Origin of the sequence: Microbacterium sp. Se5.02b (assembly GCF_019464375.1) — a bacterium.
GTDB lineage: Bacteria > Actinomycetota > Actinomycetes > Actinomycetales > Microbacteriaceae > Microbacterium.
Genome location: NZ_CP080491.1, coordinates 3,968,861 through 4,023,324, shown reverse-complemented (window position 1 = coordinate 4,023,324; position 54,464 = coordinate 3,968,861). Strand labels below are relative to the sequence as shown.

Sequence of the window (54,464 nt, the reverse complement as noted above, 5' to 3'; positions counted from 1 at the left end):
GAGACCGTTCAGGTGCCGAACCCCGAAGAGGCGCTGAAGCGGTATCCGCACCAGTTCTCGGGCGGCCAGCGTCAGCGCATCGCGATCGCCTGCGCCCTCGCGTGCGACCCCGAGGTGCTGTTGGCCGACGAGCCCACCACCGCGCTCGACGTCACGGTGCAGGCCGGCATCCTGAAGCTGCTGCGCGACCTCGCGACCGAACGGAACCTTGCCGTCCTGCTCGTGACGCACGACCTCGGCGTGATGAGCGCGATCGCCGACAGGGTCGCCGTCATGAAGGACGGCCGGATCGTGGAGCTCGCCGACCGCGAGACGCTGTTCCGCGATCCGCAGCACGACTACACGCGCATGCTGCTCGCGGCCCTGCCGGGTTCGCGGATCGACGAGGCGCCGGAAGGGCAGGCTGCAGATGAGTGAGGTCGCCGTCCTCGACGCGCAGGATGTCGTCGTGCGCTACCCGGGAAGCCCGCCGGTCGTCGCCGTGAACGGTGTGTCGATCAGCGTCTCCGCCGGCGAGACCGTGGCCCTCGTCGGAGAGTCGGGAAGCGGGAAGTCCAGCCTCGCGCGCGCCGTCGTCGGCATCGAGAAGATCGCGGGGGGGACGGTGCGTTTCCGTGACGCCCCAGTGACCCCGCTCGGGATCCGACGCCGATCGACGGCGCTGACGGGCATCCAGATGGTGTTCCAGGACCCGGCGACGTCGTTGAATCCGCGACGCCGGGTCGGTGACCAGGTCGCGGACGGCATCGCGACGGCGCGGGCTCGCGGCGCGGCAGGTTCGACCGTCGAGGAGTGGCTCGAGCGGGTCGGCCTGCCCGCGGAGGTGCGCACACGCTTCCCGCACCAGTTCTCCGGCGGGCAGAAGCAGCGCATCGCGATCGCCAGGGCTCTGGCCGCCAGGCCGTCGCTCCTCGTCGCCGACGAGCCGATCTCGGCGCTCGACGCGTCGACGCAGACGAGTGTCGCCGGTCTCATGCGCGACCTGGTGGCGGAGTCCGGTGCGGGAATGCTGTTCATCTCGCACGACCTCGCGGTCGTCCGCCGCATCGCGGACCGGACCTTCGTGATGTTCGGCGGGCGCGTGCTCGAGTCGGGACCGACCGACCGGCTCTGGGCCGCGCCGCAGCATCCGTACACGCAGGCGCTGCTCGCCGCGATCCCCGAGCCCGACGGCGCCGGCCGCATCCCCGCTGCTCCCTCGGTCGATGACCGCGCTGTCTGGGCCGAGATCCCGCCCGTCGCATACTGACGGTGCGACGGGCGGCGGCCCGTCAGCGTGGGGGCAGTCGTCGGCCGGTCTGACGCCAGATGAAGAAGCAGATGGTCCAACTCACGGCGTCGATGAGGCCGACGCCGATCAGGGATGACGAGGGCGACCACGCTCGGGTGATGAAGAGCACGAGATGGAGGCCGACGATCGGAGCGATCACGATGGTCGCGAACGTCGCGGGTTTCAGTCGGGATTTCATCGGCGTTCCCGGCGTTCCCGGCGAAGGAGCGATGAAGCGACCAACCCGACGGTCGTCGCGAGGGCGATGAGGACGCACATAACCACCGAGGTGACGAAGTCGGTGATCGCGCCCTGCTGGCGGGCGATCAGGAATGCGAGCGCCGTCAGGATGATCGCGCAGAGAATGATCCAGCGAATACGGTTGATCATTTCGAACCCGTCTCTATCTGTCACTGCGAAGAGCGTCCGATGTCAGCGGGTGACCGCGCATCGATCTCAGTAACATTTTACCTCTTGGTTCGCGGCCGAGCTCGCGATCTGGGCGGGTGGCTGCGTCGCGGCTGCGCGGGATGGATAAGCTTAGGCAACCCTTACCCAACGGAACGGTGCCTCATGCCTCTCATCCGCTCGAAGGCGCTCACCGCGCTGCTCGCCGTCGTCGTCTCGGCGGCCGTTCTCACCTCCTGTGCCCCCGCCGCCGATGACGCGGGCGGTGACGCGCCCGCCGGCGACGCCGACGCGTTCCCCGTCACGGTCGAGCACGCCTACGGCGACACCACGATCTCGGAGCAGCCCACGCGCATCGTCTCGGTGGGCTACACCGAGCAGGACACGCTCTGGGCGCTGGGTCTCGAGCCCGTCGGCGTGACCGATTGGTACGGCGACTACGACTTCGCCTCCTGGCCGTGGGCCGACGAGGCGCGCGACGGCTCCGAGCCCGAGGTGCTCGGCACGAGCGACGGCCTGGACTTCGAGGCGATCGCCCTGCTCGACCCCGACCTCATCATCGGAACCAACGCCGGCATGACGGAGGAGGACTTCGACCGTCTGTCGGACATCGCCCCGACCGTGGCGCACTCCGGCGACTACTCGATGTACTTCGAGCCGTGGGACGTGCAGACCCTGCAGATCGGCGAGGCGGTCGGCATGAAGGACGAGGCGCAGAAGCTCGTCGACGACATCGACGCGAAGTTCGCCGAGGCCGCCGCCGCGCATCCCGAGTTCGCGGACACGTCTGTCGTGTTCCTGCAGAACGCGATCTACGACGGCTCGGCGATCGCCTACCAGGACGGCCTGAGCACCGACTTCCTCACCGATCTCGGATTCACGATCCCGTCGGAGATCGACGCCTACGCTCCGGACGACTCGTCGGGCGGCCAGGCGTATATCCCGGTCGAGAACCTCGACGTGCTCAACGCCGCCGACGTGCTGATCTGGGGAACCGAGTCTGACGACGACATCACGGCGCTCGAGGGCGAGGCGTTCGTGACCGCGATCGACGCCATGAAGAACACGTCGGTCGTCTACACCGACGGGGTCACGGCCGGTGCGATCTACTTCACTTCGCCGCTCAGCCTGCCGTACGTCCTCGATGCGCTGGTGCCCGCCCTCGCGGAGGCCGTCGCGGGGAACGGCCCCGCCCGCACGGCGGAGTGACCGCGAGCACGCGCTCGGGTCGCGGTCCGCGCCGGTCATCCACCGGACGGACCGCGCTCGTCGTCGTGCTCGCGCTGCTCGCGCTCGCCATCGCCGCGGGCGTCGGACTGACCGTCGGCACGAAGATCGTCGGCCTCGACACCGTGCTCCGGGCGATCACCGACTTCGACGGGAGCGACGCGCAGCTCGTCGTCCGCGAATCGCGCATCCCGCGCACCGTGCTCGGCATCGTCGTCGGCCTCGCGCTCGGAGCCGCGGGGGCGATCATGCAGGGACTGACCCGCAACGCGCTGGCCGATCCCGGCCTCCTCGGCGTCAACGCCGGCGCATCGGTCGCCGTGGCGATCGCCGTGGCGGCGCTCGGCATCAACGCCTTCCCGCAGCTCATGGCCTTCGCCCTCTTCGGCGCGCTGGTCGCGACCATCGTCGTCGTGCTGCTCGGAGCCGTAGGCGGCGGAAGCCCCGTGACGCTCGTGCTCTCGGGGTCGCGCTCACCGCGGTGCTCGCGGGCATCACGACGGCCCTCGTCCTCCTCAACCCCACTGCCTTCCTGCACATGCGCAGCTGGGAGTCCGGCGCGCTCGCGGGGCGCGACCTCTCGATCCTCCTCGTCGCCGGACCCGCGATCGCGATCGGCCTCGTGCTCGCGCAGCTCATGACCCGGGGCCTCGACCTGCTCGCGCTCGGCGACGACACCGCGGCTGCCCTGGGGGTGAAGATCGGCATGCTGCGCACGGGCTCGGTCGCCGCCGTGACGCTCCTCGCCGGCACCGCGACCGCGGTGGCGGGACCGGTGGCCTTTCTCGGACTCGCCGCCCCGCACATCGCGCGTGGTGTCGTCGGGCCATCGCAGAAGGCCGTCGTACCGCTGTCCGCTGTGATCGGTGCGATCGTCGTGGTGCTCGGCGACGTGGTCGGGCGGGTGATCATCGCGCCGCAGGAGGTGCCGGTCGGCATCGTGATGGCGTTCGTCGCCGCGCCGTTCCTGATCTGGATCGGTCGGCGCAGGAACCCGGTGCAGATGTGAACGCCCCGACTCGCGCCGACATCCGCCGTGCACGCCGCACCCTCGACCGGCGCGGACGCTGGGCGATGGGCATCCTGGCGACGACCCTGCTCCTCACCTTCCTCGCGAGCCTGTCGATCGGCGACACCGTGCTCTCGCCGATCCGTGTGATCCAGGCACTGTTCGAGACGCAGGGCGGCATCCGCATGGTGGTCGTCGACTGGCGTGTGCCCCGGGCGCTCGCCGCGGTGTTCTTCGGGGCAGCACTCGCGCTCTCAGGCACGGTGTTCCAGACCATCACGCGCAACCCGCTCGGCAGCCCCGACGTGATCGGGCTCACGACCGGCGCCTATACCGGCGCCCTGATCGTCATGACCAGCGGCAGCGGGTCGGGCATCGCCGTCGCGATCGGCGCCATCCTCGGCGGCTTCGCCACGGCCGCACTGGTCGCACTGCTGATCGCCGGGCGCGGCGCCCTGGGGTACCGCATCGTGATCGTCGGCATCGGGGTGAGTGCGGTGCTCGCCGCCCTGAACTCCTGGATGCTGTTGCGGGCACGGCTCGAGGTCGCCGTCTCCGCCGCGATCTGGGACGCCGGTTCGTTGAACGGCGTCGGCTGGCAGCAGGCCACCGTGCCGATCGTTGTCGTGACGGTGCTGATGGTGCTGCTGGTCCTCGCTCGACGAGGCCTGTGGCTCATCGAGCTCGGCGACGATCTCGGCACCAGTCTGGGCGGACGAGTGGGCCTCACCAAGGGGGGACTGGTGACGATCGCGGTCGGACTGACCGGCGTCGTCACCGCGGTGATCGGTCCGATCGCCTTCGTATCGCTCGCGGCTCCGCACCTCGCGAAGCTCATCGTCAAGAACGGCCCGGCTCATCTGCTGGCGACAGCGCTGATGGGAGCCGTGCTGCTCGCGCTCGCCGACATCATCGGCCAGAACCTGGTGCCGAAGCATGCGCTCCCCGCCGGCGTCGTGACGCTGGTGCTCGGCGGCGTGTACCTGATCTACCTGGTGGTGCGGTCGGCGCGGCGGCGCTTCTGAGGTGCACGCGGAGGGGTCGAGCCCGGCGGGTGCTGTGGCTATCATGTCTCGGTGTCGGACCGGGAAGATCTGAGAACTGTTCCAACAGCGCCTCTGCAGGGGGTGCGCGTGCTCGATGTGTCCACGCTGTTCGCGGGGCCGCTGGCCGCGACTTTCCTGGGGGACTTCGGCGCCGACGTCATCAAGGTGGAGCATCCGACCCGCCCTGACGCGTCGCGGGGTCACGGGCCGCAGAAGGACGGCGTCAATCTCTGGTGGAAGACGCTCGGCCGCAACAAGCGCACCGTGACGATCGACCTCGGTGACGCCGCGGGGGCCGACGTGCTGCTGCGCCTGGTGGCGGACGCCGATGTCATGATCGAGAACTTCCGCCCCGGCACCCTCGAGCGCTGGGGGCTCTCTCCCGAGCGGTTGCTCGAGGCGAATCCCCGCCTCGTGCTGGCGAGGGTGACGGCGTTCGGGCAGTTCGGGCCCTATGCCGCGCGCCCAGGATTCGGCAGTCTCGCCGAGGCCATGAGCGGGTTCGCGGCGCTCACCGGGGCGCCGGACGGGCCGCCCACGCTGCCCCCGTTCGGTCTCGCCGACGGGATCGCCGCACTCGCCACCGCCTATGCCGTGATGGCCGCCCTGCGTGGGGCCGAGCGCGATGGACGGGGGCAGGTCGTCGACATGGCGATCATCGAACCCATCCTGATGCTCCTTGGCGGGCAGATCACGGCGTGGGATCAACTCGGCATCGTGCAACCCCGCACGGGGAACCGCTCGGTCAACAACGCCCCGCGCAACGTCTACCGCTCGCGCGACGGGATCTGGTTGGCGGTGTCGACGAGTTCCCAATCGATCGCCGAGCGCGTCATGACGGTCGTCGGCCGCGCCGAGCTGATCGATGAGCCGTGGTTCCGTTCCGGACACGATCGGGCGCAGCACGCGGATGAGCTCGACGCTGCCGTGCAGTCGTGGATCGGTGCGCACGACGCCGAAGAGGTGGTCGCCGCGTTCGAGGCCGCGTCCGCAGCGATCGCCCCTGTCTACGATGTGCGCGGCGTCGTGGGGGACCCGCAGTACCGGGCGCTGGGGACGGTCGTGCGCGTCGACGACGAAGACCTCGGCGACATCGCGATGCAGAACGTGCTGTTCCGGCTGTCGCGCACGCCGGGCTCCATCCGGTGGACGGGGCGCGCGCACGGCGCCGACACCGCCGAGGTGCTGCGCGACGCCGGGTTCTCGGAGGGGGAGATCGCCGACCTCCGCGGGAAGGGTGTGGTGTGATGATCGGCCAGTACCGCACCGGACTCTATGTGCCGGGCGACCGCCCCGATCGCTTCCTCTCGGCCGAGGAGAGCGGCGCCGACCTGGTGGTGTTCGACCTCGAGGACGCGGTGTCTCCCGAGCGCAAGTCGGCCGCGCGGGAAGCGGTCGTCGAGTGGCTGCGGGATGGACGGAGGGCAGCGGCCGCTGCGCAGGTGCGCGTGAACGCCGGCTCCGACGCGGATCTGCGTGCCGTGGCCGACCTCGCTCCGGACATCGGTGTGCGTCTGCCGAAGGTCGAGACCGTCGCCGACCTCGACCGCGCCGCAGCGCGGGTTCCCGGTCGGCCTGTCGTGGCGCTCCTCGAATCGGCTCGGGGAGTGGTGAACGCTGCCGCGATCGCCGCGCATCCGGCCGTCGTGGCGCTCGCGCTCGGCGAGAGTGACCTGCGCAGCGAGCTCGGCGGGGGCGAACCCGTGATCGCCCATGCTCGACTGTCGATGCTGTTCGCCGCACGCGCCGCGGGACTGCCTGCCCCGATGGCGGCGGTGTACCCCGCGATCCGCGATCTCGAGGGCCTCGCCGAAGACACCCGTCGCGCGTCAGAACTCGGGCTCATCGGACGGATGGCTGTGCATCCGCTCCAGCTCGCCGTGATCGCGGCGGCCTTCGCGCCGAGCGACGACGACATCGCCTGGGCGCGGGAGGTCGTCGCAGCGCTGCGCGGGGAGGAGTGGCGACGCTTGCTTCCGGCGAGATGGTGGACCCCGCGATGCGCGGGCGCGCGGAACGGATCCTCGGTGCCCGCGCACCGGGGTCTTGACACCCTGGGTGAGTCCGCCTAGATTCCCTGCAGCCCGAATATCGCCATTTTGGAAACGTTTCCACAATGGCGGGATGGAAACGTTTCCGCTCGATGAGGAGAACCATGGGGACGAAGCCGACTCTGCACGAGGTCGCCGCTGCGGCCGGCGTCTCGCTGGCGTCCGCATCGCGTGCCCTCACCGGTCGATCCGCGAGCCCGGAGATGGTGCGCAAGGTCCGCACGGCGGCCAAGCGCATCGGCTACCTCCCGGATGCCACCGCGCGCTCGCTGCGGCTGGGAGGACGCCCGCAGGTCGTGTTCGCCGTCGATGACATCGGCAACCCGAACTACGTGCAGATGCTCCGCGCGATCGAGGAGGAGCTGGGGAGACGACCCGCATCAGCGTCTCGGCGACCGGCCGCCGCCCCGACCAGACGGTCGAGCTCGTGCGCATGCTGAGCATGGGAGCGGGCGACGGCCTGATCATCTCGCCCCTGCGGGTCACGCCGGCGCTTCGGCAGGCGCTGGCCGACACCGTCGTGCCCGTCGTCGTCATCGGCACCCTGCACTCGGAGCTCAGCATCGACAGCGTCTTCGTCGACTCCGCCGTCGCGGTCGGCATGGTGGTCGACCACCTCGTCGAGATCGGGCGCACGCGCATCGGCGTGATCAACGGTCCAGGCAACACGAACCCCGGAGCGGCCAGACGAGCCGGCTTCGCCGCCGCCGTCGAACGGCACGGCCTCGTGCGCACGGACGCGCTGCAGATCACCGCGACCGACTTCACCGTCGGCGCGGGTGTGGATGCCGCTGAGCGCATGCTCGCAGCGGCGTCGGACGGAGGAGAGTCGATCGACGCGATCGTGTGCGCCAACGACCTGATCGCGATCGGCGCGATCAACGCCATCCGCCGTCGCGGCATGCGGGTGCCGGAGGACATCGCCGTGACCGGCATCGATGACACCGACCTGGCCGCGCTGTACAGCCCCCCGCTCACCTCCGTCTCGCTGCAGTCCGAGCGGCGAGGGCGGATCGCCGCGCGGATGCTCACCGAGCGCTTCGCCGACCCCTCCCGTCCGACCAGGCGCGAGACGGTGGAGGCCACGCTCGTAGTGCGGGCCTCGACGATCGGAGAGTCCTCGTGAGCGGCACCGCAGTCCGGACCGACCGTGCGAAGAGCGCGGCGCCCAAGCCCGGCGGACTCGCCAGGTCGCGGCGCAACGAGGCGATCGGCCTCGTCATCCCCACCCTGATCCCGATCCTCCTGCTCAGCGTGGTCCCGCTCTTCATCGGCGTCGCCACCGCGTTCACCGACTCGCGGCTCGCGCGCCACCACGACACGCAGTTCATCGGCTTCGAGAACTTCATCAAGCTCGGCTCCGACACCCAGTTCTGGCAGTCGTTCGGGATCGGCATGATCTGGGCGGTCACGGTGACCGCGCTCCAGCTGATCGGCGGACTCAGCCTCGCTCTTCTGCTCAACACCGACCTGCGCTTCCGCGGCATCACCCGCGTGCTCGCGCTCATCCCGTGGGCGATGCCGCCCGTGGTCGTCGCCGTGATGTGGCAGATGATCTACTCGCCCACCAACGGTCCGTTGAACTGGCTGATCGAATCGCTCGGCGGCCCCGAGAACATCAACTGGCTCGGCGACTTCGGACTCGCCCTGCCCGCCGTCATCCTCGTCGGTGTCTGGGTGGGCATGCCGCAGAACACCGTGGTGCTGCTGGCGGGTCTGCAGCAGGTTCCAGGCGAGCTGCTCGAAGCCGCGGCGGTCGACGGTGCAGGCACCTGGCGTCGATTCGTCAGCGTCACCCTGCCGGCGCTGCGCCCGGTGATCTTCTCGATCGCGAGCTTGAGCTTCATCTGGAACTTCAACTCGTTCGGCATCGTCTACGTCATGACCGAGGGCGGTCCTGGCGGACGGACGATGCTGCCCATGCTGTTCACGTACCTCGAGGCCTTCAAGTCGCGCAACACCGGCGGTGCCGCGGCGATGGGCGACGTGATCGTCGTGTTCCTCGTCGCGATCCTGGTGATCGCCCTCTGGCGCCAGCTGCGTCCGGAAAGGAGCGCACGATGACCCAGAGCACCCAGACCCGCACCCTGGTCACGCAGAACACCACGAAGAGGCAGCGCGCGAAGATGAACCGCCGCACCAGGAAGCTGCTCGTGCGTGTGCTGCAGTACGTGGCGCTCGCAGGGTTCCTGATCTTCCTCGGGTTCCCGCTGCTGTGGTTGATCTCGACCGCGTTCAAGTCGTCCGCCGAGATCAACTCGCTCGCGGTGAACCTGCTGCCCCTGCAGCCCACGATCGACAACTTCGTGGTCGCGCTCGAGAGGCAGGGTCTCGTGCGTGCGGCGGGGAACAGCCTTCTCGTGGCGGTGGCGACCACGATCATCGTCACGCTCCTGTCGATCCCCGGCGCGTACGTGATGGCCAGGTTCCAGGGCAAGCTCCGGTCGATCGGCGTCGGCTACATCCTGGTGAGTCAGATCTTCCCGGTGATCCTGATCGTCATCCCGCTGTTCTTCATCCTCCGGTCGGTCGGGCTGGTCGACTCGCTCCTCGGACTCGTCGCGGTCTACTCGGTGTACACGCTGCCGTTCTCGCTGTGGATGCTGCAGGGCTATGTCGCCGCGATCCCGTACGACATCGAGGAGGCGGCGTCCATCGACGGGGCGAACAAGGCCCGCACGCTGCAGCGGGTCGTGTTCCCGCTGCTCATGCCCGGACTCGTCGCGACGGCGATGTTCAGCTTCGTATCGGCGTACAACGAGTTCTTCTTCGCGCTCGTGCTGCTGCAGTCGCCCGAGAACTACACCCTCCCCATCGCCCTCAGCACGTTCGTCGGCGGCGAGGGGAAGGTCGCGGTCGGACCGCTGGCTGCCGGTGCGCTCCTGTCGAGCATCCCCAGCATCGTCTTCTTCACCCTGCTGCAGAAGCGCCTCGCCACGGGTCTGCTCTCGGGCGCCGTCAAGGGCTGAACGCACACGACTTTCCGCAAGTCCCATCACACAAAGAAAGAGGTATGAAGTGAAGAAGCTTCATCGCGCGTCCATCGCGCTCGCCGCGGGTGCGGCGACGGCGCTGATCCTCGCGTCCTGTTCCGCAGGCGGCGACACGACCGACGACGCCGGCGACGGCGAACCGGTATCGATCACCTTCCAGTCCTTCTCCGACCAGCCGGCCGCGATCCAGGCGACCAAGGAGATCGTCGACGCCTGGAACGAGGACAACCCCGACATCGAGGTCGACATCGTGCAGGCGCCGACCGACAGCCTGGACGACAAGCTGACGACGCAGTTCGCCGGCGAGGTCGCCCCCGACATCATCCACTACGAGGTGCTGGGCATCGTGCCCTTCGCCCGTGACGGCTACGTCGCCGACCTGGGCGAGCTGCTCAGCCAGAAGACGATCGACGACATCGACCCCGGCGTGCTCTCCTCGGTGACGGTCGACGACCAGATCATCGGCGCCCCGACCGAGCTGCAGACGTACGTCGAGTTCGCGAACAAGACGCTGCTCGAGGCGGCGGGCGTCGAGATCCCGACCGGCGACTCCATGACGTGGGACGAACTCGACGAGATCGCGAAGGCCACCACATCGGGCGACGTGCACGGCATCACGTGGGGTCTCAAGAGCCCGACGGCCGCCTTCATGAGCCTGGGCATGGGCTTCGGGTCTGAGTACTTCACCGGCGAGGGCGAAGACATGAAGGTCGACGTGAAGGACGCCGACCTCGAGGTGCCGAACCGGGTGCGGTCGATGATCGAAGACGGATCGGTCGACCCGATCGGCGTCACGCAGTCGGGCTCCGACGTGCTGGCCACCTTCTATGCGGGCAAGGCCGCCATGACCGTGCAGGGCTCGTACCAGGTGGCGAACATCGCCACCGACGCGCCGGCCGACCTCGACTGGGTCGTGCTCCCGCCGCTCGCGGGCTCTGAGGGCGCGGTGCAGGCCGCGAACCCGCAGACGCTGTCGATCAACATCGACTCGCCGCACCAGGAGCAGGCCGCGAAGTTCATCGACTACTTCATGCAGACCGACAACCTCGTGAAGATGAACATCGCCGACGGCCTCATCCCGACGACGGTCTCGGCACGCGAGGCGCTCGCCGAGCAGACGGCCGACCAGAACGGCTGGCCCGAGATCGTGAAGTCGGCCGAGGGCCTCGACGGCCCCGCCTTCCTGCAGGCGAACGGGTTCGTCCGATGGAAGGACACCGTCGCGACTCCCGCGTTCCAGAAGTTCCTGGGCGGCGAGATCGACGACAAGTCCCTGACATCGGAGCTCGACGACGGCTGGGCACAGGTCAACGGTTGACGACGGTGGGGCGGATGCACGCATCCGCCCCACCTCTAAGAGAGGAATGGCATGAGCTGGATTCGGGAACGCACGGCGGCCGTACTCGCGGGGTCGGCCATCGGCGACGCCCTGGGCGGGGCGGCCGAGGGGTTCAGTCCGGAGAAGATCAAGGAACGATACGGCGGACGCATCACCGGGATCGTGCCGCCGTACCACCTGGACTGGCAGACCGCCCGCCCGGTGAGCCCGTACCACAAGGGCGACGGCCACATCACGGACGACACCCTGATGACGCAGGCCCTGATCCGGGTGTACGCCCAACGACGCGACCACATCGACGCGTTCGCGGTGGCCGAGTTGCTGGTGCCGCTGCTGCAGACCGAGGTCCGCTGGATCCCGGAGCTGGAGCGGGAGTCGATCCTGCTGCAGCGCATCTTCCTCGCGGAGAAGTGGCTGGTGACGCGGTTGCAGTACGGCCACGTCGACCCGCGGGAAGCCGGCGTGGGCAACGTGGTCAACTGCGGCGCCGCGATGTACATGGCGCCGGTCGGCATCGTCAACGCGGGCAACCCCGAGGCCGCGTACGCCGAGGCGATCGACGTCGCCGGCGCCCATCAGTCGAGCTACGGCCGCGAAGCCGCGGGCGTCTTCGCGGCCGCCGTCGCGGCATCCGTCGCCCTCGACGCGACCGTCGACTCGGTGATCGATGCCGCATTGCGCGTCGCGCACGACGGCACGGCAGCGGCGATCCGGGCCGTCGTCGACGCCGCCCGCGGGTTGCCGTCCGGCGCCGACGTCGATGCGATCGGCGTCGCGCTCCGTGACGCCATCCGCCCGTTCGACACGGTGGGGGATGCGTACCGCGAACCGCTCATGGACGCCAGGGTGCCGTCGCGGACCAAGGCGATCGAGGAGCTCCCCGTGGCGCTCGGGTTCCTCGTCGCCCATGACGGCGCCTTCCTGCCGACCGTGCTCGGCGCCGTGAACTACGGCCGCGATTCAGACTCGATCGCCTCGATGGCGGGAAGCCTGGCAGCGGGCATCGGTGGCGGCGCCGTGATCCCCGCGGACATGCTCGACACCATCGCCACGGCGAGCCGCGTCGACTTCGAGGAGTACGCGACCCTGCTGACGGACGTCGCGACCGAGATCATGCAGAAGGATGCCGCCAGAGCCGAAGCCGACATCCGCCGCGTCTCGGCCCTCCAGGGGGCGTGATGCGCCTGACCTGGGCACAGCCGGAAGACCTGCTCCCGCACGAGCTGGTGCAGTCCCGCGTCGAAGGCAAGGACGTGGAGGGGATCGCCGAACGCTGGCGCACCGCGGGCGGGGACTCGACCCGGTGCGCGGAGGCGCGACGGCACAGGCGGCCTCAGACGAACTGCGAGCGCTCGCGCGGAAGTTGCTGGTCGAACTCGACGCGGTTCCGGTGCCCGAGGCGGAGGCGACCTCGTGGGCGGAGCTGCGGACGGAGCTCGAGGGCATCCCCGCACCGATCCCCGCCCCCGCCGAAGAGGTCCTGCTCGGCCGGGTGCACGGGGCGTGGGCCGGCCGAGCGGCCGGGTGCCTCTGGGGCAAGCCGGTCGAGAAGATCCCGCGCGAAGGGATCGAGGAGATCCTCCGGGCGACCGGTCGCTGGCCCCTCGACGACTACTTCACCGCCCGGGGGCTGCCCGACGACGTCGCGCGGCGCTGGCCGTGGAACCGACGCTCCGCGGTCAACTCCCTGCAGGAGAACATCGACGGGATGCCCGAGGACGACGACCTCAACTATCCCCTGCTGAACCTGCGGGTGCTCGAGACCAGCGGGCGCGGGTTCTCGACCGGTGACACCGCTCAGGCGTGGCTCGGCGACCTTCCGGCCGGGCGCACCTTCACGGCCGAGCGCATCGCGTACCGCAACCTCCTCGACGGGTATCGGCCGGACGAGGCCGGCCGTGTGCGCAATCCCTTCCGGGAATGGATCGGCGCCCTGATCCGCACCGACGTGTACGGGTGGGTCAACCCCGGCGATCTCTCCGAAGCGGCCAGGATGGCGTGGACCGATGCGCGCCTCAGCCATACCCGCAACGGCCTGTGGGGCGCGATGTGGGCCGCGGCACTGACCTCCGCATCGCTGGTCGCCCGATCCGTCGACGAGGTGCTCGACCTCGCAACCACCGTCGTCCCCGACGGCAGCGACCTCGCCGCGGCGATCGCGCACGGTGCCGAGCTCGGCCGCGGAGGCCTCGACGACTCCGCGGCGCTCGACGCACTGCACGCCGCCTACGGACACCTGCACTGGGTGCACACCGTCAACAACGCGGCCCTCATCGCCTTCGCGCTCGCCCGCAGCGGCGGGGACTTCGCGCGGGGAGTGCCGCTCGCGGTGATCGCGGGGTGGGACACCGACTCCGCCGGGGCGACGGTCGGCTCGGTCCTCGGCGGACTCGCCGGCATCGACGCCCTGCCCGCGCGTTTCATCGAGCCGCTCCAGAACCGCATCGCGACCAGCCTTCCCGGGCTCGACGGCGTCGAGATCGATGCTCTTGCCCGCCGCACCGTCGCCCTGTTCCCGACCCGCTGACCCCTCAGAGAAAAGGATCTCCATGACCTCTCCCACGCCGACCCTGCAGGAGCGCGCCCGCGGCTCGCTCGCCGGACTCGCGATCGGCGACGCGATCGGCCGGCCCGTCGAAGGCTTCTCCGCCGCAGAGATCCAAGCGGCGCACGGGCGTGTGACCGGGTACCTCGACCCCGAGCCCGCCGGCAGCGACGACACCGAGTACGCGCTCCTGACCGCCAAGACCGTGCTCCGCGTCGGCGTCGGGGCGACGGCAGACGACTTCGCCCAGACCTGGATCGAAGACGTGCTCCCGCAGGCGGACGATTTCAAGGGGGCGGCTTCAGCGAGATGGCCGCGATCGACAACCTGCGCCACGGCATCCGCCCGCCGCTGAGCGGCGACACGATGCACGGGTGGAGCGACGGCCTGGCGATGCGGGTGAGCCCGCTCGGGATCGTGGCCGACGGCGACGTGGAACTCGCGCGTCGACTGGCCGAGGCCGACGGCGCGGTGAGCCACACGACCGAGGGCATCTGGGCAGGAGTGGTCGTCGCGGTCGCCGTGACCTGCGCCCTGACGGGAGCTGACGCCGCGGCCTGTTACGACGCGGGTCTCGCGGCCATCCCCGCCGACAGCTGGACCGCACGGAACCTCCGCGACGCCCGCGACCTGGTGCACTCCGGCCTCGACGACGACGCGCTCGCCCGCGCTCTCCACGACCGTCTGGCCGTGGCCGACTACTTCTGGGCGGACCTCGCGCCCGAGGCGGTCGGACTCGCGATGGCCTCGGTGCTGCACGCCGAGGGACGAGCGGCCGACAGCATCCTGTTCGCCGTCAACATGGGCCGCGATGCCGACACGACCGCCGCGATCGCCGGATGCATCGGGGTGCGATCTCGGGTATCGGCGACCTGCCGGAGGAGTGGGTGGCGGGGCTGCGGCCCGTCGCCGGCTCGTGCATCCGATCCATGGCCGGGATCCATCCGCTGGACGCCGCCGACACCCTGACCCGCATCGTCGAGGAGGCGCGCGCATGACCACCCCTCTGATCGATCTGTTCACCCGCGGGATCGTCGCCGGAGAGTCGGCCTCGTCGACGAACGCCGACTTCCGCGTGTACGCCCTTCCTCCCAAGCGGGTGAACCGGGTGCGCATCCTCGCGAAGCTCGGCGACGACGACCGCACCACGACGATCCCGCGGCCCTTCACGCACGCCGCACCGCCGAGCGTCCTGCACCCGGGAGCGGGCGAGAACATCGAATGGTTCGCGTTCTCGGCACGGCAGCATGTGCGAGGGTTCGGGGTGACCGAGTGGCTCGAGCTGGCCGAGCTCGAGGCCGACCCCGACGGGGACTGCGCGCCCGCATCGGCACCAAGCTCGCCCTGCAGAACCTGCGCCGTGGGCTCAGGCCTCCCCAGTCCGGACACGACAACGCGCACTACTTCGACGACATCGCGACGGTGCGGGCGCTCGCCGCGGTCGCCACGGGTGCGACCGACGAGGCAGGGGCGGATGCCGAGGTGACGCACTCCCTCGACGGGGTGTGGTGCGCACGGGCCAGCGCCGTCCTCTTCGGCGCGCTGATCGAGGGCGCCGGCGCCGCCGATGCGGTCCGTCTCGCCGTGGAGGAGCTGCCGCAGAGCACGTGGAGCCGCCGGATGGCGGAGACTTCGCTGCAGGTCGCCGCCGGAGCGAAAGGGCCCATGGATCGTGCTCGACGTCTGAGCACGCAGGTCGGCGACTGGGTGTACAGCTACCCGGTCGCGGCGCCGGAGACGTTCGGGTTCCTGCTCGCGCACATCGCCATGGCCCAGGACGCGGACGACCTGCTGCTGGGCGTCCTCGCACAGCCGCGCAACGCCGCGACGCTGCCGGCTCTCGCGGGGGCGGCGGCGGCGGTGCTGTTCGGGGAGGACTGGATCCCGGAGGGCCTCGAGCCGAGCGGGATCCGTCTCACCGGTCTCGCGATCCCACGGTTCGCCGGTCTCACCGTCGATGAGGCGATCGATCGGTGACGCGCGTATCGTTCCCCGCGGAGGAGCAGACATGGGCGTGATCGTGATCGGCAGTGCGAACGAAGACACCGCGGTGTCTGTTCACCGGCATCCCGGCGGCGGTGAGACGGTGCTCGGCGCGATGGAGGGCGTCGGTGCGGGTGGCAAGGGGTTGAATCAGGCCGTCGCCGCAGCCCGCGCGGGAGCCGGGACGACGTTCATCGGCGCCGTCGGCGATGACGAGGCAGGGGCGCGCCTGCGGTCGACGTTCGCGGCGGAAGGGGTGCGCACGCACCTGGCGATGTCGGACAGCGTGACCGGAACCGCGTTCGTCATGGTGTCCGACGGCGGCGAGAACGCGATCGTCGTCGTGCCCGGGGCGAATCAGGACGCCGAGGCGCTCACGCGCGAGGCCGATGCCGCGCTGGGTGAGATCGGGGCGGGCGACATCGTCCTGGCGCAGCTCGAGATCCCGGTCGACGTGGTGTTCTCGGCTTTCCGCCGGGCGAGGACCCGCGACGCCGTGACGGTGCTCAACGCGGCCCCGAGCATGTCGCTCCCCGGCGAGGTGCTCGATGCCGTCGACATCCTCGTGGTGAACGAGCACGAGTGCCTCGAGGTGGCGGGCGGCGATCGACACGACGTGCGCGAGGCGGCGCTGGCCCTCGCCGGGCGGGTGCCTACCGTGATCGTCACGCTCGGCGCGAAGGGAGCACTCCTCGTGTCCGGCGGTGATTCCACGATGGTCCCGGCCCATCCGGTCGAAGCCGTCGACACGACCGCTGCGGGAGACACGTTCTGCGGTGCGCTCGTGGCGCGGCTCTCCGATGGCGAGGACTTGGCCGCCGCCCTGGGGTTCGCCTCCGCCGCCGCCGCGCTGTGCGTGCAACACCATGGTGCGTCGGCCTCCGCTCCGTCCGCGCGCGAGACCCTCGATTTCCTCGACGCGCACTCGGCGTAGGAAGACGAGCGGAGCACGCACAGCGGGCCGAGGCATCAGACCCGACCCGCCGCGTCAGCTCCGCATCAGAGCGGTGCGACGATGTCCTGCTTCACGTCCCACTCGGTGATCTCCATCGCGACCTCGACCGACTGCCCCTCGACCGAGGCGCTGCTGGTCGACGCGAGGCTCACGTAGTCCTCCGTGACCTCGAAGACGACGTCGACAGGGGTGCCCTGCTGCTCGACCGTTCCGGAGAGGAGGTACACCTTCTCGCCCAGGCGCTCGCCCGTGCCCGTCACGGTGAAGTCGCCCGAGATGCCCGCGGCCGCAGCGGCGGGGTCGAGCGACGTGACGTCGGCCGCCGTCGCGCTGAGAGCAGCGACGACCGGATCGCTCGACGACGGGTCGGCCACCTGCCACTCGCTCGTGGCGGACTTGACCCAGACGTCGTCGCCGAGGGCGATCAGCGATCCGACGGGTGAGATCGATTCGATGGCCTTCTCCGCCGGGTTGAACTTCGCCGTCGACTCGATGCCCATGACGGTGGTCTTAGCGGCGTACCCCGCCGTGTCCGACATGGCCTCAGCGATGCAGGTGCTCAGCGCGGAGCCGTCGACCGTGTCGCCCTCTTTCAGCTCGGGGCAGTCCGACGTCGGCGCCTCCGCCTCCTGCGACGCACCGCCGCTGGGCTTCGATTCCGCCGGCTTCTCGGACGTTCCCGCCGAGCACCCGGTGAGCAGTACGGCGGCGGCGATCATGACGCCGACCCCCCATTTCTTGACGCGCATGGCGTCCCCCCTCTGGTCGTGTGCCCGATGACGGTCATCGGGCACGCTCTCCAGCATGCCAAAACTCTGCGGCGGAAGCGGGTGTCAGGTGCGCCGGGACCGACCGCGCCTCATCATCAAGAACGGGCCGACACATCGGCTGGCGACCGTGCTGACCAGCGCCGTGCTGCGCTCGGCTGCCGACCTCATCGGGCAGAACCTCGTGCCGAAGCATGCTCTTCCCGTCGGCGTCGCGACCCTAGTGCTCGGTGGCGTGTATCTGAGCTACCTGGCGGCGCGGACGGCACGATCGTGCTTCTGAATCGCTGCCGACCGGGACGACGGCAGGAGGTGCTGACGGTCGAACCGGTGGCAATCTATAAGTGAGATGTTACGTATGCGCTACTCAAAGGTGAGATTTGGCAAGATCGAACAACGTCCTTTGCACAGGAAGAGAAGGCGACCGAGGCGGGGCGTCGGGAAGTCGCAGGGATGGCTCGCTGTGCTGGCAGTCGTAGCCACCTTGGGCTCCGCCACCTCTGCGGCTTCTCCCGCGAGTGCTTCGGTCGCCTCTGGCATCTGTGACTTCGCCGTCGTGATCTTCGTCCGAGGAACCGATTCGCCGACCGGTAGTGGTCTTGCGCATGGGGACCGCGTATGGACCAGCGGGGGGATGGGCAACGTCGCTGGGGTGCGAACGAGCTTAGGAGTGTCGGGCATGCCCTTCTACTTCGAATCGCTCAACTACCCCGCAGCACCACCTCCACATCTCGAGGACAGCGTCAACCTCGGGGTCAGCCGTCTCTCCGCCGAGGTCAATTACGTCAACCAGACGTGCCCGTATGCCCCGATCGTTCTGATCGGTCACTCACAGGGTGCGATGGTAGTCAGTCACCTGCTGACCGGGGCCACCGTTCCTGCGCTGACGACGTCAGCAAAGAACAACATCCGAGCGGTCGCCCTATTCGGTGATCCGCAGTATCGGACGGGGATGCTGACGAACTTCGTCAATCAACCGAACAACGGGTTGTTGAGTCAAAGCCTCACATTTCCGAAAAGCAGCCTCGCGAGCTACAGGTACTGGGGTTGGCCCTATGGAGCCACAACCGCAGAGGGGTGGGTCTATAAGGTGCGCGAGTATTGCCTTGCGGGAGACTTCTTCTGTCAGAGCAATCCGAATGACTCTAGCTACGCCATTCACAACAGCTACGGACAGTTCGCAGGCGGAGTGGCGGGCTGGATACAGTTCCTGCTCACGGATTCGAACTAGGGAGGCTAGCGTGAAGAGACCCCCCGACGATGCCAAGGCGAGGATCTCGATTGGTGACGGGCTCATGGCCGCGCAGGTCCTCCTTGCTGTGGTGGGAGCGCTGTTTGTCTACAGCATGACCTTCACCGTCGCCGGTTGCGTGAATCGCTGCAATTATCCTGCTGTGGATCGTGCGACCCGAGGGTTCTGGGCCGTCGATCTCGCCGTCCTTCTGATCTGTGCTGCCGCCTACCTGCTGCTGAGGTCGCGCATCCGTGCTTCGGGATGGATCCCTCTCGCGGGGGTCGTCATCACGCTGGGAGCATTGGCGGTCACGATCGTGATTCTCAACGGAGCGCTCGTCCTGGGATAGCGGATGAGGGGAGACCCGAGTCGGCATGGAGCGCAGGCAGGCGGTGCGGGCGAATCTCCGCTAGACTGTCGAGGTTGTCTGCCTTCCGGCGTCCATTCGGGATTCCTGGGGTGGGCACGTGCACACACCCTCCTGCTCCCGGGAAAGCCCCGAGAGCCGTTCTAGTCCGAAGGAGGTGGGTAAGTGACGCACCAGTACGAACTCATGGTCATTCTGACCCCCGAGATCGACGAGCGCCAGGTCGCACCTACGCTCGACAAGTTCCTCAAGGTCATCACCAACGATGGTGGCTCTATCGAGAACGTCGACATCTGGGGCAAGCGCCGTCTGGCTTACGAGATCCAGAAGAAGAACGAGGGCATCTACGCCGTCGTCAACTTCACGGCGACCAGCGAGGCCACGCAGGAGCTCGACCGTCAGCTGAAGCTGAACGAGCAGATCATGCGCACCAAGGTCCTCCGCGCCGAAGAGGCACAGGCGATGATCGCCTCCGAGGCCAAGCGCTCCGAAGAGAAGGCTGCCCGCAAGGCGGCCAAGGCTGCGAAGGCCTAAGTCCCATGGCAGGCGAAACCGTCATCACCGTGGTGGGAAACCTCACGGCCGACCCCGAACTGCGGTACACGCAGAACGGGCTGCCGGTGGCGAACTTCACCATCGCATCGACGCCTCGGAACTTCGACCGCGCCGCGAATGAGTGGAAGGACGGCGAAGCGCTGTTCCTCCGTGCATCCGTGTGGCGCGAGTTCGCCGAGCACGTGGCGGGTTCGCTGACGAAGGGCATGCGCGTCATCGCGCAGGGCCGTCTGCGTCAGCGCTCCTACCAGGACCGCGAGGGCAACCAGCGCACCGCGATCGAGCTGGAGGTCGACGAGATCGGCCCCTCGCTGCGCTACGCGACCGCGCAGGTCACCCGCGCTGCCTCGAACGGCGGTGGCGGCGGAGGACAGTCTCGTCCCGCGCAGCAGCAGGTGTCGGAAGAGCCGTGGTCCACGCCCGGTTCTTCGACCAGCGCCGATGCCTGGAGCACTCCGGGCAGCTTCGGCGACGACACCCCGTTCTGAACAACTTCTGGATCCGACCCTCACGGTCGGCATCCGCTCATCACTAAGGAAAAACAATGGCTGGAAAGTCGAGCGGCGACCGCCGCAAGCCGCGGAAGGGCGCGAAGAACGCCGCTCCCGCGAAGTCCATCCGGGTCGGTGTCATCGATTACAAGGATGTCGCCACCCTTCGCAAGTTCGTCTCGGAGCGCGGCAAGATCCGCGCCCGTCGTATCACCGGTGTCTCGGTGCAGGAGCAGCGTCTGATCGCCACGGCGATCAAGAACGCACGCGAGATGGCGCTCCTGCCCTACGCTGGCGCCGGCCGGTAAGGGGTATCGAGATGGCAAAGCTGATTCTTACGAACGAGGTCGCCGGGCTCGGTAGCGCCGGTGACGTGGTCGAGGTCAAGAACGGGTACGCCCGCAACTACCTCATCCCCCAGGGCTTCGCTACGGCGTGGACCCGCGGTGGCGAAAAGCAGGTCGCATCGATCCAGGCCGCGCGTCAGGCACGCGCGATCCACGATCGTGACGACGCTGTCGCACTGAAGGACGCTCTCGAGGGCACGAAGGTGCGCCTCACGGTCAAGGCCGGCAAGGAGGGTCGTCTCTTCGGCTCCGTCAAGACCGACCACGTCGCGGATGCTGTCGCAGCCGCCGGCCTGGGTTCGATCGACAAGCGCAAGGTGCACATCCCGTCGCCCATCAAGGTGACCGGTGACCACGAGGCGACCGTGCGTCTGCACGACGACGTCACCGCAGTCATCACGCTGCAGGTCGTCGCCGCCAAGTAAGGCACGTCCGAACGCCCCCTGTCCTTCGGGACAGGGGGCGTTCTCGCATTCCGGGCCCCACGTGACCCGGTGTCTCACCGCTGCGGCTCCTCGAACCGCACCACATGGACCGCGCGATTCCGGAACGCTCTGCTCGCCGGCCATCGTCCGCCGACCTTCTTCACGCCGCGTCCGTCGAGTGAGCATTCCTCGCCCGGAAGCGCGCCGCATCCCGTGCACGCGTGCGTGGCAACGGTCATCGCGTACAGGTCGAGAAGCTCTCGCTGCTCGGCCTCGGTGAGGTGGTGCGGACACGCCGGTGAGAGATGGGGTGCTCGACCGGGCCAGTACACGCGGCGATCCCCGCAGCCGTGACCGCGACTGCACGGAGCTTCCGCAGCCTGCGGTCGTGTGAGCCGGTGCTGCCGATCCCTGCTCCGCTCCAGCCGCTGGAGGTAGTCGACGTCGCCGAGCCTGGACTGCTCCGCGCACCAGAGGATCGAGCGGGGGCGAGGGCGCTCGTCCACTGACGGCCGCGCTCGTCGACGGCGGCGACCGGCGCCTGACGCTCGAGCACCGAGATCGCGGAGTCGAGGTCGCTCACCTCGTCGAGCAGCTCGGCAGGTTCGCTCAGCATCGCGAGCAGGGGCGGCAGGGCTATCGGGACGCTGCCCGAGGCGTAGGCGCTCGCGGCTCCGGCGAACCGTTCGGCCGCGGCTCCGAGGGCGCGCGCATGGGTCGCGAGTTCATGCAGTTCGGGTATCGGTCCGCGCAAGGCGCCGCTCGCTTCGAGGGGATGACGCCGGTGGGCCTTCCCCCGCTTTCCCCAGACCACGGTGGACCCCCTTCTCCAGACTGCAGCCGCAGTCGCACATAACATGTTACGTGCGGATCGATGGTGCGAACGCCTCACCCGGCGGCTCTCGGTCTGAACGAAGGGATAGCGACGTTCGGCGCGAAGTCTGGCCGAAAGTCATGGGCAGATCGACGTAATGACGGGGCATGTCCTCTCGTCTCTTCAGTGGGAGCAGCGCTCGGCCGATCACGGCGCGGGCGCGCGGGCGGAGGGAATCATGAACGGTCGATACGGAGTGACCCAGCTCTTCGAAGAGCTGGAGGTCGAACGCGGCGCGAGTGTGCAGAGCATCACGGCGCGGGTGTCCGTGCTGCTCGGTGTCGACATCGAGGTCGACGTGCTGGACGACGACGAGTGGAAGACCGTCCCCCGGTTCGTGCTCGTCGACGGCGACCGGGCGAGGATCGCGCTTCGGGGGTCCGATCCACGGTGGTATCGGCTGCACGTCGTCGCCCATGAGCTCGCACACCTGCTGTGCGGACACTCGCAGTGCGCCGCGCTTCCCATGTCCTTCGACGACCCGGGGAGTCCGTCGCGTCGGGCACGGTCGCCCTCGAGGTCCTGCGTCAGCAAGAGGACGAGGCCGACGCGGTCTCGCGTCGGTTGTGCGCGTTCGTCCGCACACCGAGCCTCGCTGCCGCGCACTCCGTCCCCTGTTGAGCCGTCGTCCATCGAGCCTCGGCGACTGATCGCTCCGCCGCGCTCCGGGGCGCGACGGATGCCCCGTGGTGGGGCCACGGGGCATCCGTGCTTCAGCGCCGGCGTCGTGTGACGGGGTGAGCTGGGGCTCCGCCTCCGTCGACGTGGGGTTGGACGCAGCGGCGCACCGGCGGTACGAGGTCTCCTCCCCGAGGACGACCGCACCGCCGGGGTCGGCGCTACGCCGTCAATCGACGACGCAGCAGCGTTGCACCCCGAGGAGGAGCAGCAGAGCGGCGAAGGCCACGAGGCCTCCCGACGACGCACCGCCGGTCATCGCGAGCCCCGTCGCCGGCCCGGCGGCGGCTGCGCCCGAAGCGCTGACCGACCCGGTCGAGGTGGCGGGAGTCGTTCCTGGGTCGGTACCGGGGCCGGATCCAGGGTCCGTTCCGGGGTCGGTGCCCGGGTCGGTTCCAGGGTCCGTCCCCGGGTCGGTTCCGGGATCCGTTCCCGGGTCGGTTCCGGGGTCCGTTCCCGGGTCGGTCACGGTCGCCTCGCCGACCACGGAGATGGCGTTACCGCCGACCGTGATCGGAAGGGAGATCGGAAGGCCCACCTGGGTGCCGCCGAGGGTGCTGTCGTCACCGCTCGTGGTGTTCCCTCCGGTGGTGGGGCCGGCGGGGGTGGTGGTGCCGCTTCCGGGGTGCGGGTGACGGTGGCGTCGTCGAGCACGGAGATCGCGTTGCCTGTCACGCCGATGGGGGCGGTGACGGGTGCGGTGACCTGGGTGCCGCCGAGGGTGCTGTCGTCACCGCTCGTGGTGTTCCCTCCGGTGGTGGGGCCGGCGGGGGCGGTGGTGCCGCTTCCGGGGTGTGGGTGACGGTGGCGTCGTCGAGCACGGAGATCGCGTTGCCTGTCACGCCGATGGGGGCGGTGACGGGTGCGGTGACCTGGGTGCCGCCGAGGGTGCTGTCGTCACCGCTCGTGCTCGGCCCTGACGGGGAGCGGACGGTCCGGACGCAGCAGAGCCGCCGGACGTGGCAGAGCTCGCGTCGCCGAGCAGCGAGATCGCGTTGCCCGACACCGTCACCGGTGCCGTGATGGGCGCGACCGCCTGGGTGCCGCTGGCGATGCCGTCGTCTCCCGACGTCGTGGCACCGCCGGAACCAGAGGATGCCGGTGCTGCGGCGCCCTGAGCGGTGGGTGCGGTGCTGTCGGTGTCGCCGAGCAGCGACACGGCGTTGCCCGTGACGGTGATCGGGGCGTTGACCGCGAGGAGCGCCTGCGTTCCCGAGAGCACCCCGTCGGCACCGTTCGTGGTCACGAGAGGCGCCCCGGCCGGTGCCGCAGTCTGGGGAGCCGGGCTCTGGGGAGTCGCGGCCGGGGCGCTGGTCGAGGACGTGTCGGTGACGCTCACGGCGTTGTTCGTCACAGTGACGGGGAGGTTCACGGTGACCACGGCCTGGGTGCCGGATCCCGTGCCCGACTCCCCGCTGGTCGCGGGAGCCGGGGCGGGAGCCGGTGCAGGTGCAGGTGCAGGTGCAGGCGCGGGGGCGGGAGCCGGGGCCGGTGCGGGGGTCACCGCGTCGCCGAGCACCGAGATCGCGTTGCCCACGACCGAGATCGGTGCAGTGATCGCTGTCTCCGCTTGCGTGCCGGAGAGCAGTCCGTCGTCTCCGGTGGTCTCGGCCGCGTTCGCGGCCGTCGCGCCGAGGAGCGTGATGCCCCCGGCGATGAGCGTGCCCCACAGGGCTCGCTTGAGGTACGTGCGCATGATCTTTCTCCTGACTTGATGAGCGTCTGATGGGTGCGCGCGATGAGAGTGCGCGCGCAGCACAGCATCTGTCGTTCCCACGGGGAACGACGTGACGATCCGTCAGTCGGGAGAGACGTCGGTGTCGGCGACCGGCGACGAAGGAAGCACGTCGTCGGCCGCGCCGGTGGTCCGCTCACCAGCACGGAGCGGAGAAGCGTCCACGTCGCTGAGGCGCGCGTGGGCAGCACCGGTTCCTCCGCCGGAACCGGCGGAGGAAGATGCGGGAGCAGGGACTCCTGGCGGGTTTCCGCTCGAGGGTCCGGAAGGCACACGGATGGTGTCGTCGGCGGCTCGAGCCGCGGCATCGTCGCCGAGGATCGCGGTGGCGGGCGGCGGTGCGGCTTCTCGTGGGCCCGGTGCGCCGGGAGAGGCATCGATCGCCCCTGTCGCTCCGGCGCTCGTGGTCGTCGCGGGTGCGATGGTCGCGGCATCCGGCAGAGGTGCGGCGGGCACCGTCGCTCCGCCGTGATCGCCGTCGCCGGGAGCCGTCGGAACCAGTGCTTCGAGCACCGGCGGGACCGTCTCGGTCGTCACGTCACCGAGGAGCGCGGTCGTGTCGTCGATCACGCCGACGAGGTCGCCGACGGCAGAGGTGATCCCGAGGTCGGAGACCAGGTCGCCCACCAGGGGGACCCCGGCGACGGTGTCGAGGATCGGGTCGGCGATCTGTGCGACCGGGGCCTTCGTGATGGCTTCGGTCACGGGGGCGACGACCGCTGCCGTCGTCTCCGAGACGGTGTGTACGACGGGGGCCACGACGGGCCCGACCACCGGTGCCGCGGCGACGGGCTGCGTCACCGCGGCGACCACCGGGGAACGGTGCGCTGCACGGGGGCGACGACTTGCGTGACGACGGGTGCGACCACCTGAGTGACGACCGGGGTGACGGGGGCCGTAACGGCCGACACCGTCTCGCTCACGAGCGAGGTGAGTCCGTCGAGCGGACCGTCGTCCTGGTCGTCCGCGTGCGCGGATCCGCCGCCGAGAAGGACGGTCAAGGTCGCCCAGGCGAGCACGCCGATCCCACCCCAGAGGACGGCGGCAGGAACGCCGCGTCGGGTGGCCCGAACGTCCACGTCGACCTCCCCCTCCGAAGGCAACGTACGTCGACACAGGTGCGTCGATTGCGGGTGACGATACTCGCGAGAAGCCGTCCTGTCTAGGGGGTGGGAGGCGAGTTTCCGGGGATGTCGGGATGTGACGCGCCCGGAGAAATCTCGGCTTGACTTTCCCCAGGTTCTACACATCCCCGTTCGAGACGGGCAACCTTCAACGCGCGATTTAAACTGATTCTCATCCACAGGTTGGGGAAAGAGGAAAAACCTGGTCGCGGGGCATAAAAAATCTTGAAGTCGGTGCCCTCCACGGGGTTATCCACACCCGTTGTGCACAGACACTCCGACTTTGTCCGCACGCTTTCCACATGGTTATCCACAGGCCGTGTTGCATGGGGAAAGACTCGCTCGTAGCGTGGGCGAGCGACCGAATGTCGGAGGCACCTGTTTCGCTGTTCAGGGTGGCGCGACGGCCGAGCACCATGCGGCCCCGCCGCCGACGCGTCTCATCAGGACAACGCATCGGAAACGTCGCATCGAAGGGAAGATTGTGTCGATCGCCGACATCTCACAGGAGCGCCTGGGAGGGCAGCGTCCGCCCGAGCGCACGCCTCCGCACGACCTTCTCGCGGAGCAGAGCGCGCTCGGCGGAATGCTCCTGTCGAAGGATGCGGTCGCCGATGTGATCGAGACGCTCAAGGGCGCCGACTTCTACGTCCCGAAGCACGAGCTCATCTTCGAGGCGATCCTCTCCCTGTACTCGCACGGTGAGCCGACCGACGTCGTCGCCGTCACCGACGAGCTCATCAAGACCGGCGAACTCGGGCGGGCGGGCGGCGCCGACTACCTGCACACACTCACCTCGATCGTCCCGACGGCGGCCAACGCCGGCTACTACGCGGGCATCGTGTCGGAGCGGGCGATCCTGCGACGCCTCGTCGACGCCGGCACGCGTATCGTCCAGCTCGGCTACGCGGGTGAGGGAGACGCGACCGACATCGTCAACAACGCCCAGGCCGAGATCTACTCGGTCACGGGCTCGGAGACGGCGGAAGACTACGTGCCGCTGCAGGTCGCGGTCGACGCGGCGCTCGAAGAGATCGAGGCGGCCAGCGGCCGTGACGGATCGATGACCGGTGTGCCAACGGGCTTCCGCGAGCTCGACGAACTCACCAACGGGTTGCACGGCGGCCAGATGATCGTCGTCGCCGCCCGCCCGGCAATGGGAAAGTCGACCCTCGCTCTCGACTTCGCGCGCGCGGCATCCATCGGGCACGACCTCCCCTCCGTGTTCTTCTCGCTCGAGATGGGCAAGAGCGAGATCGCGATGCGACTGCTCAGCGCCGAGGGCCAGATCCCGCTGCAGAACATGCGAAAGGGCAACCTCGACCCTCGCGACTGGACGACCGTCGCCGCGACCCGGGGCCGCATCAACGATGCCCCGCTCTACATCGACGACAGCCCGAACATGACGCTCGTCGAGATCCGCGCGAAGTGCCGTCGCCTCAAGCAGCGTGAAGGCCTGCGCATGGTCATCATCGACTACCTGCAGCTGATGACCTCGGGCAAGCGCGTCGAGTCGCGACAGCAGGAGGTCTCGGAGTTCTCGCGAAGCCTCAAGCTCATCGCCAAAGAACTCCAGGTGCCGGTCATCGCCCTGTCGCAACTGAACCGTGGTCCCGAGCAGCGCCAGGACAAGAAGCCCGCGATCAGCGACCTGCGAGAGTCCGGCTCGATCGAGCAGGACGCCGACATGGTCATCCTCCTGCACCGTGACTCGGTCTACGACAAGGACGTGCGTCCCGGCGAGGCCGACCTGATCGTCGCCAAGCACCGCAACGGCCCCACCGCCACGATCACCGTCGCATTCCAGGGCCACTACTCCCGCTTCGCCGACATGGCCCCGGGTGGCGATTTCAACTGAGTGTAGGTTCCGTGTGAACGACGGTCTCCCCGCAAACGGACCGGGAGGAGACTTGTCGAGATCAGGGCGAGATCTGCCACCGGTGATCTCCGGATCCGACCTCGAATCCCTCGGCCCCGGGGAGCGTGATGATCGCGGTCGTATTGGGCGGCACGGTCGCCCAATAATCGAGGGAGAGACCATCTCGCTCCCACCCGGTGGCGACTGTGCCGTAAGGAGTCTCGACGGAGGCCCGGCACCAGCTGAGGCTCTCGATGGGCAACGGGGTGACGCCGATCTTCTTGTACCCGGGCGTTAGAGGTCGAATGCCTGCCAGGTCACCGTGCATCCAGTCGGCGACGGCTCCCAAGGCATAGTGATTGAACGAGGTCATCTCTCCGGGATTGACCGACCCATCGGGGAGGAGGCTGTCCCACCTTTCCCAGATGGTGGTCGCGCCCATCCTGACCGCGTAGAGCCACGATGGCGGTTCGGTTTGAAAGAGCAGCTGCTCTGCGGTCTCGAGGTGTCCCGTCGCGCTGAGCGCTCGGAGAACGACGGGAGTGCCCAAGAATCCGGTTCCGATCCGGTGGTCGTCCTTCTCGACGAGGCGCCGCAGGTGGTCGCCGAGCACCGATCGCTCCTCGTGGGATTCGAGGAGACGGAACTCGATCGCCAGGGCGTACGCGGTTTGAGACTCTGAGGTCAGGCTCCCATCGGCTCGGACGAACCGTTCGGCCCATGCGCCGCGCACGGTGGTCGCGAGTTCGGACGCGCGCGCAGAAGCCTCGCGCATTCCTAAGGCCGTGGCGGCGTCGGCGAGAAGCCGAGCCGATCGGAAGGCGTAGGCGGTCGCGACCAACGCGTGCTCGGTCGTGGAGAGCTCCGGCCGATCCGGAGGGGCGTGCGGGTCGAGCCAATCCCCGAGCTGCTCCTTGTCTTCCCAGATGCTCGACGGCGTGAGCCGTGATCGCACGACGTCGACCCAGTCGGTCATGCTGTCGAACTGGCTCTGAAGAACTCCCACATCCCCGAAGCGCGCATAGAGCTCCGCAGGAACCACCGTGGCCGCATCCCCCCATCCCGCCGTCGGATGCAGCCATCTCGCGTCGAGGAGCACGTTCGGCACGACGAGCGGAACGCTTCCTGATTGCTGACGCTGCTCGGTCGCCAGGTCGGTGAGCCAGGATCTCAGGAACTGTTCGCAGTCGAAGAGGAAGGTGGCGACGGGACTGAACACCTGGATGTCGCCGGTCCACCCGAGTCGCTCGTCCCGCTGGGGGCAGTCCGAAGGGACGCCGAGGAAGTTGCCCCGCATCGACCACACGATGTTCTCGTGAAGGCGGTTGAGTTCAGGGCTTGACGATTCGAAATGCCCCGTGCGTTCCATAGCGGTATGGACGACCTGCGCGGCGATGTCGGCGGGATCGAGTTCTCCTGGCCAACCCTCGACCTCCACATAGCGGAAGCCGTGAAAGGTGAACTTCGGTTCCCATGTCCCTCCGCGACCGTCGAGAACGATTTCGTCGGTCGCCTGTGCTTTTCGCAAGGGGCGAGTGCTCAGCTCGCCCTGCTCGAGCACCTCGGCGTGCCGGAGCGACACGCGCGCGCCGCGCACCGCCGGCTTCTGGACGACTACCCAGCCAACGAGGTTCTGCCCGAAGTCGAGGATGGTCTTCCCGGAGACAGATCGGAGTACACGAGAGACGGGCATCGTCTCGTACCTGCGGATGCGGGGTGATTGGGCCGGACCCGGTTCGGGCTTCCATTCCACGCTTCGTGCCCGCGGCCATGCGGCGTCGTCGAAGTCCGCCTCGTTCCACTCGCGGCGATGCAGGCGGTCGTCCCACCGCTCACCGTTGTAGATGCTCGAGGACACGATCGGAGTCTGCGGCGCGACGCGCCACGTCTCGTCGGCGACGATCACCTCGATGCGGTCGGCGTATTGCAAGTGGATTTGAAGAGAAACTGCGGGCTGCTCGCCGTACGGTCGCGGTGCTTGAGGGTCGCCGAGGTTCTCCGTGAACCATCCTCCCGCAACCGTTGCGAGGAGGACGTTGGTCCCGATCGAAATCATCGGCCCGATGTCGGCGGTGTGATAGTCGACCCGTTCACGGAACGGCGTCCAGCCGGGCTTCAGCACGGCGTCGTCGATTTCGCGACCGTTGAGCTCGATGGAGTAGGCGCCGAGGGCCGTGGCGAAGGCGGTCGCACTGCGGAGTCCCGGTTCGATCCGCACGAGACCTCGAAGGGTGAACGGCATCGCCCGCGCCGTCGGCTTCGGGTGCCCGAGGAAGGGCGCGCGCCACTCGCACCGGCTCATGACGCCACACCGCTGGGAGACCGGAGCGCTCCAGGATGACCACTGTCCGTCAGGTCCGGAGACCCTGACGCGAACGGAGAACTCGGCCATCTCGGGGAGAGGATCGAAGGGCCAGTGGACCGCGACGGACGTCGGACCGTCGATCTCATACCGCCGGACGAGACCCGCCAGTGAGAGTTCGATCTCGGCCCCGGTCTGGTGCCAGTTCGGTGTATCGCTGGTGATCTTCCAGCCGAGGGAAGGCGTCCGAGTCATCAGCGGACCACCGTCGATCACCCGCCCGACCTGCAGTTGAGACACGGTGGTAGAGACGAGCGCGCGGATCGGGGCGCGGTCGAGTCCGTTTCGCATCACAACGGCGCGGGGCCGAGATTTCGGAACAGCCAGAGGCCGTCCTTGCCTGGTGCGACCAGGTCGAGGTAGCCGTTGCCGTCGAGGTCGGCAAGATCGAAGTCGATCCCCACACCCGACCCGAATCCTGGGGGACCGGCGTCGACGGTGTGCTTGACGAAGGCGCCGTCCGCCCACTTGTAGTACCAGATTCCGAGATCGTCCTCGTTGCCCGGATCTCCGGTCGGGTGCGCCCTCCAGCGCTTTCCCGTCACGAGTTCGTCGACACCGTCGCCGTCGATGTCGGCCCACCGGAGGGTGTGACACTGCGAGACTGCGGGATCGATGACGTGGCGGATCCACTCTCGTCGCCCATCGGGATGCAGTCGTTGCTGCCACCAGTCCAGCCCATACCCGTGCCCGTGCCCGACGATCAGGTCGTTGAGGCCGTCGCCGTCGACGTCGGTGACGAGGATGGGGACACTCGCGTCCTTGCCCAGATCGAAGTCGCGGTGGAGAAGCCACTCCGCGTCGGGACCGGCGTTCTCGAACCACCCGTAGTTGACGACGAGATCTCCGCGTCCGTTCCCGCTGATGTCCCCAAATCCCAGACCGTGGCCCTGCGCCAACCCAGAGACGACTCCTGCGCTCCAGCGCTGACCGTCGCGCTTATAGACGACAAGGGGATCACCAGGGGTGTTCGGCACAAGCTCCGGCACGCCATCCCCGTCGACATCCCACGCACTCGGCTGCTCGATGGCACCGGGGCGGGCGATCAGATGCTCCGGCCACAGTCGATCCTCGCCCGCCGCGGCGGTGTTCTCGCGCCACCGCAGCTCGTTGCCCCACCAGCCGCCTGTCACGATATCGGGACGGCCGTCACCGGTCAGGTCGATCGCGACGGAGCCGAAGTCATCGTGATACTCGCCGTGGCGCGCGTCCGGGGCGAACAGGGTGCGCTCGATGAAATCGGGACCGCGGTACCAGAACGAGCCCGACACGATGTCGAGGACGCCATCCCCGTCGACGTCGACGAAGGCCGCGGACTCGAAGGATTCGGCTGCGATGAACTCCTTGCGCCACCGAAGAGTCACGATCGGGCTCCGCGGACCGCGGCGAGGTACTCGTCAGCGATCCTGAGGTCTTCCAGGGCGTCGTGTGCTTCTGACACCGGCTCCGTGCGCGTCCGTACCGCCTCCACGAATCCGCGGGCCTGCGAAAGCATGGCGTGGACAGGCGGTAGCTCCAGTTCACGGAGTTCGCCCTCGTCGCCCTGCTCGCTGTAGAGGGTCAGCTTTCCGGCCTTGCGGGCTGCGAGAGGTGCGGGGTAGTCCACCCTGATGTAGCCCCGGTCGAATCCGATGATGACGTATTCCTCCCAGCCCTGCTCACGTCGCCACGGTTCCATTTCGAGGGCGACGGGCACACCCGATGCGGTTTCCGCGACCATAAGGCGCCCGGACGGATCGGCGTACTTGACCGCGTAGGACTCGCCCAGAAGGTGTCGAAGGAGGTTCGTCTGGTGGGAGTAAAAGTTGACGAATGTCTCGAAGGCCGAGTCGACCTCCCCGTCCGGGCCGAGGAGGGGCACCTCTTCATCCGAGAAGATCACGTCGTCCACTGCGTCGACCGCCCAGTTTCCGCCGGGGATCGTCAGCCGTGCGTAACGGAGGGCACCCCATTCTCCGCTCGAGAGGAGCCCGGCGATGAGCGCTCTGGCGCGCTGGGTCGCTGGGTCGCTGCGCTTGTGATATCCGACCATGTGGAAGGGGGTCGGGGAGGCGTCCAGCAGCCTCAGCAGTTCCACGCCGAGGGCGGTCGATGAAGCGAGGGGCTTCTCTGAGAAGATCGGCAGGCCGGCAGCGTAGAGCGGGCCGAGGATCTGCAGGTGACGGGTGAATGGCTGAGGCGCTACCAGAGCGTCGAGATCTTCGTGCTCGAGCATCTCGTCTGCGGAGGTGTACGCACGGGCGAATCCGTATCTGCGCGCCACGGCCGCGCCCAGCTCGCGGCGCGGTTCGGCGACGGCGACTAGCTCGACGGCTGTCCCGAGGCGGGCGTAGTTGGCCAAATGCGCCATCTGGCCCATTACGCCGGTGCCGACGAAGCCGACGCGGACGGGTGAACCTTCAGAGCGAGCGGTCATCCGATGTAGTCCCGGTTCTGTTAAACGTTTATATCAACTGGCATGATCGTAGTTATGTGTTTAGGTAGCCGTCAAGTACGCGATCCCCGTCGCGTGGCTGAAGGGGGTATTTCGTGATCAAGCGGGTCTCGATGAAAGACGTGGCCGATCGGGCGGGTGTCTCGATCGCAACGGTGTCGCATGTGCTCAACCAGCCGGGGCGCGTGACACCGCAGACGACGGCCAGCGTCGTGCGCGCGATGAATGATCTGGGCTTCGTGCGAAACCAGCTCGCCCGACAGCTTCGCACCGGCACCGGCACCACAATTGGCATGATCGTGCTGAACGTCGCGAATCCGTTCTTCGCGAATCTCGCCCATGCGTGCGAAAAGAGCGCCGAGGAGACGGGGCAGAGCATCCTGCTGGCGAGCAGCGACCAACTGCCGCATCGTGAAGACCGCTACTTGGCGCTTCTCGAAGAGCATCGGGTGAACGGCTTGCTCGTGGCGCCCGTGGGTGGCCCGAGCGTCAGTATGGCCCGGCTTCGCGACCGCGGCATGCCCATCGTGCTGTTCGGCAACTGGACGCCGGCATTCTGCTCGGTGGTGCTGGACGATGAGGAGGGTGGGTACTTGGTCGCCAAGCACCTGATCGAGTCTGGTCGGCGGCGCCTGGCATTCATCGGCGGCCCGATCGGCCAGGTGAATGCGAAGTGGCGGGGCGTTCAGAGGGCCGTCCTGGAGGGTGGGGGCACGCTGGTTCGACGCGTCGACACGCGCGATCAGACGTCGCACGATGGACGGGCTGCAGTTGAAGAACTCCTGGCTGACGGCCCGGACGTCGAGGGCATCATCGCCGTCAACGACCTCACTGCTCTCGGTGTCTTGGCGGGGCTGTCGAGCGCAGGCTTGCGTGTTCCGGACGACGTGGCGCTGACGGGGTACGACGACATCGAGTTCGCGGCTTCAGCATCTGTGCCGCTGACGACGGTGCGGCAGCCGATCGATGAGATCGCCCGCGAGGCCCTCTCTCTCTTGAGGGACGAGGCCGAGCGCCCACACGAGCACCGAAACGTCGTGCTCACCCCCGAACTCATCGTCCGCGACAGTACGGCTTGATCCCGACGTCACTGCGACAGCGCGTCGAGATCGAGGGCCGAAATGGCAGGTTGACAGCGGTGCGTGACTTGAGTACTACTTGTGTTAAACGTTTCACACAGTGAAGGAGACGACAACGTGGTCGGTTCGAAAAACTATTGGATGCGGTCGATCGGGATCAGCGCCATCGTCGGTCTCGCTCTCTCCGCGACCGCCTGCGCGGGAGCGAACGGCGGCGGCGCCGCCGGCGACGAAATCGAGATCGGTGCTCATCCGGCACTGCTGACGGCGTTCAACGCATACGCGGAGGCATACAACGCCACCGATCCGGAGGTGCCCGTCTCGATCGTCGAGTTGGGCGGCGACGACTACACACAGCAGCTGCTGACGATGCAGTTGAGCGGCGACGCCCCCGACATCATCATCAACTTCGCGAACGCTCAACTCCAGAGCGACGGATTGATCAAAGACCTGCAGCCTTGGCTGGCCGAGGGCAAGGGCGGGCTCTCCGAAGACCAGTTCATCCCCGCCTGGCTGAGTCCCTACGTGTCGGACCCGTCTTCGGGCGCCGTGGGCGGTCTGCCAGTGAGCGCCGACACCATGCTCCTCTACTACAACAAGACGCTGTTCGAACGAGCCGGCGTGACCGAGCTGCCCTCGGACACCTGGACCTGGGACGACATGTACCGCGTCGGCGAGCAGATCAGCGCTGCGGGAGCCGGGCAGTACTGGGGCTATCAGCCGCAGAACTGGCATGCCGTTTACAACCCGGTGCTCCACGCGTCGGGAACCGAGGTCTTCGATGACGAGGCGGGTGAGTTCGTCTTCGCGGATGCGGCCGGAATCGAAGGGTGGAAGACCATCTTGCAGCCATGGCAGGAGGGCTGGGGCACGCCGTACCAGGCTGAAGGCGCCCAGACCGACTACTTCGGAGCCGGCCAGGCCGCGATGATGCTCAACACCCGCCCGGCGATCGTCGGGTACCGAGACTCGCTCGCCGAGTACGACTGGGACGTCGCGCTGGTCCCGAAACTGAACGGCGAGAACGCGATCGGCGGGGGCTCGTACGGTCTGTCGATCATGGCCGACTCGCCCAACGCGGAAGCGGCATGGGACTATCTGTCGTGGTTCTTCAGCACGGACGGGGGAATGCAGGTCGCCTCCGAGTTCGGCGTGATTCCAGTAACCGAAAACGGTGTCACCGACGGCGCCTGGCGCGACGACCCCAACCCGGTGCCGGCCAGCCTCACCCCGGTGACCGAAGTCGCGGTCTCTGACGCCTATCTGGGAGGGCCTCCGGTGCCGGTCGATGTCTCGGCAGATCTGGACCCCGCCCTCGTCGCGGCTCAGCAGCGCGTCCTCATCGAGCACGCAACCGTGGCGGATTCCTACCGCCAGGCCCAGGAAGAACTCAACGCTGCGGTGAAGTAGATCCGCCTCAACCGGGCTGGCGCGAGCGTGCTTCGCGCCAGCCCCCAATATGGAAGCGCCCGAATGAGACGTCGCTATCAGAAATCCGATGTGCGCAGCGCCAGCGTGATGCTGGCCCCCGCGCTTGTGCTCTTCATCGTCTTCGTCATCGTGCCCGTAGGAATCGTGATCGGATTGGGGTTCTTCGATTGGAGCTTCTTCAACACCCCGGCGTGGGTCGGTCTGGAGAACTTCAAGAGACTCTTCTCCGACGGCCAGGTCTATCGTTCCCTCGGGATCACCGCGCTCTTCGCGCTGATGGGTGTGGCGCCCACGGTCGCCCTCGGGTTCATGCTGGCGGTGCTCGTGAACGTCCGGCTTCCGGGCATCGGGTTGCTGCGATTGATGTACTTCGCCCCGATAGTTGTGTCGGTGTCGGTGTCGGCAGTCTTGTGGCGCTTCATCTATGACGGCGACCGGGGGCCCCTGGCGGCGCTCGGAACACTGCTCGGCGTCGAGATCCCGAGCCTGTTGAACACGACCTCGTTCGCGCTTCCGGCAATCGTCGTGATGATGATCTGGACGTCGCTCCCCCTCGCGATCATCTTCTACCTCGCCGCCCTGCAGCGCGTCCCCGAGGACATCTATGCTGCGGCCGCGCTCGACGGCGCCGGGCGCTGGCGGACCATGTGGCAGATCACCTGGCCGAACGTGGCGTCAACGACGGTCGTCGTGGCCATGCTCCAGGTCGTCGGTTTCACCGCCGGATCGCTCGACTTCGCACTCGTGACGACCAACGGCGGTCCGCTGGACTCGACGACCTCACTCGGTCTGTTCGCGTACAAAGCGGCCTTCGTCCAGCGCGAGGTCGGCTATTCCAGCGCCGCTTCGCTCCTCCAGATCGCGGTCATCGCGTTCTTGGCACTCGTTGCCTGGCGGGCCGGCGCGGGAAGGACGGCACGATGAAGACTCGAATTCTCCTCCGCTACATCGCCATTTTCGTCGTCGGGCTCGTCATGGTCCTGCCCCTGGTGTACCTCTTCGGCGGATCCCTCATGACGGCCTCAGAGATCACCCAATTTCCTCCCGCGCTCTTCCCTGCCGAGCCGCAGTGGCAGAACCTCCTGAGCGCCCTGCAGGTGGTCGAACCTCGGTCGATCCTCAACAGTCTCATCTTCGTCGCGGGGGTGATCGTGGTACAGCTCGCGGTATCGCTGCCGGCGGGCTTCGCGCTGGCGGTCATCCCGTTCCCAGGAGCGACACGTCTGCTCGCCCTCTTCGTCATCCCGATCTTCGTCCCGACGAACCTCATGATCATCCCGATGTACGTCGTCACCTTCCAGGTGGGACTGGTCGGCTCGTTCGCCGGCCTCATCATCCCGATCGCGGCGGCCAGCTCGGTGGCGATTCTGCTGTTCCGTCAGTTCTTCGCGGGATTGCCGACAGGTCTGTTCGAAGCCGCGCGATTGGATGGAGCGTCTTGGATCACGACCTTCCGACTCATCGCGTTGCCACTGACGAGGCCGATAGTGGCCGCCTACTCTGTGGTGACCTTCCTCACCGCGTGGAACCTGTACATCTGGCCCCTCATCGCGGCGCCCGCTGCGGAGACCCGGGTGCTCAGCGTCGCGCTCGCCCGGCTCGCCCAGAACGACTTCGCCTACATCCCCCCACCCATCACTTTCGCAGGCGCCGTCATCAGCGTCGTCCCGGTGCTGATCGTCTTCCTCGTGTTCCAGAAGTGGTTCACCAAGGGAGTGGTCGGAACGGGACTGGAGTGACATCACCGACGGAACCTCAACCTCATTCCCCCGCCCACCAGCTGTTCGACGCAGCGTTAGCTCGAGGTGACATGTACTCTCCCGATTCTCCACGCCCCCTCATCGATACCGTCGCGATCCTCAACCACCCGACATTCCCGCACGGCACCGCGTGGTCGGAGGAGGCGTTGGAGCGTCTGAAGCGCCTGGGGTTCACGACCCTTCAGCTCAACATCGCGTGGGGATCGCGACCCGGCGACGAAGCACTCAACCTCGAGGATGTCGTGGAGCCCGCCACCGAATGGGACGGGATGAGACAGAGACTCGAGCTCAACAGCAGGCCTGACCGCCGGGCGGAGCGCCGGGCCGAACTGGCCGAGCGCCTCGCGCTGGCGAGGCGGGTCGGGCTGCGCACGGTCTTCCATTTCGGGGCGCCGTTCAACAGGCACAATGAGTTCGGGGATGCGCCTCCGAACTGCGTCTCCGACCCCGAGGTGCATCGGTACTACCGTCATCTCCTGCGGCGGTTGCATGACGAATATCCCGTCGACGACCTCTGGCTCTACACGTACGACCAGGACGCGTGGCTCTGCTCGGAGTTCGGCGAGTGTCCGCGGTGCGGTGGAGTGCCCCTCCACCGCCGGCTGCCGGCGTTCGTCGAATCGCTCGCCGGGGAGTGGGCGAGCATGACGGGCGGGCGGGTGTGGTGGTCGCCCTGGGAGCTCTCGGCGGGACAGATCCTCGGGTGTATCGGCGAGTTCGAACGCCCGGAGATTCTCGGCCTCGCCCTGCACAACAACATCGCGGAGTGCATGGTCGCTCACGCCGGAGATCGCAACACGAGCAATCTCGCTCGGGCTGCGTCCGAGCGGGGAATGCGGGTGGCCATCGAGGGGTACTTCGGCGCGGCCACGGAGGAGACCGAGACCCTCACCCGTCTGCAGTCCCCACTCGCGACGTACCACCAGGTGCGAACCATGATGGCCGTGCCAGGGGTCTCTTCGGTCAAGGAATACTACGGGCTGGATCTTGCGCCTTACGACCCGAATCTCGAAGCCGCCGCGCTCGCACTCGCGGGCGAGGACCTCACCGATGATGAGGTTCTCGCTGCACTCTCAGCGCGCTATGCCGATCCATCGACCCGGACGACAGTCGAAGACATCTGGCGGAATGTCAGCGCCGCGATGGAGATGTATCCGTGGGACGTGTCGTGGTTCGCGCGGGAGACCGGCCGCCGTGGTGCCAGACACTCGTTGGATAAGGCCATCCTGCGCGGCTCCGTCGCAGAGACCCCAGCCTGGCTCTCGACCCGGGCAAGCACGTTCATGGTCACGGCCGATGTGGATCCGCACCCGTGGCTTCTGGAAGACCTGGGACTGAGATGGTCGGCGACCGCATCCTTCCTGCAGAAGGCTCTGGATATCGCGCAGACCCTGCCACCCGATCTGCGGATCGGTGAGGATTTCGCGCCTTTCCTTCGCGAACTGGACGCCTTCCATCGGTCGACGCGGGCACTCGGCCTGCATTGTCGGGAGAGCAATCTGGCAGCACTCATACGTGACTCGGTCGCTCGCCGGACGGCGCCCGCCGAGGGCGTTGTCCGGGAGTTGCTGGAGTTGCTCGCACTCGATCAGGTGAACGCTCGTGAGGACTATCTCACCGATGTGATCGAGACGCTCCGGGAGGACCCGGCTGTCTTCGCGTCAGTCTGGTTCCGAGCCCCGACGCTGAACCCGCCGGGGCACCCCGACACAGTCGCCGGCAGGCCCGGGGCGGTCTTCACGTACCGCGAAGGGCTGTTCGCGATGACGTCGTCCTGACGCCGACCGCGGTGGAGCGCGCTCGTCACTGATATGTGACTGTTGACGACACGGGCGACGCCTTCTATGATCGAACACATATCGCTGTTAAACGTTTAACACCCATCGCCACCGACAAGGAAGTCCATGGTCAAATCACGCACGACCAGATTTGCGGTCGCCAAACTCCTCGTTGTAGGGCTCGTTCTGACCTTGGTGTCAGTGCTCAGTCCCACAGCCGAAACCAGCACGGCGAGTGCCGCTCCCACGTGGGATGTGAAGAGCGACACGTGGGTCGCCACCGATGCGCTGGACCGAAAGGTCGCGACGTACGAAGACGTGAGCGATGCCCGGCCGGACAAGTTCGTCGGCATGTTCTACTTCCTCTACTACGCCTCTTCTCTCGTCCCTGGCACCTCGACGGTCGCCGACGTGAACAAGATCCTCACGTCGAATCTCAACAACCTGAACACCTCGAGCCAGCCGCCGTGGGGACCCGGGTCGCACAACTTCGCAGAACCGATGTGGGGCTACTACCACAACGAAGACGAGTACGTGCTCAAGAAGCATGCGCAGATGCTCTCTGACGCCGGCGTCGACACGCTCATCTTCGATCTGTCGAACTTCAACGTCGGCTCGCCGGAGAACACCGGCTACTACAAGAGCACGTTCCTCAAGCTGATGCAGGTGTTCACCGATGTCCGGGCGACCGGAGGGGACACCCCCGAAGTGATGTTCCTCGTGCCATGGGAAGGGCAGCGGAGCAAGGATGCCGTGTCGGCCCTCTATGCCGACCTGTACTCACAGAACCTCTACAGCGATCTCTGGTTCACGTGGCAGGGCAAGCCGCTCATCATGGCGGACCCCACGTCGATCACCGACCCGGCCATCCAGAGCTTCTTCACCTACCGCAAGGGCAACGCAGGCTACGGCGGGGCGTGGAACGCGAACGAGTGGGGTTGGATGTCGAACTACCCCCAGCCCACGTACTACACCGACACCAACGCGAACGAGATGATGGCGGTGAGCGTCGCTCAGAACTCCAGCTCGGTCTCCTCCGACCCTAACTACATCGAGATGAGCAGGATCGACGCCTCGGGGAATTTCATCGCGCGAGGGCGGAGCTTCCGCAACGGGCAGCAGCCGTTGAGCACGAATCCGATCGACCCGTCGTATCCGACGAATGAAGGGCGGAACTTCAAAGAACAGGCGGACCGCGCTCTGCAGCTGGATCCGGACTTCGTGTTCATCACGGGGTGGAACGAATGGACCGCCGGCCGTCTGGTCGGTCTACCCCAGAGCCCTACCGCGGGAGGATTCACCGACGTCTTCACGCCCGAGTTCAGCCGAGACATCGAGCCGATGAAGGGCGGCTACGCCGACAACTACTACTACCAACTCGTCGACTTCATCCGCGAATTCAAGGGCGTCCGAAAGCCCGAGACGATCAGCGCGCCGCAGACCATCGCCATCGATGGGGACTTCACGTCGTGGTCGACGGTGTCGCCCGAGTTCCGTGACGATACCGCCGACAAGGCGCAGCGGAGCATGCCGGCCGGGGGAAACCGACCCGCCTACTCCAACGCGACCGGACGCAACGAGATCAAGATGTCGAAGGTCGCGAAAGATAGCACCAACGTCTACTTCTACGTCGAGACCGTAGGGAACATCAGCAGCGCGACCGACCCCAACTGGATGCGCCTGTTCCTGAGAACCAACAGCACAGATCCGAACTGGGCCGGGTACAACTACGTGCTCAACCGCACCGGCGTGACCGCCACGACCACGACGTTGCAAAAGTCAACGGGCGGATGGAACTGGAACACCGTTGCGAGCAACATCCAGTACAAGATCTCGGGCAACAAGATGGAGATTGCCATCCCGCGAGCAGCGCTGGGCCTGACGAACACCAGCACGCCCGTGGACATCCAGTTCAAGTGGCACGACAACATGCAGACCCAGGGCGACGTATCGGAGTTCTACACGAACGGCGATGCGGCACCGAACTCACGGTTCAACTACCGCTACACCGACACGGTCCCGACCGCTGCACCCCGACCCCTGGCGCCGCCGGTGGCGCATGCTCCCTCCTGGTCCAAGGTGGATGACGGTGCCCCGGGCATCACCTATTCGTCCGGGTGGTCCGCGTCGACGAACTCGAGCGGGTCGTACAACAACACGGTGCACTACTCGAACACGGTCGGGAGCTATGTCGAGTACGCGTTCAAGGGCACGGGCATCAAATGGCTTGGTACGAAGAACCCCGACCACGGAAAGGTCGACGTCTACATCGACGGCGTTCTGGACACCCCCGCCGTCGACACTTTCGGTCACGGAGTGCAGCAGCAAGTTCTCTATGGAAAGACAGGGCTGACCAACGCGCAGCACACCATCAAGATCGTCGTCACCGGCGCGAAGCACAACTCGTCCATCGGGCTCTACCAAGACGTGGACAGTTTCGAGATCGGCAATCCCCCGCTGGTCTGGACGTCGGTTGACGACAACAGCCCCGCGATCACGTACAACCCGGCCTGGACCGCATCCACGAACGCCTCGGGGTACCTCAACAGCACCGTGCACTACACCTACAACCACAACGACTCGGCGGAGTTCACCTTCACGGGAAGCGGCATCCGGTGGAAGGGAGCCAAGAACCCCGACCACGGCAAGGCGGACGTGTACATCGATGGGGTCCTCGTGGCGCCGGGAGTGGACACCTACGGCGGAGGGGCCAATCAGCAGGTGCTCTATGAGAACACTGCGCTGTCGAATGCTCAGCACACGATCAAGATCGTGGTGACGAATACGAAGAACCCGGCCGCGATCGGGTTCGGGCAGGACGTCGATTCGTTCGAGTACGGGGTGCCGAAGGTCTCGTGGAAGAAGGTGGATGACGCATACTCCGGTCTGACATACGGCGGAGCCTGGATATCCAACCCCGTCGCATCCGGACACCTGAACGGCACGCTTCACTACACCTCGAATGCCAACGCGTATGCGGAGCTCGCCTTCACGGGCACGGCGGTCCGGTGGACGGGTAGCAAGAACGTCAACCACGGCAAGGCCGATGTCTACATCGACGGCGTTCTCGCTCAGGCCGGCATCGATACGTACGCGGCAACCGATACGAAGCAGCGGGTGCTCTTCGAGAAGACAGGTCTCAGCAACGGTCCCCACACTCTCAAGGTGATCGTCACGGCGGCAAAGAACGCGGCCTCGACGGGGTACATCCAAGACGTCGATTCGTTCGAGTACGGCCTCACCCAGTAGAGCCGGCGCTGCCACGGGTGGAACAGCGTAGGTGAGGGCGGAGTCGGAGACTCTGACCTTCCCTACGCTGTTGCCCTCCCTCGCGTCGGGCTTCGGGAACGCAGACCGCCCCCGCCCGAAGGTCCGATGGTGCTTCTGTTCTGAACAATGCCAGACGGACGCGGTCTGCCACCGTGCAGAAGGGCGCTTGTGACCAAGGGCGGCGAAATCCACGAGTCCGCGCTCTGTCGGTGTTCCACGGGTCGCTGGCGCCGCACCTCCCGGGCGTTCGTCAGTCCCGGCGCGCGTCAGGAGGCTCTCGTACGGCAACGACGCCGGGCAGCGCCCTGGTCGCCGCTCCCGTGACGGCGACGACGACCGCAAGTGCGCCGAGGCCGATCGGAAGTGTCGCCGCGACGGCGACGCCGCCCACGAGCAGCGGTCCCCGGCGTCGCCGAGCTCCCGTCCGAGTTCGGCGGTGCCCATGGTGCGGCCCATGCGCTCCGGCGGCGTCGTGTCGGCCAGGTGCGCGAACGCGAAGGGCGTCGCGAGACCGATTCCGACCCCGAGCAGAGCCGCCGCCCCGTAGAGCATGGGCAGCGACGGCCAGAACGCCGCGAGGAGGATGCCGGCCGCGATGATCTCCACGCCGAGCGTCATCCCCGCCCTGTCGCTCAGGCGGCCGCTGTCGCGGAGTCTTCCGGCGAACGGTTGGGTGAGCGCCGAGGTGAGCGCCAGCGCGGAGGCGATCGCGATGCTCGCGAACAGCGGAGCGTCCTGGCTGCTCGCGAGTGCGGGGAGGAAGCCGATGGCAGCGCCCAGCGCGCCGGTGGATGCCGCAAGGACGAGCGTGGGAACGAGGAATCCCCGTTCGGTCGTCTGCCGTGCGAGGTCGGCGATCGTGTAGCGGGGGCGGGGCAGCGGCTCGACCCGGGGAGGGCGATGGCCACCCAGACGGCGGTGGCGATGGCGACCGCGCTCAGGCAGGCGAAGAGGAGCGCGAAGCCGCCGAGGAAGATCAGCCCGGCGCCGATGAGCGGGCCCAGGGTGTAGCCGAGACCCTTCCAGGAACCGTACCGGCCGAAGTACCTGCCCTTCGAGCCGGCGCCGGCCAGACGTGCGACCGTCGCCGAGGACGCGGGGGAGAAGGCGGATGCCGCCGCACCCTGGCCGAGTCGAGCGATCGCCAGGGCGACCGTGCTCGACGACCACAGCCCGACGAGCGACACGAGTCCGAACGCGAGGAGCCCGACGACGATCACGGGCTTGGCGCCGATCCTGTCGGCGATGGAGCCGAACACGGGCTTGAGGAACACTTCGGCGAGGTCGTAGATCGCCAGCAGGGCGCCGAGCCGGAGCAGGTCGAGGCCGATGTCGTCGCTGCTCGCGCCGATGCCCGCCGCGATGCTGTGGGCGCCGAAAGCGGTGACGAACCCCGCGGCGTAGAGCGGGGCGATCGCGCCCGTTCGCGGCTCGGACGCCGGCCTGCTCATGCGTGCACGGCCTGATACACGAGTTCGGCGAACCGGCCGAGGTCCGCTCCGCACGCGGCCAGCTCGCGGTCGGCCTCCTTCGACGCCGGGGACTCGAACACGTCTCGGCTGCGCAGGGTGCGATGCCAGCGCTGCAGACGGTCGAGACTCTGCTCCTCCTCCTCGAGCTCCGCGAGCGTGAACTTCTTCTTCTCGATCTCGCGGGCGATCTCCGCGCGGTACTTCGCGCAGTCGGCGACGAACTCCGACCAGTCGTCGGCGCGCGCGGCGTCGAACAGCTCGCGAAGCGCCGCGGTGTCACCCCGTCGGTCTGGGTGCGCAGCACCAGGATGTCGCCGTCTCCACGCTGCGCGAGCGCCCTGGCACGTTCCACCCCGGCGGCGCACGCGGGGACATCCGGTGCGACCCAGGTGCCCTGACCTGCGGGGACGGCGCCGAACTGGCGCAGCTCCCGCCAGACGGCCACGCGATGCCGCGACGGCGTCGCAGGCACCTGGACCAGGAGGACGAGCCACCCCTCAGAATCTGTCACACCAAGAACTGTAACAGGTGTTACAGCGGCGTCGGGGAGCGCACGAGCGGCCGATGTCCGCGAGGGTCGGTACGGTCGACGAGAGATGCTCGGACGACACCGGGAGGGGTGAGCCATGTCGGCAGGCACGCGAACAGACCGCCGCGTGCGCGATGGATACACCGCTCGCGCGGACGAGTACACCGCGCTCTTCGGCGACGTCGGTCAGCTCGACGCGAGAGACCGGGAGCGCATCGCGGGATGGGCGGACGGGATCGACGGACCCATCCTCGATGCGGGATGCGGTCCCGGACAGTGGACCGCATACCTCGCCGATCGCGGGCGGGAGGCGGAGGGCATCGACCTGGTGCCCGCGTTCGTCGCGACCGCGTCGGCACGATTCCCGCATGTCTCCTACCGCGTGGCGTCGCTGCTCGACCCCGGTGTCCGACCCGGCTCCGTCGGGGTGTCCTCGCCTGGTACTCGCTGATCCACGCGAGTCCGGACGAGTTGCCGAGCCTCCTCACCGCCGCGCGGTGCGCGATCCGTGAGGGCGGAGGGCTGCTGGTCGGCTTCTTCGACGGAGCGGACGGCGAGGCGTTTCCCCACGCAGTGACGACGGCGCACCACTGGTCGCGGGCGGGAATGTCGGCACTGCTCGAACGGGCAGGATTCGCCGTCGTCGACAGTGACGCCAGGGTGGACGAGGGCCTTCGACCGCACGCGTCGATCAGTGCGGTCGCGGTCTGAGCAGCCGCGATCGTCGGCGCTTCCGAGGAATTCGAACCCGCACGGACAACGGTTCTGCGGCTATGCTCGTGTTTGCTATAGCAAATCACCTTCAAGGGGACACATGACCACGGTCGCTCGCATCGACACCGCCACGGCACAGCTCCCACTGCCGGCGCCCCTCCAGCTCGGCGCCATGACCGTCACGCGACGGGAGTACAGCGCGGTCCAGGTGACAGACGACGATGGCGTCACGGGTGTCTCGTACTGCCTCTCGCGCGAGGCGCCGATGGCCGAGATCGTCGAGCGTCTCGTCGCGGCGCACGCACGGGGAGCCGACGCCGACGACCCCACGTCGACCTGGAACCGGATGCTGCGGGGCAGTGCGATCGTCGGCCGCGTCGGGCTGGTCCGCCGAGCGATCGGACTCGTCGACATCGCGCTGTGGGACGTCGCTGCTCGTCGTGCCGGCATGCCGCTGTGGCGGCTCCTCGGCACCGGAGACGCCCCCGCGACTCGATCCTCGTCGCGGCGTACCCCTCTCCCGACCGCACTCCCCGCCAGGTCGCCGACGAGGTGCTCGCCCAGGCGGACGGATGGGCGAACGTGAAGATCTCGCGCGTCGCCGACCCCGGATACATGCGCGACCTGCTCGCGCTCCTGAACAGCGAGCTGCCCGCGCAGACGGGACTCATCGTCGATGTCGGCTTCGGCTGGCCCGACGCCGACACCGCGCTCGCGGAGATCGCGCAGTGGGGCGACCCGCGTCTCACCTGGCTCGAGGATCCGCTGCTCCCCGAGGACGCCGCCGGCTGCGCCCGCATCCGCCGCGAGTCCGGTCTCGCCGTCTCGGTCGGAGACGAGGTGACCGATCCCGCCGTGCTCCACGCCCTCGTCGAGGAAGGCGGTGTCGATGCCCTCCGCCTCGACGTCGTGGCCATCGGCGGCATCACCCCCGCGCTCGAGATGATCGCCTGGGCGTCGGCACGCCAGGTGCCCGTCTCGGGCCACGTGTATCCCGAGGTCACCGCGCACCTGGGCATCGGCGTCGAGACGTTCGCACGCGGACGCAACCCCTACGACCCCGCGCCGTCCTTCATCGTCGGCGGCCCCTCGTTCGAGGGTCAGGTGCGCCCGACCGATGCCCCGGGACTCGGCTTCACGCTCGACCCGTCCGTCTTCGCCTTCGAAAGGGGCCTCTCATGATCGAATCCGCACGCAGCGTCGTGGTGACGGGCAGCGGCAAGGGCATCGGTCGGGCGATCGCCGAGCGCCTGACGGCCGACGGATGGATCGTCGTTGGGCTCGAACGTTCGCCAGGGTCCGGGACGCTCGAGGAGGGCATCGTCGCCGAAGTCGTGCTCGGTGACGCGTCGGAGCGCAGCGCCCACCAGAGGGCGGCGGAGGCGGCCCTCGCCAGGGCACCGCTGGCAGGGTGGGTCAACAACGCCGGCATCACGAAGCACACGCCGCTGCATGAACTGGATGAAGACGTCGTACGCGAGATCATCGGCATCAACGGCTTCGGCTACATCTGGGGTGCTCGACGGCCGTCTCGGCGTTCATCGACCAGGGTCTCCCCGGGGCGATCGTCAACGTCGGCTCGATCCACGGCCGCGCCAGCCACCCGCACCACGGCGCGTACGAGTTCACCAAGGGCGGCATCGACGCCCTGACCCGCAGCGTGGCGGTGAGCTACGGCCGGCTCGGCATCCGCGCCAACACAGTGGCACCGGGAGGGGTGCGCACCCCGCACCTCGAGGCGAAGATCGCCGCATCGCCCGATCCCGAAGCCGAGGAACGCGGCCTCGCCGAGGGCCCGCCCATGGGGCGCATCGCCCGTGCCGAAGAGGTGGCCGCGGTGACCGCCTTCCTGCTCTCGGACCAGGCCCCGTACCTCAGCGGCGAGTCCATCGCCGTGGACGGTGCCTGGACAGCCTCCTTCGGCGACGTGGAGGTCGACCCGGCCTTGGCGGCGCGGTTCCGCGGCGAGTGACACGGCGGACCGACCGAGGAGCGGGCTGCACAGCCGCCACGCCCCTCGCTCGGCACCCGTCACGCGCGCGGCGGGTTCAGCGGCAGCCACTCCTCGAGGGTCGTCTCGAAGATGCGCGCGCCCTCGATCGGGATGAGGGTGCGCTCCGCGATCTGCGCGCCGTAGTACGGTGCACTGTCGTCGCGGACGACCGTGCGGGGGTCGTGGCGGAACGAGAGAGCGCGGCGGGCGAACTCATCCATGCCGAACGCCTCGGGTCCCGCGATCTCGAAGTCCCCTGAGGGGGTGCCGGCGGCCGTGCGCGCCACGGCCGTCGCCACATCCTCTGCGGCGATCGGCTGGATGAGGGCGCCGGGCAGGCTGACGGTGTCACCCTCGGTCGAGATGTCGGCGATGCTCCCCACGAACTCGAAGAACTGCGTCGCGTGCACGAGGGAGTACGGGATGCCGGAGTCGCGGATGAGCTGTTCCTGGGCGACTTTCGCCGCGAAGTAGGGGATGCTCTGCGGCCGGTTCGTGCCGACGATCGTGAGGGCGACATGGTGGGTCACCCCGGCCACGGCTTCGGCCGCCAGCAGGTTGCGGGTCGACGTGGTGAAGAACTCGAGCACGTCGTCCGCCGCGAACGAGGGGGAGTTGGAGACGTCCACGACGGTGTCCGCGCCGACCAGGGCATCGGCGAGCCCTTCGCCGGTCAGAGAGTTCACTCCCGTGTTGGGCGACGCGGCGACGGCGTCGTGGCCGTGCTCCCTGAGCTTCGCGACGACCTTCGAGCCGATGAGGCCGGTACCTCCGATGACGACGATCTTTGCCATGTCCACGCCTTTCGTTTGAGCGGCACCCTGTGGTGCCTGCAGGTATGACCGGGGTCGAGCCCCGGGTGTGACAGGTCAGGCGTTCACCGTGACTCGCACGCGCCAGTCGTGATAGCGCGTCGGGGCGATCGTGGCGGTCGCCTCCGGCAGCAGATCGCGGCGGCCGAGCCTGGCGCCGAAGTATGTCCCCAGGGGTCGGGCACCACTTCTCGTTCGTCCTGGCGTGAGCGGAGGTCCATCGCGGCCACCGCGGCGAGGCTGAACACCTCCGGGCCGCCGAATTCGATCATCCCGTGGAGCGGGTCGGCGAGGGCTGTGCGCACGACGGCGTCCGCCACGTCGTCGGCCGCCATCGGCTGCACGAGCACGTCCGCGATGTGGGCGACCCGACCTCGCATCGCGTGATCGGTGATGCTGCGGACGAACTCGAAGAACTGGGTCGCGTGCACGAGGGAGTACGGGCGGCCGGACGCCGAGATCAGCCGCTCCTGCTCGTGCTTGGCGATGAAGTATCCGCCCTCCGCACGGGCGAGCCGGTCGGTGCCGACCACGGAGAGGGCGACGTGATGCCCGACTCCGGCGGCTTCGCCGTAGCTGAGCAGGTTCAGCGTCGAGGTGGTGAAGAAGTCGCGCGCGCCCTCCTCGTCGGTGTACGAGGAGTTGGAGACGTCGACGAGGACGTCTGTTCCGGTCAGAGCCTGCTCGAGGCCTTCGCCGGTGTACGAGTTGACGCCCGTCGCACGCGCCGCGGCGACGACCTCATGTCCCGCGTCGCCCAGCCGCCGCACCACGCGTGCCCCGATGAGGCCCGTGCCTCCGATGACCGTGATTCTCATGTCTTCCTCCGATGTCCGATTCCCCGCGGAATCCCACGGATACCCAAGAGACCGGGTGGGCGACCCGCTTGTGACGGGAGCGCGTGTCACAGAACCGGCGGCTGGGCGGTCAGTGCTGTCGACGGCGCTCTGCACGCAGGCAGGGGCCAGAATGGGCGGACGGGATGCGACGAATCCGAAGGGGATACCCGGTGGTGAGCGCCGGCTCCGCGCCGATGCCCGCGGAGGAGAGGGAGGTCCGGCCCGTGGACTCGACGGAAGACCACCGCAGCCCGCAGCGCGGCGACCTCGACGACGCGGTGGAGGTGTTCGCGCAGCAGCGACGACGCCTGTTCGGCATCGCCTACCGCATGCTCGGCACGGTCGCCGATGCGGAAGACATCGTGCAGGACACCTGGATCCGGTGGCAGAACACCGACCGTGGGCGGGTGGCCGAGCCGGCGGCGTTCCTGGCGACGATCGCGACGCGACTCTCGATCAACGTGCTGCAGTCCGCGCACTCGCGCCGCGAGACCTACATCGGACCGTGGCTTCCCGAGCCGGTGAACACGGATGACGACCCTGCGCTCGGCGCCGAGCGCGCGGAGGCCCTGCAGTTCGCGATCCTGCTGACCCTCGAGAAGCTGACGCCCACCGAGCGTGCCGCCTACATCCTGCGCGAGGCCTTCGACTATCCCTATCCCCGGATCGCGGAGGTCATCTCGACGAGTGTGGTGAGCGCCAGACAGCTCGTGAGCCGCGCGCGCGGACACCTGGCGTCCGCGCGGCAGTCGACGGTCGCCGCATCGGACCAGCGGCGCCTGTTGGAGGCTTTCCTCACCGCGGCGCAGAAGGGAGACGCGCAGGCGCTGGAGAAGCTCTTCGCCGAAGACGTCGTCAGCTACACGGACGGCAACGGCGTGAAGCTCGCGGCACGCATCCCGGTGATCGGGCGGGGAAGGGTGGCGAAGTTCGTCGCAGCGTTCGCGCACCACTTCTGGATCGGCAAGTCGATCGGTTGGGTGCACGTCAACGGGCAGCCGGCGGCGACACTCATCGAGAACGGCGTCGTCACCACGATCGTCACCGTGACGACGTCGGCCGACGGCATCCTGCAGCTCCTCTGGGTGATGAGCCCTCAGAAGCTCGGCCACGTCACCGCGGTCGACGTATGACCGCGGAGCGCCGTCGGGGGCGGACGCCGGATCGTCGTGACGTCGCAGACCCGGTCACGATGGAACAGCTCGCCCAGCGGATGGCGGCGGCGGACACGGAAGGGATCCGTGCGCTGCTCCGTCCTGACGCGGTCGTCATCGTCGACAGCGGTCGGGTCGTCGATGCGGTGACGCGTCCCGTCGAAGGGGATCGCGCCGCGGCGTCCGCTCTGGCGGAGGTGGCCTCGGCGGAGGTGGCGTCGGCAGACTGCTCGGCCAGGGCGGTGTCGATCAACGGCGCTCCGGGATTCGTCCTCTCCCGCAGTGGCGTGGTGTTCGCCGCAGTGACCGCCGAGACGCGCGGCGCACGGCTGACGCGGGCGTGGGTGGTCAGCAATCCCGAGAAACTCCGGCACTGGAACCGCGGCTGACCGTCACCGTCGTCGGCGACCGGCCGGGCCTCCCGCCGCGGCCAGCGCGGTCAGGGCCGGACGCGGACGGTGCGGCCTTCGAAAGAGACGAGGTCGCCGTCGCGGAGCTGGCGTCCGCGACGGCGATCGACCTCGCCGTTGACCGTCACATAGCCGTCGATGATGACCTCTTTGGCGTCTCCGCCCGAGTCGAGGAGACCGGCGAACTTGAGGAACTGCCCGAGCCGGATCACCTCCCCGCCGATGGAGATGTCGTCGATCCGATCGGGGGAGGTCATCTCTGAATGCTAACGCGACTCAGTCGTCGATGTCGGTTCCGACGACCGCGAACTCGGCGTCGAAATCGATGTCGATGGAGCGGTTGTCCGAGGTGAGGACCGAGGCGTCGTAGGGGCTCACGTCATCGGCGTCGACATCGAGGTCGGTGATCATCCCGTCCGCTTCGGCGAGAGCAGCCGCGACGAGAGCACGGATCGTCTCGTCGTCGAGGGTGAGCACGGGCCCGGTGTCGTCGCCGTCGCCCTTGTCGGTGGAGATGACGGATGCGGAGAGGTCCTCCTCGACCCTGACCTCGGCCTCGTCGCCCGAGGCGTTCGTGAGCTCCACCTCCCACGTGCCGTCGCGCTTCGCATCGATCGAGGTCACCTCCCCGTCGGCGGCGCCACGTGCGGCATCGGCAATCTCGATCAGGTCGTCGGCGGACGCGGTGCCGATCCCGGTGACGGGTCCGCGGCCGTCCGAGGAGCCGGGGTCGCCGGGGCGGTCGTCATCCCGACGGTCGCCGCCGGGGCGGTCGTCGTGTCGGTCGTCATCGTGGCGGGGTCCGTCGGACATCGACGGACGGTCGTCGTCGCCGCCGAACTCGTCTCCGATCGCCGCGCCGACGGCGACGCCGCCCCCGCGAGGATCACGGCTGCGGCGATGCCACCGCCGATGAGCAGGGCACGCGTGCGCCCGGGCTTCGCTGTGGCCGGGCCGTCTGCGGGGGCCGCGGCGTCCGTGGCGTCGGGCGCGGCCGTGGGGGATGCCGGGTGCTGCCCTGACCCTGTCGCGGGCGACGCGGCCTCCGGAGCCGAGGTCACGGGGACGGTCTGCGCATCCGGGGTGCTCTCGGGAGCGGGCTCGGGCGTCTGGTCGGGAGTGGGTGTCTTGTCGTCCATGTCACGATGGTCTCCCGCGGGCGCTGAAGCCTCCCTGAAACGTCCTGAAGACCTCTTCAGGATCCGAGGATCCGCCCCTTCAGGCGGTGAGGGGCAGGGTGAGGACGAACCGGGCGCCGCCCCATCGGGAGTCGTCGACAGTGAGGTGCCCGCCGGCGGAGGTCGCGATGCCCTGTGCGATCGCGAGGCCGAGACCGCTGCCTCCGGCGTCGCGGCTGCGTGCCTCGTCGAGGCGCACGAAGCGTTCGAAGATGCGGTCGCGCTCCGCGGAGGGGACACCGGCGCCGTCGTCCTCGACCGTGAGGAACACGTGGTCACCCGCGGGGGTCACGCCGATCGCGACGCGACCCCGGCTGTGCCGCACGGCGTTGTCGGCCAGGTTGCGCACCAGCTGGCCGAGCAGGCGCGGGTCGCCGTGCACCCTCGCGGCATGGATCCCCGAGCCGTCCACGTCGAGTCCGGCAGCCCGCATCCGGCGCACCTCGCCCAGCGCGATGTCGTCGAGGTCCACCGCCTCGGCGTTCGTGCCGGCGCCCTCGTCGAGGCGGGCGAGCAGCAGCAGCGACTCGACGATCCCCTGCAGGCGGAGGCCTTCTTCCGAGACGACCTCCGCGAGCTCGGCGATGCTCGTGACCTCGGGGTGCGCGTGGGCGAGCTCTGCATGCTGACGGATGGTCGCGAGCGGAGACCGCAGCTCGTGCGAGGCATCCGACACGAAACGGCGCTGCGCGGTGGCCGCCGCATCGAGTCGGTCGAGCATGCCGTTCATGGTGGTGGCGAGCGCGGCGATCTCGTCCGCCGTGTCGGGCACCGGGACGCGCTGATGCAGGCGGTCCGCCGTGATGCCGTCGACCTCCTCGCGGATGCGCTCGACCGGGCGGAGGGCACGGCCGACCACCAGCCAGGTGGTCACGGCCACGAGCAGCAGCAGGACGGGCACGGCGACGGCCAGCAGGGTGGCGACCGTGGCGAGGGTCTCCGCATCGTCGTCCATCGACACGGCGAGCACGAGGGTCCGGTCTCCCTCGATGTCTTCCGAGACGACGAGCACGCGGTCGCCGTCGACGGTCATCGTCTGCGGATCGTCGTCGAGGGGGAGGGGCGTCGAGCCGAGGGCGTCCCGCGCGTCCTCGCTCGCCGCGCGCACGGCGCCGTCGGGCCCGATGATCTGGATGATCTCGTCGTCGAGCGCGTCGATGCCCTTTCCGCCGGGGCCTCCCGCACGCTCCGCGAGCTCTTCGAGCCGCTGTTCGGCGGCGCGTTCGGTGCTGCTGTGCATGCTCGCGCTGAGCACGCCGTAGAACGAGAGGGCGCCGACGAGCAGTGCCACCGCGACGACGGCCGTCGCCCCGAGGGTGGTCCGGGCACGTACCGAGCGCCAGCCCCGGCTAGCCACCGTCGGCCGCCAGTCGGTAGCCCGCCCCGCGGATGGTCTCGATCGCCTCGCGCCCGAACGGCTTGTCGAGCTTGCGGCGGAGATGGCCGACGTAGACCTCGACGATGTTCGGGTCGCCGTCGAAGTCGTCGTCCCAGACGCCCTCGATCAGGGCCCGCTTCGACAGCACCTGACCGCGGTGGCGCATGAGGTGCTCGAGCACCGAGAACTCCCGCGCCGTCAACGACACCGGAGTGTCGCCGCGCCACACGCGGTGCGCGGCCGGATCGAGTCGCAGATCGCCGGCCTCGAGGATCGCCGGGCGTGCGACCGCCCCGCGTCGGACGAGTGCTCGCAGCCGTGCGACGAGGATGGCGAACGAGAACGGCTTGGTGACGTAGTCGTCTGCCCCGGTCTCGAGCGCCTCGACCTGGTCCCACTCGCCGTCCTTCGCGGTGAGCATCAGCACGGGCGTCCAGTTCTCCTCCGCGCGCAGCGCCTCGCACACCTTCCACCCGCTCATGCCCGGCATCATCAGGTCGAGCACGATGGCGTCGTACCGTGTCTCCCGCGCTCGCCACAGCCCGTCGACGCCGTTGTGGGCGACATCGACGGCGAAGCCCTCGGCCTCGAGCCCACGGCGCACCCCCTCGGCGAGGCGCACCTCGTCGTCCACCACCAGGATCCGCATACCTCCAGTGTGGCCGGTGAACGCTGAACCGAGGCTGAAGCGCTGGTCACGGGTCAGGTGCCGAGATGCGCCTGGATCTCGCGGATCACCGCCCCGAGCGTGCCCGACGCCAGAAGCCCGGGACCGAGGGGGCCCGCGGCATCCTCCCCACGAGCGGCAGGCGCCTCAGCGCGGCTGCGGCGTCCGGCGGGAGCGCTTCGAGCTGCCACGCCCCCTCGTTCCTGCGGGCGCTCGCGTCCTGGGGGTGCGCGAGTTCGACCGCCACAGCGGCGTAGGCGGCCGCACCGAGGGCGTGAGCTCCCATGTGCGCGACGCCGGCGGCCTGGGCTGCGGAGCGCGCGGCGGCGGCACCTGCGCGGGAGGTCGCGCTGCGCGCCGCGCGGCCAGCGACGAAACGTCGGCGGATCTCGCCGGCGGCGGAGAGCTCACCTCGTGCGAACGCCCGAGCCCTGGCGATGGCGTCGCGGGCACGACCGTCGTCCGGCGCCTCGCTCTCGAACAGGGGCAGGACCCGTTCGGCGCAGTCGGCGGCCCACGCGGCGACGGTCCGCCGGTCGATCTCGCTCATGCCCTGCGCCGTGGTCATGCGCGGTCCTCGCGGCGCTGGGTGCGCGCCCGTGCGGCAGCGTGGGCGTCACGGAGCAGGGAGAGCACGACAGCGCCCGTCCGTTCCGCCGGGTCGATCACGCACACCCATCCCGACGTGCCGTACAGCGGATGCCGGCGGAACGCGTCGACCGCGGTCGGCTCCGGTTCGGTCGGGCAGAGGGCGTCGGCCTGCGCGCGTCCGACGTGGATGTTGACCCGGAACCGTCCGGGGGTGTCGAGCGCGGACGACGTGTCGTCGGGGTAGTCCTTCGTGATGATGGTCCCGTACGGCTGGGTGCGCTCGGGCATCTGTCCGTCGGGGGCGTGGTAGAAGTAGGCGTCGCCCCAGGACAGCGCGGGGAACGCGTCGCCTTCCTGTGGGCTGACGACGAGGGCGCCGTCGAAGCCACGGACCGTTTCGATGATCTCCTGCATTTCCATGCCTCAAGAGTGAGGGTGAAGTGCTTATGTGGACTTGCACGCGGCGAGAGTGGGGATGACGATGCGAAACCCTCAAGTGGAGTTCACCACGGCGACTCTCGGTGCCGTCGCGGGCTACTCGACGCAGCAGGTGCGTGACCTGGAACGGCTCGGCGTCCTCCCGCCCGCCGAGCGTGCTTCGAACGGCTATCGCCGCTATGAGCATCGACACGAGTCGGCGTTGCGGGCGTACCGCGCGATGGCGACGGCGATCGGCCCCGTGCCGGCGCGGCGCCTGATGCCGGAGCTGGTCGTGGCGCCGGTCGACAGGGCGGCGGAGCGGATCGACGTGCTGCACGCCGAGATCGCGGCCGAGCGCTCTCGCGTCACGGAGGCTCTGCGCGGACTCGATGTCGCCGTGGACGAAGCCGACGACGCGTTCGATGAGGGCGATGCGATGACGATCGGCGAGCTCGCTCAGGCGCTCGGCGTGCGGCCGTCGGCCCTGCGGCATTGGGAGCGTGAGGGGTGGTGCATCCGCTTCGCAGCGCGTCGTCCGTGCGGTCGTATGGCTCTGCGGCGATCACCGAGGCGCGGATCGTCGCGGCGCTTCGGGCCGGGGGCTACACGATCCCTGCGATCTCCCGCATCCTCGTCGAGGTGCGCGCGCACGCCCAGACCGGCGAGGTGCAACGCATCCTCGCGGAGCGGCTCGCGGCCCTGACTCGGCGCAGCGTCGCACTCCTCGCGGCGGCCGGACACCTGCACGCACTGCTCGTCACCGCCGACCCCGACGGTCAGCTCCTGCGTGCGAGGTGACGGTCGCGGTGCTCTCGCTGCGTTCACCTCGGCATATCGATATGCGCACTCTCCCCGCCCTTGTCCCCACGCTTCGGCCGCTGCTACATATGTAACGGATCGATAACGAGCCCG

Annotated in this window: 63 protein-coding genes and 3 pseudogenes (1 of these 66 cut by a window edge); 44 read left to right on the top strand and 22 right to left on the bottom strand. The window is 68.4% G+C overall.

Going from position 1 to position 54,464, the window contains the following annotated elements:
* On the top strand, positions 1-417 hold the 3' portion of the coding sequence (locus tag K1X59_RS20220) for an ABC transporter ATP-binding protein (RefSeq protein ID WP_220173794.1). 402 nt of this gene lie to the left of the window's left edge; 417 of the gene's 819 nt are visible here — the last part of the coding sequence; its start codon lies beyond the left edge, outside the window; the stop codon is at positions 415-417.
* The gene (locus tag K1X59_RS20215) at positions 410-1,249 is read left to right on the top strand and encodes an ABC transporter ATP-binding protein (RefSeq protein WP_220173793.1); all 840 of its coding nucleotides are present in this window, start codon (positions 410-412) and stop codon (positions 1,247-1,249) included. The genes K1X59_RS20220 and K1X59_RS20215 overlap by 8 nt, the downstream gene beginning before the upstream one ends.
* Positions 1,250-1,271: 22 nt before the next feature.
* On the opposite strand, the gene K1X59_RS20210 is transcribed toward K1X59_RS20215, so the two are convergent.
* Positions 1,272-1,469 (bottom strand): hypothetical protein, encoded by a 198-nt coding sequence (locus K1X59_RS20210; RefSeq protein ID WP_183151345.1) that lies wholly within the window; start codon positions 1,467-1,469, stop codon positions 1,272-1,274.
* On the bottom strand, positions 1,466-1,660 hold the full coding sequence (locus K1X59_RS20205) for a hypothetical protein (protein WP_183151344.1): 195 nt from the start codon (positions 1,658-1,660) through the stop codon (positions 1,466-1,468). The genes K1X59_RS20210 and K1X59_RS20205 overlap by 4 nt, the downstream gene beginning before the upstream one ends.
* 183 nt (positions 1,661-1,843) lie before the next feature.
* Between K1X59_RS20205 and K1X59_RS20200 the strand changes: the two genes are divergently transcribed.
* From K1X59_RS20200 to K1X59_RS20125, 16 genes and pseudogenes are all read left to right on the top strand, one after another.
* A complete protein-coding gene (locus K1X59_RS20200) occupies positions 1,844-2,887 on the top strand; it encodes an ABC transporter substrate-binding protein (protein WP_220173792.1) in 1,044 nt (347 codons plus the stop codon).
* A pseudogene (locus K1X59_RS23005) lies at positions 2,884-3,914 on the top strand (FecCD family ABC transporter permease). The gene K1X59_RS20200 and the pseudogene K1X59_RS23005 overlap by 4 nt, the downstream one beginning before the upstream one ends.
* Positions 3,911-4,939 (top strand): iron chelate uptake ABC transporter family permease subunit, encoded by a 1,029-nt coding sequence (locus K1X59_RS20190; protein WP_183151342.1) that lies wholly within the window; start codon positions 3,911-3,913, stop codon positions 4,937-4,939. Before K1X59_RS23005 ends, K1X59_RS20190 begins: the two are co-directional and overlap by 4 nt.
* Before the next feature lie 51 nt (positions 4,940-4,990).
* Positions 4,991-6,208, top strand: a complete 1,218-nt coding sequence (locus K1X59_RS20185) for a CaiB/BaiF CoA-transferase family protein (RefSeq protein ID WP_258566966.1) — start codon at positions 4,991-4,993, stop codon at positions 6,206-6,208.
* Positions 6,208-7,032 (top strand): CoA ester lyase, encoded by an 825-nt coding sequence (locus tag K1X59_RS20180; RefSeq protein WP_220173791.1) that lies wholly within the window; start codon positions 6,208-6,210, stop codon positions 7,030-7,032. Before K1X59_RS20185 ends, K1X59_RS20180 begins: the two co-directional genes overlap by 1 nt.
* 83 nt (positions 7,033-7,115) lie before the next feature.
* A complete protein-coding gene (locus K1X59_RS20175; protein WP_202045435.1) occupies positions 7,116-7,451 on the top strand; it encodes a LacI family DNA-binding transcriptional regulator in 336 nt (111 codons plus the stop codon).
* The gene (locus K1X59_RS20170) at positions 7,445-8,137 is read left to right on the top strand and encodes a LacI family DNA-binding transcriptional regulator (protein ID WP_258567242.1); all 693 of its coding nucleotides are present in this window, start codon (positions 7,445-7,447) and stop codon (positions 8,135-8,137) included. The genes K1X59_RS20175 and K1X59_RS20170 overlap by 7 nt, the downstream gene beginning before the upstream one ends.
* On the top strand, positions 8,134-9,075 hold the full coding sequence (locus K1X59_RS20165; protein ID WP_183151340.1) for a carbohydrate ABC transporter permease: 942 nt from the start codon (positions 8,134-8,136) through the stop codon (positions 9,073-9,075). The genes K1X59_RS20170 and K1X59_RS20165 overlap by 4 nt, the downstream gene beginning before the upstream one ends.
* Positions 9,072-9,980, top strand: a complete 909-nt coding sequence (locus tag K1X59_RS20160) for a carbohydrate ABC transporter permease (RefSeq protein WP_244632246.1) — start codon at positions 9,072-9,074, stop codon at positions 9,978-9,980. The genes K1X59_RS20165 and K1X59_RS20160 overlap by 4 nt, the downstream gene beginning before the upstream one ends.
* 49 nt (positions 9,981-10,029) lie before the next feature.
* Positions 10,030-11,322 carry an ABC transporter substrate-binding protein gene (locus K1X59_RS20155; protein WP_183151339.1) on the top strand — a complete coding sequence of 431 codons (1,293 nt, stop codon included), beginning with the start codon at positions 10,030-10,032 and terminating at the stop codon, positions 11,320-11,322.
* Positions 11,323-11,373: 51 nt separating this feature from the next.
* Positions 11,374-12,522, top strand: a complete 1,149-nt coding sequence (locus K1X59_RS20150) for an ADP-ribosylglycohydrolase family protein (protein WP_183151338.1) — start codon at positions 11,374-11,376, stop codon at positions 12,520-12,522.
* A gap of 124 nt (positions 12,523-12,646) precedes the next feature.
* Positions 12,647-13,870, top strand: coding sequence for an ADP-ribosylglycohydrolase family protein (locus K1X59_RS20145; RefSeq protein WP_258566965.1), 1,224 nt, complete (start codon positions 12,647-12,649; stop codon positions 13,868-13,870).
* Positions 13,871-13,892: 22 nt separating this feature from the next.
* Positions 13,893-14,243 (top strand): ADP-ribosylglycohydrolase family protein, encoded by a 351-nt coding sequence (locus tag K1X59_RS20140; RefSeq protein ID WP_183151337.1) that lies wholly within the window; start codon positions 13,893-13,895, stop codon positions 14,241-14,243.
* Entirely contained in the window at positions 14,198-14,857 is a 660-nt protein-coding gene (locus tag K1X59_RS20135) for an ADP-ribosylglycohydrolase family protein (RefSeq protein WP_220173789.1), read from the top strand. The genes K1X59_RS20140 and K1X59_RS20135 overlap by 46 nt, the downstream gene beginning before the upstream one ends.
* 252 nt (positions 14,858-15,109) lie before the next feature.
* Positions 15,110-15,865, top strand: coding sequence for an ADP-ribosylglycohydrolase family protein (locus K1X59_RS20130; RefSeq protein ID WP_244632245.1), 756 nt, complete (start codon positions 15,110-15,112; stop codon positions 15,863-15,865).
* Between the two features lie 31 nt (positions 15,866-15,896).
* Positions 15,897-16,805, top strand: a complete 909-nt coding sequence (locus K1X59_RS20125; RefSeq protein WP_220173788.1) for a ribokinase — start codon at positions 15,897-15,899, stop codon at positions 16,803-16,805.
* 65 nt (positions 16,806-16,870) lie between these two features.
* Here K1X59_RS20125 and K1X59_RS20120 read toward each other — a convergent pair whose 3' ends face one another.
* Positions 16,871-17,575: a hypothetical protein gene (locus K1X59_RS20120; RefSeq protein WP_244632244.1), complete on the bottom strand. Its 705-nt coding sequence runs from the start codon at positions 17,573-17,575 to the stop codon at positions 16,871-16,873.
* A gap of 55 nt (positions 17,576-17,630) precedes the next feature.
* Here K1X59_RS20120 and K1X59_RS20115 point away from each other — a divergent pair, with 55 nt between their 5' ends.
* The 7 genes from K1X59_RS20115 (at position 17,631) to rplI (ending at position 21,012) form a co-directional block, all read left to right on the top strand.
* A complete protein-coding gene (locus K1X59_RS20115) occupies positions 17,631-17,876 on the top strand; it encodes an iron chelate uptake ABC transporter family permease subunit (RefSeq protein ID WP_183151333.1) in 246 nt (81 codons plus the stop codon).
* A gap of 66 nt (positions 17,877-17,942) precedes the next feature.
* A complete protein-coding gene (locus tag K1X59_RS20110) occupies positions 17,943-18,824 on the top strand; it encodes a cutinase family protein (protein ID WP_309491608.1) in 882 nt (293 codons plus the stop codon).
* 10 nt (positions 18,825-18,834) lie between these two features.
* On the top strand, positions 18,835-19,176 hold the full coding sequence (locus K1X59_RS20105; RefSeq protein ID WP_183151331.1) for a hypothetical protein: 342 nt from the start codon (positions 18,835-18,837) through the stop codon (positions 19,174-19,176).
* Between the two features lie 183 nt (positions 19,177-19,359).
* Entirely contained in the window at positions 19,360-19,728 is a 369-nt protein-coding gene (gene rpsF, locus K1X59_RS20100) for a 30S ribosomal protein S6 (protein ID WP_183151330.1), read from the top strand.
* Positions 19,729-19,733: 5 nt separating this feature from the next.
* The gene (locus K1X59_RS20095; RefSeq protein ID WP_183151329.1) at positions 19,734-20,237 is read left to right on the top strand and encodes a single-stranded DNA-binding protein; all 504 of its coding nucleotides are present in this window, start codon (positions 19,734-19,736) and stop codon (positions 20,235-20,237) included.
* A 56-nt stretch (positions 20,238-20,293) separates the two neighbouring features.
* Positions 20,294-20,548, top strand: coding sequence for a 30S ribosomal protein S18 (rpsR, locus tag K1X59_RS20090; RefSeq protein WP_017203799.1), 255 nt, complete (start codon positions 20,294-20,296; stop codon positions 20,546-20,548).
* 11 nt (positions 20,549-20,559) lie between these two features.
* A complete protein-coding gene (rplI, locus tag K1X59_RS20085; protein ID WP_183151328.1) occupies positions 20,560-21,012 on the top strand; it encodes a 50S ribosomal protein L9 in 453 nt (150 codons plus the stop codon).
* A 235-nt stretch (positions 21,013-21,247) separates the two neighbouring features.
* Here rplI and K1X59_RS20080 read toward each other — a convergent pair whose 3' ends face one another.
* The gene (locus tag K1X59_RS20080; protein ID WP_220173787.1) at positions 21,248-21,766 is read right to left on the bottom strand and encodes a hypothetical protein; all 519 of its coding nucleotides are present in this window, start codon (positions 21,764-21,766) and stop codon (positions 21,248-21,250) included.
* A 298-nt stretch (positions 21,767-22,064) separates the two neighbouring features.
* Here K1X59_RS20080 and K1X59_RS20075 point away from each other — a divergent pair, with 298 nt between their 5' ends.
* The gene (locus tag K1X59_RS20075) at positions 22,065-22,619 is read left to right on the top strand and encodes a hypothetical protein (protein ID WP_220173786.1); all 555 of its coding nucleotides are present in this window, start codon (positions 22,065-22,067) and stop codon (positions 22,617-22,619) included.
* A 114-nt stretch (positions 22,620-22,733) separates the two neighbouring features.
* On the opposite strand, the gene K1X59_RS20070 is transcribed toward K1X59_RS20075, so the two are convergent.
* Positions 22,734-23,102 carry a hypothetical protein gene (locus tag K1X59_RS20070; protein ID WP_220173785.1) on the bottom strand — a complete coding sequence of 123 codons (369 nt, stop codon included), beginning with the start codon at positions 23,100-23,102 and terminating at the stop codon, positions 22,734-22,736.
* 126 nt (positions 23,103-23,228) lie between these two features.
* On the opposite strand from K1X59_RS20070, the gene K1X59_RS20065 reads away from it, so the two are divergent.
* A complete protein-coding gene (locus tag K1X59_RS20065) occupies positions 23,229-23,366 on the top strand; it encodes a hypothetical protein (RefSeq protein ID WP_220173784.1) in 138 nt (45 codons plus the stop codon).
* Between the two features lie 36 nt (positions 23,367-23,402).
* Here the strand turns inward: K1X59_RS20065 and K1X59_RS22210 are convergent, their stop codons facing one another.
* From K1X59_RS22210 to K1X59_RS22205, 3 genes are all read right to left on the bottom strand, one after another.
* A complete protein-coding gene (locus K1X59_RS22210) occupies positions 23,403-24,260 on the bottom strand; it encodes a chaplin family protein (RefSeq protein ID WP_258566964.1) in 858 nt (285 codons plus the stop codon).
* 102 nt (positions 24,261-24,362) lie between these two features.
* Positions 24,363-25,112: a hypothetical protein gene (locus tag K1X59_RS20055; protein WP_244632242.1), complete on the bottom strand. Its 750-nt coding sequence runs from the start codon at positions 25,110-25,112 to the stop codon at positions 24,363-24,365.
* Entirely contained in the window at positions 25,097-25,378 is a 282-nt protein-coding gene (locus K1X59_RS22205; protein WP_244632241.1) for a hypothetical protein, read from the bottom strand. Before K1X59_RS22205 ends, K1X59_RS20055 begins: the two co-directional genes overlap by 16 nt.
* Before the next feature lie 529 nt (positions 25,379-25,907).
* On the opposite strand from K1X59_RS22205, the gene dnaB reads away from it, so the two are divergent.
* Positions 25,908-27,281, top strand: coding sequence for a replicative DNA helicase (dnaB, locus tag K1X59_RS20050; RefSeq protein ID WP_183151324.1), 1,374 nt, complete (start codon positions 25,908-25,910; stop codon positions 27,279-27,281).
* A gap of 61 nt (positions 27,282-27,342) precedes the next feature.
* On the opposite strand, the gene K1X59_RS20045 is transcribed toward dnaB, so the two are convergent.
* The 3 genes from K1X59_RS20045 to K1X59_RS20035 form a co-directional block, all read right to left on the bottom strand.
* Complete coding sequence (locus tag K1X59_RS20045; protein WP_183151323.1) at positions 27,343-29,838, bottom strand: alpha-L-rhamnosidase; 2,496 nt, start codon at positions 29,836-29,838, stop codon at positions 27,343-27,345.
* 95 nt (positions 29,839-29,933) lie between these two features.
* On the bottom strand, positions 29,934-31,007 hold the full coding sequence (locus tag K1X59_RS20040; protein ID WP_202045415.1) for a VCBS repeat-containing protein: 1,074 nt from the start codon (positions 31,005-31,007) through the stop codon (positions 29,934-29,936).
* On the bottom strand, positions 31,004-32,059 hold the full coding sequence (locus tag K1X59_RS20035; RefSeq protein WP_183151322.1) for a Gfo/Idh/MocA family protein: 1,056 nt from the start codon (positions 32,057-32,059) through the stop codon (positions 31,004-31,006). Before K1X59_RS20035 ends, K1X59_RS20040 begins: the two co-directional genes overlap by 4 nt.
* A gap of 113 nt (positions 32,060-32,172) precedes the next feature.
* On the opposite strand from K1X59_RS20035, the gene K1X59_RS20030 reads away from it, so the two are divergent.
* From K1X59_RS20030 to K1X59_RS20005, 6 genes are all read left to right on the top strand, one after another.
* Positions 32,173-33,156: a LacI family DNA-binding transcriptional regulator gene (locus K1X59_RS20030; RefSeq protein WP_183151321.1), complete on the top strand. Its 984-nt coding sequence runs from the start codon at positions 32,173-32,175 to the stop codon at positions 33,154-33,156.
* A gap of 117 nt (positions 33,157-33,273) precedes the next feature.
* A complete protein-coding gene (locus tag K1X59_RS20025) occupies positions 33,274-34,566 on the top strand; it encodes an extracellular solute-binding protein (RefSeq protein ID WP_183151320.1) in 1,293 nt (430 codons plus the stop codon).
* A 90-nt stretch (positions 34,567-34,656) separates the two neighbouring features.
* The gene (locus K1X59_RS20020) at positions 34,657-35,511 is read left to right on the top strand and encodes a carbohydrate ABC transporter permease (protein ID WP_183151319.1); all 855 of its coding nucleotides are present in this window, start codon (positions 34,657-34,659) and stop codon (positions 35,509-35,511) included.
* A complete protein-coding gene (locus K1X59_RS20015) occupies positions 35,508-36,326 on the top strand; it encodes a carbohydrate ABC transporter permease (protein WP_183151318.1) in 819 nt (272 codons plus the stop codon). The genes K1X59_RS20020 and K1X59_RS20015 overlap by 4 nt, the downstream gene beginning before the upstream one ends.
* Positions 36,323-38,125, top strand: a complete 1,803-nt coding sequence (locus K1X59_RS20010; protein WP_183151317.1) for a hypothetical protein — start codon at positions 36,323-36,325, stop codon at positions 38,123-38,125. Before K1X59_RS20015 ends, K1X59_RS20010 begins: the two co-directional genes overlap by 4 nt.
* 201 nt (positions 38,126-38,326) lie before the next feature.
* On the top strand, positions 38,327-41,374 hold the full coding sequence (locus K1X59_RS20005) for a hypothetical protein (RefSeq protein ID WP_220173783.1): 3,048 nt from the start codon (positions 38,327-38,329) through the stop codon (positions 41,372-41,374).
* A gap of 495 nt (positions 41,375-41,869) precedes the next feature.
* Here the strand turns inward: K1X59_RS20005 and K1X59_RS22200 are convergent.
* The 3 genes and pseudogenes from K1X59_RS22200 to K1X59_RS22620 form a co-directional block, all read right to left on the bottom strand.
* A pseudogene (locus tag K1X59_RS22200) lies at positions 41,870-42,139 on the bottom strand (MFS transporter); the annotation flags it as partial.
* Positions 42,028-42,846 carry an MFS transporter gene (locus tag K1X59_RS20000; RefSeq protein ID WP_258566963.1) on the bottom strand — a complete coding sequence of 273 codons (819 nt, stop codon included), beginning with the start codon at positions 42,844-42,846 and terminating at the stop codon, positions 42,028-42,030. The gene K1X59_RS20000 and the pseudogene K1X59_RS22200, both read right to left, overlap by 112 nt.
* Positions 42,843-43,495 (bottom strand): annotated as a pseudogene (locus K1X59_RS22620) (Chromate resistance protein ChrB). Before K1X59_RS22620 ends, K1X59_RS20000 begins: the two are co-directional and overlap by 4 nt.
* On the opposite strand from K1X59_RS22620, the gene K1X59_RS22195 reads away from it, so the two are divergent.
* From K1X59_RS22195 to K1X59_RS19975, 6 genes are all read left to right on the top strand, one after another.
* Positions 43,494-43,847 carry a trans-aconitate 2-methyltransferase gene (locus tag K1X59_RS22195; protein WP_244632240.1) on the top strand — a complete coding sequence of 118 codons (354 nt, stop codon included), beginning with the start codon at positions 43,494-43,496 and terminating at the stop codon, positions 43,845-43,847. The pseudogene K1X59_RS22620 and the gene K1X59_RS22195 sit on opposite strands and share 2 nt — an antisense overlap.
* A 20-nt stretch (positions 43,848-43,867) precedes the next feature.
* Positions 43,868-44,107, top strand: coding sequence for a hypothetical protein (locus tag K1X59_RS22190; protein WP_244632239.1), 240 nt, complete (start codon positions 43,868-43,870; stop codon positions 44,105-44,107).
* A 103-nt stretch (positions 44,108-44,210) separates the two neighbouring features.
* Positions 44,211-44,696 carry a hypothetical protein gene (locus K1X59_RS22185; protein WP_244632238.1) on the top strand — a complete coding sequence of 162 codons (486 nt, stop codon included), beginning with the start codon at positions 44,211-44,213 and terminating at the stop codon, positions 44,694-44,696.
* A complete protein-coding gene (locus K1X59_RS22180; RefSeq protein WP_258566961.1) occupies positions 44,693-45,292 on the top strand; it encodes an enolase C-terminal domain-like protein in 600 nt (199 codons plus the stop codon). The genes K1X59_RS22185 and K1X59_RS22180 overlap by 4 nt, the downstream gene beginning before the upstream one ends.
* Positions 45,289-45,762, top strand: a complete 474-nt coding sequence (locus K1X59_RS19980) for an SDR family oxidoreductase (RefSeq protein ID WP_220173782.1) — start codon at positions 45,289-45,291, stop codon at positions 45,760-45,762. Before K1X59_RS22180 ends, K1X59_RS19980 begins: the two co-directional genes overlap by 4 nt.
* Positions 45,651-46,082 carry an SDR family oxidoreductase gene (locus K1X59_RS19975; RefSeq protein WP_309491665.1) on the top strand — a complete coding sequence of 144 codons (432 nt, stop codon included), beginning with the start codon at positions 45,651-45,653 and terminating at the stop codon, positions 46,080-46,082. The genes K1X59_RS19980 and K1X59_RS19975 overlap by 112 nt, the downstream gene beginning before the upstream one ends.
* Before the next feature lie 59 nt (positions 46,083-46,141).
* Here the strand turns inward: K1X59_RS19975 and K1X59_RS19970 are convergent, their stop codons facing one another.
* Together K1X59_RS19970 and K1X59_RS19965 are read right to left on the bottom strand one after the other, a co-directional pair.
* On the bottom strand, positions 46,142-46,897 hold the full coding sequence (locus K1X59_RS19970) for an SDR family oxidoreductase (RefSeq protein ID WP_220173780.1): 756 nt from the start codon (positions 46,895-46,897) through the stop codon (positions 46,142-46,144).
* Between the two features lie 83 nt (positions 46,898-46,980).
* Positions 46,981-47,733, bottom strand: coding sequence for an SDR family oxidoreductase (locus tag K1X59_RS19965; protein ID WP_258566960.1), 753 nt, complete (start codon positions 47,731-47,733; stop codon positions 46,981-46,983).
* Positions 47,734-47,978: 245 nt separating this feature from the next.
* Between K1X59_RS19965 and K1X59_RS19960 the strand changes: the two genes are divergently transcribed.
* Together K1X59_RS19960 and K1X59_RS19955 are read left to right on the top strand one after the other, a co-directional pair.
* Positions 47,979-48,887, top strand: a complete 909-nt coding sequence (locus K1X59_RS19960) for an RNA polymerase sigma-70 factor (protein ID WP_244632234.1) — start codon at positions 47,979-47,981, stop codon at positions 48,885-48,887.
* Positions 48,888-48,946: 59 nt separating this feature from the next.
* A complete protein-coding gene (locus K1X59_RS19955; RefSeq protein ID WP_210274212.1) occupies positions 48,947-49,297 on the top strand; it encodes a hypothetical protein in 351 nt (116 codons plus the stop codon).
* A 50-nt stretch (positions 49,298-49,347) separates the two neighbouring features.
* Here K1X59_RS19955 and K1X59_RS19950 read toward each other — a convergent pair whose 3' ends face one another.
* From K1X59_RS19950 to K1X59_RS19925, 6 genes are all read right to left on the bottom strand, one after another.
* Positions 49,348-49,575 (bottom strand): RNA-binding S4 domain-containing protein, encoded by a 228-nt coding sequence (locus tag K1X59_RS19950; RefSeq protein ID WP_183151312.1) that lies wholly within the window; start codon positions 49,573-49,575, stop codon positions 49,348-49,350.
* A gap of 19 nt (positions 49,576-49,594) precedes the next feature.
* Positions 49,595-50,131: a hypothetical protein gene (locus tag K1X59_RS19945; RefSeq protein WP_244632233.1), complete on the bottom strand. Its 537-nt coding sequence runs from the start codon at positions 50,129-50,131 to the stop codon at positions 49,595-49,597.
* A 405-nt stretch (positions 50,132-50,536) separates the two neighbouring features.
* A complete protein-coding gene (locus K1X59_RS19940; protein ID WP_220173779.1) occupies positions 50,537-51,853 on the bottom strand; it encodes a cell wall metabolism sensor histidine kinase WalK in 1,317 nt (438 codons plus the stop codon).
* The gene (locus tag K1X59_RS19935) at positions 51,846-52,523 is read right to left on the bottom strand and encodes a response regulator transcription factor (protein WP_220173778.1); all 678 of its coding nucleotides are present in this window, start codon (positions 52,521-52,523) and stop codon (positions 51,846-51,848) included. The genes K1X59_RS19940 and K1X59_RS19935 overlap by 8 nt, the downstream gene beginning before the upstream one ends.
* Positions 52,524-52,608: 85 nt before the next feature.
* Positions 52,609-53,109: a putative immunity protein gene (locus tag K1X59_RS19930; RefSeq protein ID WP_309491607.1), complete on the bottom strand. Its 501-nt coding sequence runs from the start codon at positions 53,107-53,109 to the stop codon at positions 52,609-52,611.
* Positions 53,106-53,552: a DUF6194 family protein gene (locus K1X59_RS19925; protein WP_220173777.1), complete on the bottom strand. Its 447-nt coding sequence runs from the start codon at positions 53,550-53,552 to the stop codon at positions 53,106-53,108. Before K1X59_RS19925 ends, K1X59_RS19930 begins: the two co-directional genes overlap by 4 nt.
* A 61-nt stretch (positions 53,553-53,613) precedes the next feature.
* Here K1X59_RS19925 and K1X59_RS19920 point away from each other — a divergent pair, with 61 nt between their 5' ends.
* Complete coding sequence (locus tag K1X59_RS19920) at positions 53,614-54,255, top strand: MerR family DNA-binding transcriptional regulator (RefSeq protein WP_244632229.1); 642 nt, start codon at positions 53,614-53,616, stop codon at positions 54,253-54,255.
* On the top strand, positions 54,219-54,350 hold the full coding sequence (locus K1X59_RS22175; protein WP_258566959.1) for a hypothetical protein: 132 nt from the start codon (positions 54,219-54,221) through the stop codon (positions 54,348-54,350). The genes K1X59_RS19920 and K1X59_RS22175 overlap by 37 nt, the downstream gene beginning before the upstream one ends.
* Positions 54,351-54,464: the final 114 nt, after the last annotated feature.

What these genes read in the sequence shown, in the direction of transcription:
- K1X59_RS19970 (WP_220173780.1), bottom strand. Translation starts at nt 46,897, where the DNA reads ATGGCAAAGATCGTCGTCATCGGAGGTACCGGCCTCATCGGCTCGAAG.
- rpsR (WP_017203799.1), top strand. Translation starts at nt 20,294, where the DNA reads ATGGCTGGAAAGTCGAGCGGCGACCGCCGCAAGCCGCGGAAGGGCGCG.
- K1X59_RS20045 (WP_183151323.1), bottom strand. Translation starts at nt 29,838, where the DNA reads ATGACTCGGACGCCTTCCCTCGGCTGGAAGATCACCAGCGATACACCG.
- K1X59_RS20200 (WP_220173792.1), top strand. Translation starts at nt 1,844, where the DNA reads ATGCCTCTCATCCGCTCGAAGGCGCTCACCGCGCTGCTCGCCGTCGTC.
- K1X59_RS22195 (WP_244632240.1), top strand. Translation starts at nt 43,494, where the DNA reads ATGTCGGCAGGCACGCGAACAGACCGCCGCGTGCGCGATGGATACACC.
- K1X59_RS20000 (WP_258566963.1), bottom strand. Translation starts at nt 42,846, where the DNA reads ATGAGCAGGCCGGCGTCCGAGCCGCGAACGGGCGCGATCGCCCCGCTC.
- K1X59_RS19925 (WP_220173777.1), bottom strand. Translation starts at nt 53,552, where the DNA reads ATGGAAATGCAGGAGATCATCGAAACGGTCCGTGGCTTCGACGGCGCC.
- K1X59_RS20170 (WP_258567242.1), top strand. Translation starts at nt 7,445, where the DNA reads ATGCTGAGCATGGGAGCGGGCGACGGCCTGATCATCTCGCCCCTGCGG.
- K1X59_RS19965 (WP_258566960.1), bottom strand. Translation starts at nt 47,733, where the DNA reads ATGAGAATCACGGTCATCGGAGGCACGGGCCTCATCGGGGCACGCGTG.
- K1X59_RS20210 (WP_183151345.1), bottom strand. Translation starts at nt 1,469, where the DNA reads ATGAAATCCCGACTGAAACCCGCGACGTTCGCGACCATCGTGATCGCT.
- K1X59_RS19945 (WP_244632233.1), bottom strand. Translation starts at nt 50,131, where the DNA reads ATGTCCGACGGACCCCGCCACGATGACGACCGACACGACGACCGCCCC.
- K1X59_RS20215 (WP_220173793.1), top strand. Translation starts at nt 410, where the DNA reads ATGAGTGAGGTCGCCGTCCTCGACGCGCAGGATGTCGTCGTGCGCTAC.
- K1X59_RS20015 (WP_183151318.1), top strand. Translation starts at nt 35,508, where the DNA reads ATGAAGACTCGAATTCTCCTCCGCTACATCGCCATTTTCGTCGTCGGG.
- K1X59_RS20140 (WP_183151337.1), top strand. Translation starts at nt 13,893, where the DNA reads ATGACCTCTCCCACGCCGACCCTGCAGGAGCGCGCCCGCGGCTCGCTC.
- K1X59_RS20120 (WP_244632244.1), bottom strand. Translation starts at nt 17,575, where the DNA reads ATGCGCGTCAAGAAATGGGGGGTCGGCGTCATGATCGCCGCCGCCGTA.
- K1X59_RS20175 (WP_202045435.1), top strand. Translation starts at nt 7,116, where the DNA reads ATGGGGACGAAGCCGACTCTGCACGAGGTCGCCGCTGCGGCCGGCGTC.
- K1X59_RS22185 (WP_244632238.1), top strand. Translation starts at nt 44,211, where the DNA reads ATGACCACGGTCGCTCGCATCGACACCGCCACGGCACAGCTCCCACTG.
- K1X59_RS20160 (WP_244632246.1), top strand. Translation starts at nt 9,072, where the DNA reads ATGACCCAGAGCACCCAGACCCGCACCCTGGTCACGCAGAACACCACG.
- K1X59_RS20180 (WP_220173791.1), top strand. Translation starts at nt 6,208, where the DNA reads ATGATCGGCCAGTACCGCACCGGACTCTATGTGCCGGGCGACCGCCCC.
- K1X59_RS20150 (WP_183151338.1), top strand. Translation starts at nt 11,374, where the DNA reads ATGAGCTGGATTCGGGAACGCACGGCGGCCGTACTCGCGGGGTCGGCC.
- K1X59_RS20125 (WP_220173788.1), top strand. Translation starts at nt 15,897, where the DNA reads ATGGGCGTGATCGTGATCGGCAGTGCGAACGAAGACACCGCGGTGTCT.
- K1X59_RS22210 (WP_258566964.1), bottom strand. Translation starts at nt 24,260, where the DNA reads ATGCGCACGTACCTCAAGCGAGCCCTGTGGGGCACGCTCATCGCCGGG.
- K1X59_RS19950 (WP_183151312.1), bottom strand. Translation starts at nt 49,575, where the DNA reads ATGACCTCCCCCGATCGGATCGACGACATCTCCATCGGCGGGGAGGTG.
- K1X59_RS20110 (WP_309491608.1), top strand. Translation starts at nt 17,943, where the DNA reads ATGTTACGTATGCGCTACTCAAAGGTGAGATTTGGCAAGATCGAACAA.
- K1X59_RS19935 (WP_220173778.1), bottom strand. Translation starts at nt 52,523, where the DNA reads ATGCGGATCCTGGTGGTGGACGACGAGGTGCGCCTCGCCGAGGGGGTG.
- K1X59_RS20130 (WP_244632245.1), top strand. Translation starts at nt 15,110, where the DNA reads ATGGTTCGCGTTCTCGGCACGGCAGCATGTGCGAGGGTTCGGGGTGAC.
- K1X59_RS20035 (WP_183151322.1), bottom strand. Translation starts at nt 32,059, where the DNA reads ATGACCGCTCGCTCTGAAGGTTCACCCGTCCGCGTCGGCTTCGTCGGC.
- K1X59_RS20205 (WP_183151344.1), bottom strand. Translation starts at nt 1,660, where the DNA reads ATGATCAACCGTATTCGCTGGATCATTCTCTGCGCGATCATCCTGACG.
- K1X59_RS20115 (WP_183151333.1), top strand. Translation starts at nt 17,631, where the DNA reads ATGCCAAAACTCTGCGGCGGAAGCGGGTGTCAGGTGCGCCGGGACCGA.
- K1X59_RS19980 (WP_220173782.1), top strand. Translation starts at nt 45,289, where the DNA reads ATGATCGAATCCGCACGCAGCGTCGTGGTGACGGGCAGCGGCAAGGGC.
- K1X59_RS19920 (WP_244632229.1), top strand. Translation starts at nt 53,614, where the DNA reads ATGCGAAACCCTCAAGTGGAGTTCACCACGGCGACTCTCGGTGCCGTC.
- K1X59_RS19955 (WP_210274212.1), top strand. Translation starts at nt 48,947, where the DNA reads ATGGAACAGCTCGCCCAGCGGATGGCGGCGGCGGACACGGAAGGGATC.
- K1X59_RS20095 (WP_183151329.1), top strand. Translation starts at nt 19,734, where the DNA reads ATGGCAGGCGAAACCGTCATCACCGTGGTGGGAAACCTCACGGCCGAC.
- K1X59_RS20135 (WP_220173789.1), top strand. Translation starts at nt 14,198, where the DNA reads ATGGCCGCGATCGACAACCTGCGCCACGGCATCCGCCCGCCGCTGAGC.
- rplI (WP_183151328.1), top strand. Translation starts at nt 20,560, where the DNA reads ATGGCAAAGCTGATTCTTACGAACGAGGTCGCCGGGCTCGGTAGCGCC.
- K1X59_RS19930 (WP_309491607.1), bottom strand. Translation starts at nt 53,109, where the DNA reads ATGACCACGGCGCAGGGCATGAGCGAGATCGACCGGCGGACCGTCGCC.
- K1X59_RS20075 (WP_220173786.1), top strand. Translation starts at nt 22,065, where the DNA reads ATGAACGGTCGATACGGAGTGACCCAGCTCTTCGAAGAGCTGGAGGTC.